The sequence below is a fragment of the Bradyrhizobium sp. Leo78 genome (assembly GCF_059512425.1).
The window spans coordinates 1-57,671 of the sequence record NZ_JCAMOT010000045.1 but is presented as its reverse complement, the minus strand read 5'-3'; the positions used below and the strand labels follow the sequence as shown (position 1 = coordinate 57,671).

At 59.7% G+C, this 57,671-nt stretch carries 46 protein-coding genes and 11 pseudogenes (1 of these 57 running past the window's edge); 32 read left to right on the top strand and 25 right to left on the bottom strand.

What is annotated here, in order from left to right; genetic code table 11:
- Together AC5ZG1_RS36440 and AC5ZG1_RS36435 are read right to left on the bottom strand one after the other, a co-directional pair.
- Positions 1–325 carry the start of an ATP-binding protein gene (locus AC5ZG1_RS36440; protein ID WP_496135779.1) on the bottom strand. It extends 1,073 nt beyond the left edge of the window, so 325 of the gene's 1,398 nt are visible here — the first part of the coding sequence; it begins with the start codon at positions 323–325; the stop codon falls past the left edge of the window.
- On the bottom strand, positions 322–987 hold the full coding sequence (locus tag AC5ZG1_RS36435; RefSeq protein WP_496135778.1) for a response regulator: 666 nt from the start codon (positions 985–987) through the stop codon (positions 322–324). Before AC5ZG1_RS36435 ends, AC5ZG1_RS36440 begins: the two co-directional genes overlap by 4 nt.
- Before the next feature lie 104 nt (positions 988–1,091).
- Between AC5ZG1_RS36435 and dsbD the strand changes: the two genes are divergently transcribed.
- From dsbD to AC5ZG1_RS36415, 4 genes are all read left to right on the top strand, one after another.
- On the top strand, positions 1,092–2,915 hold the full coding sequence (gene dsbD / locus AC5ZG1_RS36430; protein ID WP_496135777.1) for a protein-disulfide reductase DsbD: 1,824 nt from the start codon (positions 1,092–1,094) through the stop codon (positions 2,913–2,915).
- A gap of 26 nt (positions 2,916–2,941) precedes the next feature.
- The gene (locus AC5ZG1_RS36425) at positions 2,942–3,502 is read left to right on the top strand and encodes a DsbA family protein (protein WP_496135776.1); all 561 of its coding nucleotides are present in this window, start codon (positions 2,942–2,944) and stop codon (positions 3,500–3,502) included.
- 103 nt (positions 3,503–3,605) lie between these two features.
- Positions 3,606–4,034, top strand: coding sequence for a L,D-transpeptidase family protein (locus AC5ZG1_RS36420; RefSeq protein WP_496135775.1), 429 nt, complete (start codon positions 3,606–3,608; stop codon positions 4,032–4,034).
- A gap of 18 nt (positions 4,035–4,052) precedes the next feature.
- The gene (locus AC5ZG1_RS36415) at positions 4,053–4,244 is read left to right on the top strand and encodes a L,D-transpeptidase (RefSeq protein ID WP_496135774.1); all 192 of its coding nucleotides are present in this window, start codon (positions 4,053–4,055) and stop codon (positions 4,242–4,244) included.
- Positions 4,245–4,397: 153 nt separating this feature from the next.
- On the opposite strand, the gene AC5ZG1_RS36410 is transcribed toward AC5ZG1_RS36415, so the two are convergent.
- Complete coding sequence (locus AC5ZG1_RS36410) at positions 4,398–5,021, bottom strand: TetR/AcrR family transcriptional regulator (RefSeq protein ID WP_496135773.1); 624 nt, start codon at positions 5,019–5,021, stop codon at positions 4,398–4,400.
- Between the two features lie 741 nt (positions 5,022–5,762).
- On the opposite strand from AC5ZG1_RS36410, the gene AC5ZG1_RS36405 reads away from it, so the two are divergent.
- Positions 5,763–6,470 carry a glutathione S-transferase family protein gene (locus AC5ZG1_RS36405; RefSeq protein ID WP_496135772.1) on the top strand — a complete coding sequence of 236 codons (708 nt, stop codon included), beginning with the start codon at positions 5,763–5,765 and terminating at the stop codon, positions 6,468–6,470.
- 46 nt (positions 6,471–6,516) lie between these two features.
- A complete protein-coding gene (locus AC5ZG1_RS36400; RefSeq protein ID WP_496135771.1) occupies positions 6,517–7,320 on the top strand; it encodes an SDR family NAD(P)-dependent oxidoreductase in 804 nt (267 codons plus the stop codon).
- Between the two features lie 332 nt (positions 7,321–7,652).
- Here the strand turns inward: AC5ZG1_RS36400 and AC5ZG1_RS36395 are convergent, their stop codons facing one another.
- Entirely contained in the window at positions 7,653–8,537 is an 885-nt protein-coding gene (locus AC5ZG1_RS36395; RefSeq protein ID WP_496135770.1) for a haloalkane dehalogenase, read from the bottom strand.
- A 695-nt stretch (positions 8,538–9,232) separates the two neighbouring features.
- Here AC5ZG1_RS36395 and AC5ZG1_RS36390 point away from each other — a divergent pair.
- Positions 9,233–10,408 carry an FAD-dependent monooxygenase gene (locus AC5ZG1_RS36390; protein WP_496135769.1) on the top strand — a complete coding sequence of 392 codons (1,176 nt, stop codon included), beginning with the start codon at positions 9,233–9,235 and terminating at the stop codon, positions 10,406–10,408.
- 137 nt (positions 10,409–10,545) lie between these two features.
- Complete coding sequence (locus tag AC5ZG1_RS36385) at positions 10,546–10,995, top strand: methyltransferase family protein (protein ID WP_496135768.1); 450 nt, start codon at positions 10,546–10,548, stop codon at positions 10,993–10,995.
- A 234-nt stretch (positions 10,996–11,229) separates the two neighbouring features.
- Here the strand turns inward: AC5ZG1_RS36385 and AC5ZG1_RS36380 are convergent, their stop codons facing one another.
- Entirely contained in the window at positions 11,230–11,484 is a 255-nt protein-coding gene (locus tag AC5ZG1_RS36380) for a hypothetical protein (protein WP_496135767.1), read from the bottom strand.
- A 1,243-nt stretch (positions 11,485–12,727) separates the two neighbouring features.
- Here AC5ZG1_RS36380 and AC5ZG1_RS36375 point away from each other — a divergent pair.
- Positions 12,728–13,321, top strand: coding sequence for an NADPH-dependent FMN reductase (locus tag AC5ZG1_RS36375; RefSeq protein WP_496135766.1), 594 nt, complete (start codon positions 12,728–12,730; stop codon positions 13,319–13,321).
- A gap of 217 nt (positions 13,322–13,538) precedes the next feature.
- On the opposite strand, the pseudogene AC5ZG1_RS36370 reads toward AC5ZG1_RS36375, so the two are convergent.
- Positions 13,539–13,796: pseudogene (locus AC5ZG1_RS36370) on the bottom strand (phospholipase effector Tle1 domain-containing protein); the annotation flags it as partial.
- Between the two features lie 153 nt (positions 13,797–13,949).
- Here AC5ZG1_RS36370 and AC5ZG1_RS36365 point away from each other — a divergent pair.
- The gene (locus tag AC5ZG1_RS36365; protein WP_496135765.1) at positions 13,950–14,144 is read left to right on the top strand and encodes a hypothetical protein; all 195 of its coding nucleotides are present in this window, start codon (positions 13,950–13,952) and stop codon (positions 14,142–14,144) included.
- A gap of 25 nt (positions 14,145–14,169) precedes the next feature.
- Here the strand turns inward: AC5ZG1_RS36365 and AC5ZG1_RS36360 are convergent.
- From AC5ZG1_RS36360 to AC5ZG1_RS36320, 9 genes and pseudogenes are all read right to left on the bottom strand, one after another.
- A pseudogene (locus AC5ZG1_RS36360) lies at positions 14,170–15,003 on the bottom strand (type IV toxin-antitoxin system AbiEi family antitoxin domain-containing protein).
- A gap of 426 nt (positions 15,004–15,429) precedes the next feature.
- Positions 15,430–16,389, bottom strand: a complete 960-nt coding sequence (locus tag AC5ZG1_RS36355; RefSeq protein WP_496135764.1) for a DUF2971 domain-containing protein — start codon at positions 16,387–16,389, stop codon at positions 15,430–15,432.
- Between the two features lie 66 nt (positions 16,390–16,455).
- On the bottom strand, positions 16,456–16,776 hold the full coding sequence (locus AC5ZG1_RS36350; protein ID WP_496135763.1) for a hypothetical protein: 321 nt from the start codon (positions 16,774–16,776) through the stop codon (positions 16,456–16,458).
- A 252-nt stretch (positions 16,777–17,028) separates the two neighbouring features.
- Complete coding sequence (locus tag AC5ZG1_RS36345) at positions 17,029–18,273, bottom strand: c-type cytochrome (protein WP_496135762.1); 1,245 nt, start codon at positions 18,271–18,273, stop codon at positions 17,029–17,031.
- The gene (locus AC5ZG1_RS36340; RefSeq protein ID WP_496135761.1) at positions 18,266–20,044 is read right to left on the bottom strand and encodes a GMC family oxidoreductase; all 1,779 of its coding nucleotides are present in this window, start codon (positions 20,042–20,044) and stop codon (positions 18,266–18,268) included. The genes AC5ZG1_RS36345 and AC5ZG1_RS36340 overlap by 8 nt, the downstream gene beginning before the upstream one ends.
- Positions 20,045–20,047: 3 nt before the next feature.
- Complete coding sequence (locus AC5ZG1_RS36335) at positions 20,048–20,800, bottom strand: gluconate 2-dehydrogenase subunit 3 family protein (protein ID WP_496135760.1); 753 nt, start codon at positions 20,798–20,800, stop codon at positions 20,048–20,050.
- 84 nt (positions 20,801–20,884) lie between these two features.
- Complete coding sequence (locus AC5ZG1_RS36330; protein ID WP_496135759.1) at positions 20,885–22,693, bottom strand: haloacid dehalogenase type II; 1,809 nt, start codon at positions 22,691–22,693, stop codon at positions 20,885–20,887.
- A 287-nt stretch (positions 22,694–22,980) separates the two neighbouring features.
- Positions 22,981–23,163: a LuxR C-terminal-related transcriptional regulator gene (locus tag AC5ZG1_RS36325; RefSeq protein WP_496135758.1), complete on the bottom strand. Its 183-nt coding sequence runs from the start codon at positions 23,161–23,163 to the stop codon at positions 22,981–22,983.
- Positions 23,164–23,327: 164 nt separating this feature from the next.
- A pseudogene (locus AC5ZG1_RS36320) lies at positions 23,328–23,501 on the bottom strand (alpha/beta hydrolase); the annotation flags it as partial.
- 753 nt (positions 23,502–24,254) lie between these two features.
- Here AC5ZG1_RS36320 and AC5ZG1_RS36315 point away from each other — a divergent pair.
- The 3 genes and pseudogenes from AC5ZG1_RS36315 to AC5ZG1_RS36305 all read left to right on the top strand — a co-directional run bounded on the left by AC5ZG1_RS36315 (position 24,255) and on the right by AC5ZG1_RS36305 (position 26,189).
- Positions 24,255–24,986 (top strand): haloacid dehalogenase type II, encoded by a 732-nt coding sequence (locus tag AC5ZG1_RS36315; protein ID WP_496135757.1) that lies wholly within the window; start codon positions 24,255–24,257, stop codon positions 24,984–24,986.
- 187 nt (positions 24,987–25,173) lie between these two features.
- Positions 25,174–25,299, top strand: a pseudogene (locus AC5ZG1_RS36310) (IS110 family transposase); the annotation flags it as partial.
- A 509-nt stretch (positions 25,300–25,808) separates the two neighbouring features.
- Entirely contained in the window at positions 25,809–26,189 is a 381-nt protein-coding gene (locus AC5ZG1_RS36305; protein ID WP_496135756.1) for a nuclear transport factor 2 family protein, read from the top strand.
- A 530-nt stretch (positions 26,190–26,719) separates the two neighbouring features.
- Here AC5ZG1_RS36305 and AC5ZG1_RS36300 read toward each other — a convergent pair.
- From AC5ZG1_RS36300 to AC5ZG1_RS36290, 3 genes are all read right to left on the bottom strand, one after another.
- The gene (locus AC5ZG1_RS36300; protein WP_028168339.1) at positions 26,720–27,295 is read right to left on the bottom strand and encodes a superoxide dismutase; all 576 of its coding nucleotides are present in this window, start codon (positions 27,293–27,295) and stop codon (positions 26,720–26,722) included.
- 293 nt (positions 27,296–27,588) lie between these two features.
- Positions 27,589–28,824 carry an efflux RND transporter periplasmic adaptor subunit gene (locus tag AC5ZG1_RS36295; RefSeq protein ID WP_496135755.1) on the bottom strand — a complete coding sequence of 412 codons (1,236 nt, stop codon included), beginning with the start codon at positions 28,822–28,824 and terminating at the stop codon, positions 27,589–27,591.
- 33 nt (positions 28,825–28,857) lie between these two features.
- The gene (locus tag AC5ZG1_RS36290; RefSeq protein WP_496135783.1) at positions 28,858–32,058 is read right to left on the bottom strand and encodes an efflux RND transporter permease subunit; all 3,201 of its coding nucleotides are present in this window, start codon (positions 32,056–32,058) and stop codon (positions 28,858–28,860) included.
- Between the two features lie 648 nt (positions 32,059–32,706).
- Here AC5ZG1_RS36290 and AC5ZG1_RS36285 point away from each other — a divergent pair.
- Together AC5ZG1_RS36285 and AC5ZG1_RS36280 are read left to right on the top strand one after the other, a co-directional pair.
- Positions 32,707–32,991: a TetR/AcrR family transcriptional regulator gene (locus AC5ZG1_RS36285; RefSeq protein ID WP_496135782.1), complete on the top strand. Its 285-nt coding sequence runs from the start codon at positions 32,707–32,709 to the stop codon at positions 32,989–32,991.
- 71 nt (positions 32,992–33,062) lie between these two features.
- Positions 33,063–33,290 carry a hypothetical protein gene (locus AC5ZG1_RS36280; RefSeq protein WP_496135754.1) on the top strand — a complete coding sequence of 76 codons (228 nt, stop codon included), beginning with the start codon at positions 33,063–33,065 and terminating at the stop codon, positions 33,288–33,290.
- A gap of 232 nt (positions 33,291–33,522) precedes the next feature.
- Here AC5ZG1_RS36280 and AC5ZG1_RS36275 read toward each other — a convergent pair whose 3' ends face one another.
- The gene (locus AC5ZG1_RS36275; protein WP_496135753.1) at positions 33,523–33,789 is read right to left on the bottom strand and encodes a hypothetical protein; all 267 of its coding nucleotides are present in this window, start codon (positions 33,787–33,789) and stop codon (positions 33,523–33,525) included.
- Positions 33,790–34,209: 420 nt separating this feature from the next.
- On the opposite strand from AC5ZG1_RS36275, the gene AC5ZG1_RS36270 reads away from it, so the two are divergent.
- The 5 genes and pseudogenes from AC5ZG1_RS36270 to AC5ZG1_RS36250 all read left to right on the top strand — a co-directional run.
- The gene (locus AC5ZG1_RS36270) at positions 34,210–36,078 is read left to right on the top strand and encodes a glycoside hydrolase family 15 protein (RefSeq protein WP_496135752.1); all 1,869 of its coding nucleotides are present in this window, start codon (positions 34,210–34,212) and stop codon (positions 36,076–36,078) included.
- Positions 36,075–36,560 (top strand): hypothetical protein, encoded by a 486-nt coding sequence (locus AC5ZG1_RS36265; RefSeq protein WP_496135751.1) that lies wholly within the window; start codon positions 36,075–36,077, stop codon positions 36,558–36,560. The genes AC5ZG1_RS36270 and AC5ZG1_RS36265 overlap by 4 nt, the downstream gene beginning before the upstream one ends.
- Positions 36,561–36,584: 24 nt before the next feature.
- Positions 36,585–36,949: pseudogene (locus tag AC5ZG1_RS36260) on the top strand (ATP-binding protein); the annotation flags it as partial.
- 81 nt (positions 36,950–37,030) lie between these two features.
- Positions 37,031–37,427: pseudogene (locus AC5ZG1_RS36255) on the top strand (IS110 family transposase); the annotation flags it as partial.
- A 353-nt stretch (positions 37,428–37,780) separates the two neighbouring features.
- Positions 37,781–38,849: pseudogene (locus AC5ZG1_RS36250) on the top strand (Rossmann-fold NAD(P)-binding domain-containing protein); the annotation flags it as partial.
- A 397-nt stretch (positions 38,850–39,246) separates the two neighbouring features.
- On the opposite strand, the gene AC5ZG1_RS36245 reads toward AC5ZG1_RS36250, so the two are convergent.
- Positions 39,247–39,486 (bottom strand): hypothetical protein, encoded by a 240-nt coding sequence (locus tag AC5ZG1_RS36245; RefSeq protein ID WP_496135750.1) that lies wholly within the window; start codon positions 39,484–39,486, stop codon positions 39,247–39,249.
- Positions 39,487–40,946: 1,460 nt separating this feature from the next.
- Here AC5ZG1_RS36245 and AC5ZG1_RS36240 point away from each other — a divergent pair.
- Positions 40,947–41,513, top strand: coding sequence for a DoxX family protein (locus AC5ZG1_RS36240; protein WP_496135749.1), 567 nt, complete (start codon positions 40,947–40,949; stop codon positions 41,511–41,513).
- A gap of 240 nt (positions 41,514–41,753) precedes the next feature.
- Here the strand turns inward: AC5ZG1_RS36240 and AC5ZG1_RS36235 are convergent, their stop codons facing one another.
- The 3 genes from AC5ZG1_RS36235 to AC5ZG1_RS36225 are packed head-to-tail and all read right to left on the bottom strand — an operon-like array spanning position 41,754 to position 44,722.
- Positions 41,754–42,596: a hypothetical protein gene (locus tag AC5ZG1_RS36235; RefSeq protein ID WP_496135748.1), complete on the bottom strand. Its 843-nt coding sequence runs from the start codon at positions 42,594–42,596 to the stop codon at positions 41,754–41,756.
- 45 nt (positions 42,597–42,641) lie between these two features.
- The gene (locus tag AC5ZG1_RS36230; RefSeq protein ID WP_496135747.1) at positions 42,642–44,060 is read right to left on the bottom strand and encodes an ATP-binding protein; all 1,419 of its coding nucleotides are present in this window, start codon (positions 44,058–44,060) and stop codon (positions 42,642–42,644) included.
- Entirely contained in the window at positions 44,057–44,722 is a 666-nt protein-coding gene (locus AC5ZG1_RS36225; RefSeq protein ID WP_496135746.1) for a response regulator, read from the bottom strand. Before AC5ZG1_RS36225 ends, AC5ZG1_RS36230 begins: the two co-directional genes overlap by 4 nt.
- Positions 44,723–44,824: 102 nt before the next feature.
- Between AC5ZG1_RS36225 and AC5ZG1_RS36220 the strand changes: the two are divergent.
- Positions 44,825–45,730, top strand: a pseudogene (locus AC5ZG1_RS36220) (cytochrome c biogenesis protein CcdA); the annotation flags it as partial.
- A gap of 64 nt (positions 45,731–45,794) precedes the next feature.
- Here the strand turns inward: AC5ZG1_RS36220 and AC5ZG1_RS36215 are convergent.
- Together AC5ZG1_RS36215 and AC5ZG1_RS36210 are read right to left on the bottom strand one after the other, a co-directional pair.
- Positions 45,795–46,319: pseudogene (locus AC5ZG1_RS36215) on the bottom strand (FAD-dependent oxidoreductase); the annotation flags it as partial.
- Positions 46,320–46,367: 48 nt separating this feature from the next.
- Positions 46,368–47,198, bottom strand: coding sequence for an alpha/beta fold hydrolase (locus AC5ZG1_RS36210; RefSeq protein WP_496135781.1), 831 nt, complete (start codon positions 47,196–47,198; stop codon positions 46,368–46,370).
- A 271-nt stretch (positions 47,199–47,469) separates the two neighbouring features.
- On the opposite strand from AC5ZG1_RS36210, the pseudogene AC5ZG1_RS36205 reads away from it, so the two are divergent.
- The 10 genes and pseudogenes from AC5ZG1_RS36205 to AC5ZG1_RS36160 all read left to right on the top strand — a co-directional run.
- Positions 47,470–48,189: pseudogene (locus AC5ZG1_RS36205) on the top strand (NAD(P)/FAD-dependent oxidoreductase); the annotation flags it as partial.
- A 77-nt stretch (positions 48,190–48,266) separates the two neighbouring features.
- The gene (locus AC5ZG1_RS36200) at positions 48,267–49,223 is read left to right on the top strand and encodes an MBL fold metallo-hydrolase (RefSeq protein ID WP_496135745.1); all 957 of its coding nucleotides are present in this window, start codon (positions 48,267–48,269) and stop codon (positions 49,221–49,223) included.
- An 84-nt stretch (positions 49,224–49,307) separates the two neighbouring features.
- Complete coding sequence (locus tag AC5ZG1_RS36195) at positions 49,308–50,108, top strand: acetoacetate decarboxylase (protein WP_496135744.1); 801 nt, start codon at positions 49,308–49,310, stop codon at positions 50,106–50,108.
- A gap of 32 nt (positions 50,109–50,140) precedes the next feature.
- Entirely contained in the window at positions 50,141–51,316 is a 1,176-nt protein-coding gene (locus tag AC5ZG1_RS36190; RefSeq protein ID WP_496135743.1) for a DUF3734 domain-containing protein, read from the top strand.
- Between the two features lie 42 nt (positions 51,317–51,358).
- Positions 51,359–52,141 carry a 3-hydroxybutyrate dehydrogenase gene (locus AC5ZG1_RS36185; RefSeq protein ID WP_496135742.1) on the top strand — a complete coding sequence of 261 codons (783 nt, stop codon included), beginning with the start codon at positions 51,359–51,361 and terminating at the stop codon, positions 52,139–52,141.
- A gap of 21 nt (positions 52,142–52,162) precedes the next feature.
- Positions 52,163–52,912 carry an SDR family NAD(P)-dependent oxidoreductase gene (locus tag AC5ZG1_RS36180; protein WP_496135741.1) on the top strand — a complete coding sequence of 250 codons (750 nt, stop codon included), beginning with the start codon at positions 52,163–52,165 and terminating at the stop codon, positions 52,910–52,912.
- Between the two features lie 137 nt (positions 52,913–53,049).
- Positions 53,050–54,435 (top strand): annotated as a pseudogene (locus AC5ZG1_RS36175) (GAF domain-containing sensor histidine kinase); the annotation flags it as partial.
- Between the two features lie 2 nt (positions 54,436–54,437).
- Entirely contained in the window at positions 54,438–54,827 is a 390-nt protein-coding gene (locus tag AC5ZG1_RS36170; protein WP_456640840.1) for a response regulator, read from the top strand.
- Positions 54,824–56,074, top strand: a complete 1,251-nt coding sequence (locus AC5ZG1_RS36165) for an adenylate/guanylate cyclase domain-containing protein (RefSeq protein WP_496135740.1) — start codon at positions 54,824–54,826, stop codon at positions 56,072–56,074. The genes AC5ZG1_RS36170 and AC5ZG1_RS36165 overlap by 4 nt, the downstream gene beginning before the upstream one ends.
- A 99-nt stretch (positions 56,075–56,173) precedes the next feature.
- Entirely contained in the window at positions 56,174–57,199 is a 1,026-nt protein-coding gene (locus AC5ZG1_RS36160) for a mechanosensitive ion channel family protein (protein ID WP_496135739.1), read from the top strand.
- Positions 57,200–57,671 lie beyond the last annotated feature (472 nt).

Here is a 57,671-nt window from a genome sequence, read left to right as displayed (position 1 = left end):
TGCGATTGTCGCTAAGACTCTCATTCGGGGTACCGCTGGACCTTGCCACAAGGCGACCGTCAAGTGACCAAATCTGGCAGGAAAGCTGGCGATCATAGGTCAAGAACTCGGCCGCGTGACTTGAGTCCGAATCCTTTTGGAAGGAGCTGATGCCGTTGCTCGACGCCAACGACAACACCATGCGCGCTGCCTCTTGTAGCCTTGAATCGAGAAGGTTCTCAACCTCGTGCGTCGTGCCAACATAAATCCAGCACGTCGCGGCTATCCAAATGAGGCCTGTTGTCACGACAAGGATGAAGAACAGCTTGCGCTTAAGAGAATTCATGATGAAGCCGGTCTCACGCGGTAGCCAATACCCCTTAACGTCTCGATTTTGGATCGTCCAATCTTACTACGGAGCTTATGCACGTGGACTTCGACTGTGTTGCTTTCGATTTCTTCCTGCCAGCCATAAAGGCGCGCTTCCAGATCGCTCTTGGAAAGAACAATGCCCGGGCGATCCATAAGCGCCGACAGGATCGCAAATTCCCGACGCGATAGGCTGATGACGGTTCCATCAACGGCCGCCGTCAAGCGTGCCACATCAAGCGTCACTCCATTGTGAGACACGTAAGGCGATGCGCGGCCTTGCTGCCGGCGACTGATCGCGCGGACTCGGGCTGCGAGTTCGTCCAGATCGAAGGGTTTGCCAACGTAGTCATCGGCACCCGCATCCAGTCCCTTAATTCGATCCGACACTTCATCAAGAGCGGTCAAGAGGAGAACCGGGATCCGGTGGCCCTTGGCACGCAACGATGTCAATAGATCCAGGCCGGATCCATCAGGAAGCATGAGGTCCAGCACGACTGCATCGAACTCGTCTGTTGCGAGCGCGGCCTGTCCGTCCGTGCAAGTGGCGACCACGTCGAGCGTCGCACCGTACAATCCGAGGCCTACTTTTAGACCGTCCGCGAGAACTGAATCATCCTCGACGACCAAAATTCGCATTGAAGCCGCTCCTCATTCTGAATTTCGCGTCGGCGGCGGACCTTAAGGCTGGCTTAAGGTGGCGGCCCGAAATGGACCCCAGGCCGTGGCGGAAAGGGGACTCCATGTCATACGGGCGCATACTCGTATTTGTTACTTTGCTCATGGCGCTAACGGCGGCGGCGGCTCCGGCCGAGGCAGCCGGAATCAAATCGGCCGATCAGGCTTTTCAGTTCCACGCGGAGTGGGCGGGTAAGGGCGGGGTGAGGCTAGGATGGACCATTGCGCCGGGTCACTACCTCTACCGGGACCACATCACGGCGACCATCGACGGCCGGCCGGTTCGCATCGAGACCGAAGCCGGCGAGCTCAAGGATGACCCGAATTTCGGACCAACCGAGGTCTATCATCTATCAGCGGCAGCGACCGTGGCGCCGGAGCTTGCGTCCGCCGAGGGCAGCCTGATCGTCACTTATCAAGGGTGTGCGGAAAACATCATCTGCTACCCGCCTATCTCGAAGACAGTCGATCTTTCGACGTTGTTGGTTGGTGATGCAACCGAAGGAGACGCCAGGATCGCGCCTCCTTCCGAGGTGTCCGGCGCCAACCTCCTGGTTCCCAAAAAGGTCACCCCGGAAACGGCCAGCGAAATCGCGTCGGAGTCAGCGGCCCTGTCTGGCAACAGTCTCCCGTCGATGTTGTTCGCCTTCCTCGGCTTCGGTATTTTGCTGTCCTTGACGCCCCGCGTGTTTCCCATGATTCCAATCATGTCGGGAATGCTTGCGCGCTCGGGCGGCGAGCTCTCGCTGGGACGTGGTTTCGTTCTGTCGGCCAGTTATGTCCTCGCGATGGCTGCAGCATACGGCGCTCTCGGGGTCTTCGCGGCATGGTCGGGCGAGAATCTACAGACTGCTTTGCAGACGCCGGCGGCAATAACCGCCATGAGTCTCGTATTTGCGGCGCTCGCGCTCTCCATGTTCGGTCTTTACGAGGTCCAGTTGCCGCGGTCGTGGACGTTGCGACTTGCGGAAAAGGCAGGGAACAAAGGGTCCATCGGCAGCGCCGCTGCACTTGGCTTCGGCTCCGCTCTGATCGTAGGGCCGTGCGTAACCCCGCCGCTTGCCGCCGCGTTGATCTACGTGGCTCAGACTGGGCTCGTGATACGCGGCTCACTGGCACTATTTGCCCTGGAGTTGGGGATGGGCCTCCCGCTTGTCGCCTTTGGCGTGCTGGGCACCAGAATACTTCCACGCTCCGGGCCGTGGCTCGCGCGGGTCAAGCACATGTTCGGCTTCATCTTCATCGCGCTCGCCATTTGGATGAGTTCGCGAGTCATCCCGATGCGGCTCGTAGCGACGGCATGCGGAGGCCTGTTTCTTGCGGCCGGAGGCTACTTCATTGCGGCCGTCCTGATGGCCCGGCGGTGCCGGTTGCCTCACCTCGCGGCGGTCACGACCGGCGCTTTGGCAATGGTCTACGGCGTTACGCTCGCGGCTGGCGCAGGCACATCGAGCTACGAGCCACTCCGTCCGCTGGCTGCGATGGGTCTCGTGACGTCAGCAGCCAACGCGACTGCCCAGGCAGACGGGTTTCGGACCGTGACGAACGAGGCCGCTCTCGAAGATGCGATCGATCTCGGCCGGAGGCAGGGAAGGGTGGTCCTGATCGATTTCTCTGCCGAATGGTGCACGGAATGCAAGCTCATGGAGCGAAACGTCTTCTCGCAAGATGCCGTACGGCAGGAGCTGCGCGGAATGCTGCTCGTCCGAGCCGACCTCACGCATTTCGATCAGGATAGCAAGAACCTGATGAAGCGCTTCGCGGTCGTGGGGCCTCCGACGATTGTCTTTCTTAATCCTAATGGCAGCGAAATTCAGGAAGCGCGCGTGGTGGGCGATATCGGCGTCTCGGGCTTCTTGAACAAACTTGCGAAGGTCCTGCGTGCCTGATCACATCAAACGGATAGGAGACTACTTTGATTAATCCGCTTTCCCGAGCTCAGTTTTTCCGACTGGCAGTTCTTTCGGCCACCGTTCTTGTCGCGTCGAGCGACGCCTTCGCTGATGACGAGATCACGCGGGATATGATCCTGAGCGATCCCGAGACACCGACGGGCGGCAATCCGAACGGCGATCTGACCATCGTCGACTTCTTCGATTACAATTGTCCCTATTGCAAGGCGGCGGCAAAAAATCTCGAGAAGGTCGTCAAGGATGACGGCCGTATCCGCGTGGTTTACAAGGACTGGCCGATCCTGCACCCGACCTCGATCATCGGTGCGCGCCTTGCGTTGGCGGCGAAATATCAGGGCAAATACCTCCCGGTGCATCACGCCCTGATGCACATCCCGGGCTACGGAGTAGGCCAGGAGAAGATGATTGAAGCGACCCGCAATGCAGGCATCGATGCGGCGCGATTGGATCCGGATATGATCGCGCATGCCGACGGCATCGCGAAGTTGATTAAACGAAATCTGAATATTGCCGAAGCGATTGGCTTGCAGGGAACACCGGGGTTCCCTTGTGGGCGCCTATAAGGTCAACCAGGCCCTGAACGAGCAGGGCTTCATCCGCGTGGTGGCCGACGCGCGTCTGCGTCAGAAAGCTAAGTAAGCGCGCGGATCCTCGGGGCCGGAAATCATGCTGGGTCGTTGTATTGGCGAGCGGCTGAGGCTCGTCCTGTTCGCCTGCATCTCAGCCACTGCTCTTGCAGGATGCTCCGTTACGGTCGGATCGTCGGCAATAATTTCAGCTCCTACAGCCTCCGATACCAAGGCAGATTACGCCGCGCTTCGCGCGGAAAAGTTTCCAGTTGATGCAGTCGACACGTCTCAGGTGGATCCACAATTCGTCAAGCAGATTGTCACCTATCGATCGCCCTATCGACCCGGTACCATTGTCGTCGATCCACATAGTCGCTTTCTTTATCTCATTCAGAAGGGCGACCAAGCCATCCGCTACGGCGTCGACGTGGGCCGTAAGGGCTTGACTTTTGCCGGGACGGGCCTCGTACCCGACAAAAAAGGAATAGCCGCGCTGGAAACCGACGAGTGCCATAATCGCCCGTGAACCGATCCGCTACGCAAAATGGGCGAGAGGGATGGAAGGTGGCATGGGAAAACCGCTGGGGCTCGCGCGCCCTACCTCTTCAGGGATGGACAGGATACGCGTTACCGCATTCATGGAACGACCGAACCGGACCGCATCGGCAAAGCAGTCTCTTCCGGATGTATCCGCATGATGAACCAGGACGTGATCGACCTCTATTCACACGTCTAGCTCGGGACAAAAGTCGTCGTCCTCTCAGCGAAGACGTCCACCGCCCACTCCATGAAGCTATGGTAGGCGACGGTTGCACAGCCGAGCCGAGGGGATTGAAATAATTCGGAACCCAACGTCGAAAGCACCTCGCCGCCACTCGAATGTTTACCATCAGTTGGTTCTGGCGCGTCGCGGGCTTCCTGATTGGATGGCATCGTCAAGTAACCCGAGCACCGGTCGCACGAGGCCCTCCAGCAGCTTGCGTTCGGGGCGAACGCGCGCGAGCACACGTATACCGAGGAGAATCCCAAGAAGAGACTTGGAAAGGTCCTCGGCCGAATGGGCTCGCGCGATGGTCCCCTCTTTCTGACCTTCCGAAGCGCATCGAAGGAAGAAAGCCTCCACTTCCTCGAGAAATGTTGCCACGATACCCAAGAATTGGGCGTCGTGCGGCGCGCTCTCGATGGCGGAGTTTACCAGCAGACAGCCGCGGCGCTGCTGATCAGTGAGGGAGCGCTTGATGATCTCCGCAAGAAAGGCGCTGATCGCCTCGCGCGGGGGAAAAGTGGATTCGATGCGGTGAATGCGTTCACGGAACGTCTGGTCGAGATACCGATTGAGCGAGCGCTCATACAAAGTCCGCTTGTCGCCGAAGGCATTGTAGAGGCTGGCGCCCGCGATGTTCATTTCGTTGGCCAGATCGCGCACCGAGGTCGCCTCATAGCCGCGCTGCCAGAATCTTTCAATGGCAGCGTCCAGCACGGCGGCTTCGTCAAACTCGCGCGGCCTCGCCATTATGTCCTACCTCCTTCCATCCAACGCTTCGCTGGCTGAAAACAATCCAATAGCATTCAGCGCGGCTGCCTGACAATCGAAGTCAGCGCCCGTTTTCGAGTCAGTCGGCTTACCGCCACCATTACCGGCGAGTGTCCAAAATCACAATGCGGTCCTGCAAAACGCGCGCTTGATCTGTTTTAGATCGACTGATCTAAAACGATGGCCGATCACGGATATAGATCGTTGGTGCCTACAAGTCCGATGAGTTCAACTACCATTGAAAACTCGACGACACGTCCGAGCCGGGTCCCGTCCGATCATTGGAGGGGCACGCCGTCTGTCGGTCGCCTCGCCATCGGCAGTGCCGTAGCCCTTGCGACGTCCGCGGTAATGTGGGCGCTGCGGCTGCGACCAGCGGAACCCCACGCCGCGTCAGACTGCAGCGCCGATTTGCCGCCGGTCCGCTGTCTTCCATCTGCCGTTTTATATCGGATTTGGCGTTTCGATCCTCACTCAAGCATCCGGTCTGGAACTCGTGGGGTCATGATAATCGTGGTCTTCAATCGCGCCGTCGTCTCGCCCGGACCGCGCGCAGCCCGACAACCACTGCGTTTGTGCTGGTGAGAGCGACCGTGTTGGCAATCCCGGTCCCCGGTGAACGGCCGTTCTGGCATTCGACGACAGCCACCTGCATCATCGCGATGATGGTCGTGTTCGCTGCAGCCTTCGCCAATCCAAGCAGTATAAGGAAGAAGATCGATGCTCCGTTTCTATTTCCACCCAACGCCCAATCCGGCAAAAATCGCGCTGATGCTTGAGGAAGTCAGTTTGGCCTACCAATTGGTCCCGGTTGATACCAGCAGGGGTGAACAGCACACGCCGGAGTTCCGCGCGGTTAATCCCAACGGCAAGGTGCCTGCCATCGTCGATACGGAAGGACCTGGCGGTAAGGAGGCGCGGGTTTTCGATTCCAGCGCGATACTGCTTTACCTTGGCGAAAAGACAGGACGTCTGATCGGTTCACCGGCTGATAGACCGGAATTGTTGTCATGGCTCTTCTTCATCGCAACCGGCGTCGGCCCATTCTCGGGACAAGCCGTACATTTCCAGTACGCGGCTCCAGAAAAGCTCGCCTACGCCGTCAATCGCTACCGAAGAGAAGTCGAGCGTCACTACGAGGTGCTCGATGAGCATCTAAAGGGACGCGATTTTATCGTTGGGAACGATTATTCAATCGTCGATATTTCCGCATGGGGATGGTTGGATCGCGCCCCACGTGTGTTGCCGGGCGATGGGGTACCCCTAGCGGCGTTTCCTAATCTCGAACGCTGGTTTCGGGCGATCGATGCGCGCCCGGCCGTGGCGCGAGCTCGCGCGGTGGGGAAAACCCACGCCTTCAACAAGGAAATGGACGAAGACGCGCGCCGCGCACTCTTCCCTTCCAACTATGCGAAAGTCGCTCGTTAGGCCCGCCGCCTCAAATCGGCAAAAGCGAAACAAAGCGAGACAGCCAATGAAACTTCAGAAAAAACGAGTGCTGATCACCGGTGGCTCCAGCGGTATCGGATTTTCCACCGCCGAGGCGATGTTGGCCAACGGAGCGGAGGTAGCGATTACCGGTCGACGGCCGGATGTTCTGCGCACTGCCGCTGAGCAGCTACGTCAGGGTGGCCGTGTCGAGTACGTTGCTGCGGATGTCAGCACGGAGAAAGGTCGGGAGATGACGCTTACCTGCGCGCTCGAGAAGCTCGGCGGTCTGGATGTACTTGTCAACAATGCTGGCGGAGTTAGGGCCGGTCGGCTGGAGGACAGCACCGAGGAGGAGATCCGATTGATGATCGAGGTCAACCTGGTCGCGCCGATCCTGCTGACGCGGGCGGCCCTGCCCGCGTTGCGGGCGAACGCCGACGGCCTAATCGTGAACATTACATCGGGTGTCGCGCTTGTCGCGGCGCCGTTCTATGCCACCTATGCCGGGGCCAAAGCCGGCTTGGCTAAATTTAGTGAATCGCTTCGCCGGGAACTGAAGGGCGAGGGCGTGCATGTCATGACGGTCTATCCGGGGGCGACCGAGACGCCGATGAATCGTTCGTCGCGTGCAGGCCCCGAGCTCGGCTTTGCGCGAGAGCCGGCGAGTGCCGTTGCCGCGGCCGTTATCGAGGGAATAAAACACAACGCCCTCGAAGTAATTCGAGGCGGCGAGTTTTGGGCGAAGATGACCACCTTGAACCGCGAGGACCCAGCCGCGCTCGATCAGCGGTTCCTAGCTCTTAAGTCAGCACTGGCCGAGGCAGTTCGCGATCATTCGGCGCTCTAACGGGTCACTAGAGTTGCCGCGCAATGACACGATAACAACAGAAGGATACTCTTGCGACACTTTGCGCTCTAGGTGGAGGCGAAGCGAAAGCGGAGAATGGGACGAGACTAGCACGAACTTTTTACGAACGCGCGCAACGGTTCGACTAAGAGACGTTCCCGATCTTTGACGCGTTCGCGGTGGATGTGCGCGATTCAACTTCAGGCGCCGCAAGCTCATGTGCACACATTGGCGCAAATATTGCGGATCGCCAGGAGTCGGCCACACGCTGGGCGTACTGCTCAGGGCATCCATGACGGTTCGAAGTCCCGCGATCTCCAGGTAAGTGCAGTCTATAGCTCCGACATCCAGCCGGCGACGGTCCGTCCGATCTCGTCGGGCGAATCTTCCTGGACGAAATGGATACCCGAGATCGTCACCTCAGTCTGCGCTGGGAAGCTGCGAGCCAAGTCGAGAACCGCGCCGTGGGCGAGGATCCCACCGGGCTCGGCTCTCAAGAACAGCTTCGGCACATTGCTTGTAGCCAGCCAGTCCGCGTAGGCAGTCACGATCGCAGTCACGTCGGCGGGCTCGCCTTCGATCGGGATCTGCCGAGGCCATGTCAGCGTCGGCCGTCGGCCCTCACCTGGCTTCGCGAACGGTCGTCGGTACTCTGCCATCTCTTCGGCGGAGAGGGTGCGCAGGATGGCACCTGGCAGGATATTCTCGATGAAGAAGTTGTCTTGCAAGACCATCGTCTCGCCTTTCTCGGAACGCAGCGCCTGCAAGACTGGACGCATTCCGAACCGGTCCCAATGGTCCCAATACTGCGGCCCAACGATCGCCTCCATGTACGCGATACCCCTTATGGCGTCGCGGTGGCGGTTGGCCCAATCGAAGCCGAGGGCCGAACCCCAGTCGTGGATGACAAACGTGACCCGCTCGCGCACCTCCAGAGCCTCGAGCAAGGCATCCAGGTAGCGACGGTGCTCGACAAAGCGGTATGAGCTGGGGCCACTGTCGGGCAGCTTGTCGGAGTCGCCCATACCGATCAGATCAGGGGCGATACAACGGCCTAGTGGCTCCAGATGCGGCAGCACGTTGCGCCAGAGGTATGACGAGGTGGGATTACCGTGCAACAGCACAATCGGGTCACCCTCTCCCACCTCCACATACGCCATCTCACGGCCGAGGACGCGCCGTCGCTTTTTTTTGTACGGAAATGCCGCAGGGATCATGTTTGCTTCTCCTGTATCGGCCGACCAGGACAGCCCTTGAGCCGCTGCGGGCGCCCAACGGAAGACCTTCTCCGCCTGCGCGCAGCTTCGCTGGCCTGATCTGATAGGACTATATTTCGCGGCTCGTCCGGGTTCGGTTACAGGCATGCGGCTCACTTCGTCGTGAAAGCAGCTACGGCATAACCGCTTCGGAAGACTTCGGCTGAAGATTAACGCTTCAGTGGGAGGTGCAGCTATAGCAAGGACATCCCTTTTTACGGCTCCCCATCGACGCCCGACACGATGATCAGGCTCACCAATAGGACATAACGGCTTCTGAGAAAGAACTGGGACAGAGTTTCCCTTCGGATTACCCAAGGCAGCCCGCGTCTCCGAAAACAACCGCGAACAAGATCGTCGTTCAACCAACGGTGGCCTCATTCGCCAATAGCGTTCGCCAAACGACGCACTGCGCAATCACAATTTATGGAAAGGCAGGTGCTTGGGCATTTCAGAGGGGGCCATACTTGGCGGGCTTCATCATCACTACGTTCGCGTTTAGCTGGCTTTCGGTGAACACTGGAATATCGTGGTTGATGTTGGTTTTGGCTCAAGGATGGTAGGAGGATGCGTGAACCAACCCATACGAAGGTGTGGGCCTAGCCATCACATTCGACAGATTGTGATTAATGCGCTTCCCCAGCAAAGGAGTTCGCATGAAAGTCGTGGTCATCGGCGGCGGAATCGGCGGGCTCTCGGCGGCGTTGCAGTTCCAGAAGGCAGGGCTCGACCCCCATGTCTACGAGCAGGCGCCGCATGTTGCCGAAATGGGCGCAGGCATCCAGATCAGTCCCAACGCCTCTCGGCTCCTGCTGCGGCTGGGCCTCAAGGCGGCGATGGACGCTGTCGGTATGCGGCCGCGGGCGATACATCAACGGCGCTGGGACGATGGACGTACCTTGCAGCACGCACCGGTCGGGCCCGAGGTCGAGGCGGCCTTCGGTGCCCCCTACTACCACTTCCATCGCGCCGATCTTGTCAGCCTTCTGGCCGGTGCGTTGCCACAGGAGCGTTTGCATACCGGCCACAAGCTCACCGGGCTGGAGCAGAAGGGCGAGCGCGTGATCGCGCGGTTCGAGAACGGCGCGACGGCGGAAGCGGACCTCCTGGTCGGGGCCGACGGCATTCATTCGCGTGTGCGCAGTCTCGTCTTCGGTCCTGAGAAACCGCGCTTCACCGGCTGCGTTGCCTGGCGCGGGCTGGTGCCGGCCGAGCGCATCAGACATCTCAGCATCGGGATCGCTTCGCACAGCTGGTTGGGACCGGACGGCCATGTCGTGCACTACTGGGTTTCGGCCGGGCGGATGATGAACGTGGTCTGCGTCGTCGAGCACGGTGACTGGACCCAGGAGTCCTGGACCGACAAAGGCGAGGTGGCCGACGTGCTCGCGCGCTATGAGGGCTGGCATCCGATGGTGCGCAGCCTGGTCGGCGCCTTTCCCGAGACCTTCATCTGGGCGCTGCACGACCGCGCCGAGCTGCCGTGTTGGAGCGCCGGTCGCGTCACGCTTCTAGGCGATGCCTGCCATCCCATGCTGCCCATGATGGCGCAGGGCGCCGCGCAATCGATCGAGGACGGTGCCGCACTTGCGGCGCTGCTCAAGGCCATGCCAGACGATATCGCGGGCGCGCTGGCACGCTATGAGGCGGTGCGCAAGCCCCGCGCCACGAAGCTGCAGCAGGCGAGCGCCGCCAACCGCACCCGCTTTCATCTGCCCGATGGCGACGCGCAGCGCGCCCGCGACGAGGCAATGGCCACGTCTGGCGACCGCTCGATCGCTAATATTGGCTGGCTCTATGCGCATGACGCCGCAAACCTGGGATTGCAATAGCAAGGAACAACAGAATTGAAGCGAATGGAATGGTGATCGATGCTAACAACTACGAGGGGTGCTCCCTCAAGGTAAAGTAGTCTGATGAACACCAAACATTTTGGATGGCTTTTCATTGATGGAGCGGAGCATCTGCGATGGACACCGGTATCTCCCCTGAAAAGCCTCCCTCGCCGGACGATTTTGCCCAGATCTTCAGGCTGATCGGCGGATACCGAATTTCTCAGGCCTTGTACGTTGCCGTTGAACTCGAGATTCCTGAACTGCTGTTGACCGGGCCGACGCACTGTGACGAGTTGGCAGCAAAGACGAAGACTCAGCCCGACGCTCTACCGCTTGCTTCGCTTCTGGCGGGCGCCGGGCTGTGCCGTGAGATTAGTTCGCGAGAGTTCGAGCTCACTCCATTAGGCTCCACGCTCGGCTCAGACGTACCGGGTTCGATTTGGCCAGTAACCGTCTGCGGCCTGGAGCGAACAGATGCCGAATATCAATCCTTGTTGGAGCGCGCAGGCTTCCGGCTTGTCCGCATTGTGCCGCTCATGGACGGCGCAGGCTTCGCACCGTTCGAAGCCGCTCCCTCTGACTGAGCACTCGATCTATTGCACCGCTCCGACAGATCCGTTTTGGCCCAAAAGCGGTTGTGCGTTGAGCCCCGCCGCTGGTTGGTTGTAAGTGCGGGATCCTGATCGGCGCCGTTCGGGGCTCAACGATTGCTGATTTGCTTCGGCGACACGTGCAGCGGTGCGGATGCACAGCCGAGCGCGTCGGCACGCTTGCGCGAATGAGGCGATCCGCATCCACGCGTGCGCGCATCTCAAGCCTCAGTGCGTCACTGGCAACGCCTCGTCACCGCCAAACTTCGACGGATCGTCATAGGTCGGCGTATCATCGCGGTGGACCGGCGGCCGAGGCCCTGCGTACACGAAGCCCGGAATGACGTAGGCTTGGTTGGGACGATCGGTGCCCATGTATTGCGGCGCTCTGCGGACGTGGTGATGCTCCTTGGCGAACGCCACCGGGGTTGTCGCCAACGCCGACAAAACAGCTGCAGCGGCGAAAACTGAAAGACGAGACATTTGGACGCTCCGTTGTTTGCCTTGGGCAACGATTGCGAACTAAACTTACGTGGAACTTAAGGCCTGAGATCAGAGCCCGAATTCCGGCCAGTCTCGCCTATCTGCTCGATCTTCTCGAAGTCGCACAAATGTGGTCGCCCGGCGCACGCGCGTGCTGGTCTACTGCGCTGATTGCAGGTGTTCGCAACGTACTACGGTGCGTGCACCGAAAACGTATCCGAGTTGCTGACGTGACGCCGTCGCCTATGCTGCCGGGGATCGGACTACTCTGTTTCATTCTGGCCGTCCTGGCCTCGCCATTCAGGACGAAGCTGAGGGTTGAAGCTGAGAACGCGGTGCTTCGGCATCAGTTGATGGTCTTGAGGCGTAAGCCGCGCGATCGGATCCAACTGACGAGCCATGATCGATGCTTCTTTATTCAGCTGTATCGTTGAGTCCGTCGATCCGGGAGGTTCTCGGAATCATTCGGTCCGAGACACTCGTGCGTTGGCAAAGGACCGACCTTCGTTGCTACAGGCGTTGGAGTCACAAGGATGGGGAGGAATGGAGACCGAGCTGCGCAGATTGATCCGGTGGATGAGCACAGAGCATCCGCTTTGGGCTCGCCGCACATTGACGGCCCACTACTCAAGCTCGGGCTTGGGGTCGCGCACTCGAGTGTCGCAAAATACATGATCGAGCGACGTCGGCCGACCAGGGATGGCGCACATCCTTAGAACGGGTCAGATTAGAGCCTGGCCTATTCTCCTTCGCGCGATTCGGCGTCCTTAAGGTTCGCTTAAGGTAGCGTGCTTTTCCTCATTCCAGCAAACAGAAGGAAAGCGCATCATGCGTGGTTCATTATTGCCTCCATTGCGTCCGCGGTCGCTTGTCGACTGAGGGCGAGTGCCATCAGGCTCCAGCCGGTGTTCCTATGCCCTTGCTGGCTGCATGGGCGACCACCTGGATGGTGCGGCCGGCGAGTTGCATGACCATCGGCGTCGTGATCGACAACCACGATTGCACCCGGTCTGCTGAAAAAGAAGCCAAACCCGGCAGATGGCAGAAGCCGGATAGTCGGTCTGACCATGGCCGGTGATCAAAAGACTAGTGCGCACTACCCCTCACGGGGACGAATTGCGTCGCCCGCGCCCGCTTAGCGGAGTGGAACACTACGAAAAGAAGAAGCTCGTCAAGTCATTGATCGCCTTGCGGCGCTGTCTTGATGAGAACGCATCAGGACGCGACGAAAGGAAGAACGAGCATGACAAAGATCGCCGTTATTATCGGTTCCACAAGGGCTGCGCGGTTCGCGGACATCCCGGCGAAGTGGATTTACGAGATCGCGCGCAAGCGCGAAGGCTGGGAGGTCGAACTCATCGACATTCGGGATTTCGACCTGCCGTTCTTCAACGAACTCGCATCCAACGCCCATGTACCCAGCCAGAATCCAAACGCAGTTCGCTGGCAGAAAACGATTGCCGGGTTCGACGGCTATATTTTCGTGACGGCAGAGTACAACCGGTCCGTGCCGGGATCGCTCAAGAATGCCCTCGACCTCGCCTATGTCGAATGGAACCGAAAGCCCATGGCAGCTCTCGGATATGGCAGCACTGGCGGGGCAAGGGCGGTCGAACATCTCAGGACTATCGCCATCGAGCTACAGATGGTCCCCGTCCGTTCCGCTGTGCATATCGGCGGCGGCGAGTTCCTTAAGGTCCACCCGATGATGGGGAAGCAGCCGATTTCGACGATCGAGGACGCCATCCTCCCAAGCGCCAAAGCCACACTCGACGATCTCGGATGGTGGACCGAGGTAACGATGGAGGGTCGGGCCGCCGACAGGGCGAAAGGCTGACTCTTAATGACTGCGTGCGCGGCCAGCTTGTGGATGCTCTTCGGGTCGCGGCGCAGGGGAGAGCCGTCAGGCAAATGCCGCGGAATGCCGCAACAGGACATGACGCCCGCGACGGAACGCACCGTGTCGGCGCCTCGGCTGAAGCCAAACCGCAATATGCGTCTCCTTCTTCGTAGAGACCGATGATCGCGGCATAGCAATCAACGATATTGCGGGTAATCCCGAGTCCCGTCGCCATGCTGGCCAGATTGTAGAGCCACCGCATCCAGCCGATCTTGAAGTGACCGCCGTCGGAAGCCGATCCGAGACCAGGGTCGTAGAATGCGATCTGTGCGGACGGTTCGATTTTGGTATCGGGGCCCACACGGCATGCGCGGTATAGCTTGTAAACATTGGTCCGCGCCTCATCAAAATTGATGTCGCCGGCCTGGCCCGTGCCGTCGGAAAAATCACAATAGTCTTCGGCATCGCACACCAATTCCCAAACGGTCTACACCCTATATCGGCCCTGCTTTCCACTGCAATCAAGTCGGCCTGAGTCTCCACTCGGCCCGATCCTACAAACCGTTCGTCGGCTCACCTCACGGGTGGTGATCATGCGTAGACCCCGACCTGCGGCCAGACCGTTATGAGCGAGATCGCTGATTTACCAAGGTTTCGTTTGAAGTCGATCGCGACGCAGGCGCTGTCATTGCTTCGTCGGCACGGCCTGATTGTCCATAACTTCGAAGCAGCAGCAGAAGAGCGCGAGCTGGCTGAGCACACCGTTCGCTGCCGAAGCCGCATCTTTCTCCTCCGCCACAAACGGCAGATTTTCGATTAGCAGCGCGACCCGGCGCTGAAATCGCTCAGACACGGGCACTCAGGTCCTGCGGCACGGTAATCATGTATTTCGGATCAGCTTCCCGCCCTTTACCAGCATGCGCTTCCCTTTCCCCAAGTCGACCTTGCTGCGGTCTATTTGCTTGAGCCAGGAGTGATTGTGACGTTCGGCGAACCAGAAGAACAGGCGTTTGACTTTGACGCTCTTGCAGTCTTCCAGGAGCTTTTGCATTCGCCGCGGACTGAGGTTACGCAAGCCTTCGACGAGCATGTCGACCTGGTGGAAGCACTCATTGTTTGGCAACTCGTCAAGCAATTCGAGCAGCGCCCGTTCGGGTGACGAAACGGTCAATGGCCACTCGGCCTGGTCCCAGACTTGCTTGAATGATCCAGCTTCGCCAGTGTTGTCCTGAACGTTCCAGGCATAGTTCTTGAGTCCCTTGGTAACGGGATCGAACTTGAAGAGCACTTGGCTTTTCCGGACGGTGAATCGTTCTTTGAGCGGCAGCTTGAATAACCAGCCGGGCGGGGCATCATGGCCGTAAAGGTAAACCGACGGCGGGTCCTGTGGCCTGGAGTTAGTGCGAGAAGCCTTGCAGTTCGAGCGCGGTCCGTCCTCCAACTATGAGGGGGCGCTGAAGCAGGATCTGGAGCGATATGATGACCTTCTGCCAGGTCAGGGTGCCGAGCGGGCGCTTGAAGGTTCCGCGGGACGGCTGAACGAGCCAGCCTGACGAGACATACTGGCTACGCAGGGCCGTCGAGTATTCGTGCTTCGTCATCCATGCGGAATCGACAAGGAGACCCTCAGGGAGGGTCCATTCGAGGTGGTTTAATTTACCGCCGGAACGCTTAGCCATACTTAGTAAATCGGAAATTCCTCAAACCGCGCAAGTTTGAGATATCGTCTTTCGCTACGCTTTACTTATCAAATCGTAGAAATATCAAACCCCAGCCGATTAAGTCGTGTACCAAGATCCGCCCTGGGGGCAGCCACGCCCTGTTGTCGGTTGCCAACATCCAGTGTTGGCTGGAATCGCATCAGCTTTGCCCGGAACTCAGAATGAACCGGTTTTGCTGCACCTCTGGTCTCTCTGGAGTCGCAATTCTACAGCGACTGTCCAGCGCTCATCGTACTCACGAACAGGATGGGCACCCGAACGACGGCCTGCGCCAAGGATTATTCGGTGGATGGTGACCGCGCAGCTCCAGTACCGGGACCGGCCACCGCGGGTGTGCCGGGGTCAGTTCGGCACCTAATGGCGGATCAACTTGCAGCATGCGATCTACGCATTTAACCGCAGCGGAATGTCGGAAATGGTCACCCGTTCGGCGGCGTCTTGCACTCCAGCTTGCGCAAGAGCCTTGGTCATTGCGTCGGCCACCGTCACAGGAAATCGCGATGGACCAATGATAACGCGCTCGATGAGCTGTGGGACTTCTATTCCGTGCAAACCCTCCTCAGGGACATCCTCAAGCGGAATCTTGAAGACCTGCTGCGGGGTACCACGGACGGTTTCGAGGCTCGATATAAGTCGCTTCGACTCTCGGAACGTGGGCGAATGAATGACGCGCCACTCACGCTCCTCCACAAATCCAGGATGTTTTGTGCAAACGACCGCGTTTCTAAAGACGTGGAACAGATGTGTCAAAAGCGTCGGTTCGCCCGCCGCTGTTATGAATTCGATGTTGGCTTCAATCCTGTCCAATAACGCAGAGAATTCCGCGTTTAGACCTGTGGCATTGAGATACCCGACCGGACTCGAATAGGCAGCCAAGGCGTCGGTCGGTCGAAGAAAGGGACCAGTCCTTATGACGATTGCGATGCCGCTCTCCCCACCATAAGCTCGCCACATGGACAGCCTGCCAATGCGATCTTCCGAAAGAAGATGCTCTGAAAAGCAAGCTACGTACGTGTGCAATCGAAAATGGGGCAACCACTCGTTAAACCGCGATTCGATTCTGCCGCTGACGTTCGGGAAAATACCGTCAACCAAGCTCCGAAATCGCGAAAGATGAGCCTTATAGGCTTCATTCAAACAATTGAAGCCATGCTCAATTTCCATGTAGTCATTCAAGCAAGTGGCGTTGCGCATCCAGACTTGGCGTCCACGGATGATCTGAAGGGCCGTGTTAGCCGTCGTGTAGTACACGAAGCGTGCGCTGTCATTGCCAGCCTCAATCATCTTGGTGCGGGCGTATGGATAGAAAAGGTCGAGAAGTCTTTCCTCATCGGCATCATTCATGGCCAAGGCGCCTAATTATACTGGAAAATGTCCGTTTCCGGCGCGCCGCCCGACGGCGGCCGAGTATCACAGGTCAGCCTCCCGGTGTACCTCTTCTAACTTGGGCAGCAGGCGACCGATGTCATCGATGATCTTGGTACAGTAGGCACGTCTTCTTGCATCAATCTGGTCGAATAGATCTTGAAACGTGATTCCGTCTAACGCTTTTTGAGTTATGGCTCCGGATCCATTGGGGTCCATCATCAGATCCAAGATCATTTTGCTCGTCTCTAGCCGACTCGCCAATTGAACTATCGATTCTTCGAGCGCCAACCTCTCGTTGTGGGCCGATCTAAACTGCCAGTACTTTGTTTCGGCCACCGCCCATTCCTGCCGTGCAGATTCCAAGAGCTCTCTTGATCGACCCAATTTTGGAGCGATGAGCTTTGCAACGGTTATATCTACCGACGTTTGCGTTCGCTATCGCAACTGACCTGACGTCGCGCGGGCCGAGGCCCTTGATGGCGCGGCTTATCGGCTCCGCCTACAACGCCACGAGATCGTACAATCGAATTCCCGTAACGCGCTCAAGCGAAGCAGATGCTGTCTTCGGGGAGTGCCTGGCTGAAGGCGCTAGCCGCCGCCCACCGCGTACGCCAGTTAGTCCGCCCGAAGCGCTGTATCGCGGCGCACCTTAGAGACTTGCTCAGATCCTATTGGGCTCGCTGCAGCGCCCCAACTGTTCCGGATGTACGTGAGGACAGCCGCTATTTCTTTGTCGTCCAGTTGTCGACCGTAGGATGGCATTCCGGGCGCCGTGGGCTGGGCTGTGGTCGCGACGCTTCGGGCGCCTCTCAGAACGATCCGAATCGACGTCGTCGCGTCGTCCAATCTGACCATCGAGGAGGCGGCTACGGACGGAAAGAGTTCAACGACGCCTTTGCCGTCGAGACCATGACATGCCGAGCATTGGTCCCGATAGATCGCAGCGCCCGCGACCATCGCCGGATCGTTCGCGGGAAGAGGAGAGGCGCCCTCACTCTTGCCAGGCACCGATTTCAGATAGGTCGCAATGGCATTGAGGTCAGGATCCGTCATATACGCGGTCGACAGAGTCACCACTTCGCCCATCGGACCGGTCGCCGCCGTGATGCGATTGTGGCCGGACCTCAGATAGGAAACCAACTCTTCTCTCGACCAGTTACCCACGCCGAGGCGCGTGTCCTTTGTTATGTCGGGAGCCGACCACCCCTGAAGGTAGCTGCCCTGGAGGTATTGATCGGTCTTGTCGCCACCGAGAAAGGTTTTCGGCGTATGACAAGCGCCGCAATGACCTGGACCATCGACCAAAAATGCTCCCCGATTCCATTCGACGGATTTCTTTGGATCCGGCCGGTAGTCGCCCTCCGTGAAGTAAAGGGCGTTCCACACGCGCATGGATGCGCGGATGTTGAACGGGAATGGCAGAGTATTTGCGATGACGGCATTGCGGACCGGCGTCACCGTATTCAGATAGGCACGGATCGCGAGCACATCGTCGCGCGACATCTTCGTGTAAGCGTTGTAGGGCATCGCCGGGTAAAGACCCGAACCGTCGCGTCGTATCCCCTCCCGGATTGCCCTGTCGAACTGCTCATCGGTCCAGCTGCCTATGCCCGTCTCAACGTCAGGTGTGATATTCGGCGCGACGATGTCGCCGAAGGCAGTTTCGATCGGGCGGCCGCCGGCCAAAGGTTGGTTGCTGCCCGGCACCGTGTGGCAGCTTCCACAATCGGAAAGGATCGTCAGGTATCGTCCGCGCTCGATCCGCGTGAACTCCTGCGGGTCGGCGTCGCCCGCGAAGGATGAGCCCGTGCTCAAGAGAAGTGCAGCCGTGGCGAGAGAGTAGCGCAATCGGCTAGGCATCGATAAGTCTCCCCGGGCTCTTCAGATATTTGCTTCGGATTGCTGCTGCGGCCCAATAGGCGAGGGCTCCAACGGTGAGCGTGGGGTTGTAGCCGGGGTTCTGCGGAAATGCGCTGGCGCCGAGGACGAAGAGGTTCGATACGTCCCAGCTTTGAAGATAGCGATTGATCACGCTGGAGGTGGGATCGCTCCCCATCACAGCGCCGCCGTTCAAGTGCGTTGTCTGATAGGTGGTGATGTCGTATGGCCCTTTGCGGTAAAGCACTGCGAGCTTGTTTGCTCCCATAGCCTTGATGATTTCCGCAAACTTGTCAGTCAGAAACTTGTTCTGCTTGATCTCGTTTTCCTTGAAATCCATTGTGATGCGCATCAGCGGACGACCAAATCTGTCGGCGTAGGTCGGGTCGAGGTCGAGATAGATGTCCTGATAGGCGTAGAAGCTCCCGTGCACGCCCGCACCCGGCTTGACGGTTGACAAGTAATTCTCCTTCACGGCGCTCTTCCAGGCTGCGCCCCATTTCGGCGTACCTGGTGGGACAAGAGTGCTTTCGATCGGGCGTGCGCCGGTCTGCACTTGCCCCAGATACGCACCGCCGACGAACCCATGTGGCCCATGATCGAAATTGTCACCATTGAACTCGTCGATACACATACCGATCGCGCCCGACCCAATGAACGGGCTGAAGTTGAATTTCTTCGGGTCGAAGAAGCCGTTCACGGTCGAAACCGTCTGGTGCGTGTAGTTTCTTCCCACAGTGCCAGTCTTCGCTATGGGATCGTACGGACGACCGATCTGTGAGTGCAGCAGGAGCTGCACGTTGAATAGAGCAAAGGCCGAAAGGATCACCAGTTCGGCCGGTTGCTCCCACTCCTGACCGCTTGAATCGACGAACGTGACTCCCGTTGCCTTCTTGCCTGACTTGTCGACGTTGATCCTGATGACTTCCGAGTTATCGCGCGCGCTGAAGTTCGCCTTTCGCACGAGATAAGGAAGGATCGTAGTCTGCGGGCTTGCCTTCGAATAATTGCTGCAGCCGAACCATTCGCAGAAGCCGCAATAGGTGCACGGGCCCATCTTCAGTCCGAGGGGGTTCGTATAGGCCTGGGAGAGATTGCCCGAGGGTTGCGGAAAAGGCTTGTAGCCGAGTTCGCGCGCCGCCTTTCCGAACAGGGTGTGGCTGAACGGTTGAGCCTGTGCGGATGTCGGATACGGGCGGGATCGCGGGCCCTCGAACGGATTGCCGCCTTCCATGATCTGGCCACGAAGGTTGCCCGCAGTACCGGAGGTCCCGCAGAGATATTCAAACCGATCGTAGAACGGCTCGAGTTCGTCGTAGGTTATGCCCCAGTCCTGGATGGTCATATCCTCGGGAAGGAAGGACGCGCCGTATCTTTCCGTCAAATGCGTCTTGAGCACGAAATCGGATGGCAGGAAGCGCCACATCTCGGCATTCCAATGCACGCCTCCGCCACCCACTCCGTTCGGCGGCATAAACGCGCCCCAGCTGCGGATCGGAAGGGCGGTCTGGTCCATCCGGTTCCGGAAGGTGAAGGTCAGTTGGTCGGGGCGAAGAAACAACTCATGGCGAACCCGATAGCGCAATTCGTCCTGCATATATGTGGGAGGAAAATCCGTGGGAGCATCGCGCCAAGGTCCGCGTTCGATCGCCATCACCTCGAGACCTTCGTCGGTGAGCTCGTTGGCCATGATCGACCCGGTCCAGCCGAGTCCGACGATGACGACGTCTTTGCTGGGAAGCCGTCTTACCATGGGTCACCTCGTCCGCGTCGTCCATTCGGCGCGCCCAGTCAGGCTGACCGGAGGCAATGGAAACTTCTCGTTATGTCGGCTGACCCAATCCAGATAATTGTAGCGGGCGCCGGGATACCCAATCATCTTCCACGCAACCATGTCCCGGTTGCCGCCATAGATGGGATCGGCGAAGAACCCCATCTGAACGTCCTTGATCACCTGTTCGAAAAAAGTTTTGCCGTCGACACCTTCGAGCTTACACTCTCCGCGTTCGAGGCCTCCGAGTACACGATCCTTCTCGGCATCCAAAAGTTCGTAGAAGGCCTTGCCGCCGAATTGCGCTTTGCAAACCTTGTCGAGCGCCGCGAGACCTTCGCGGTACTGCTGCGCAGGACCTTTCTCGGATTGGTGACCCTGGTTCTTGTCTCCCTTCAGAAAGGGCGGTTTAACGTAGAGACCATCCTGACGACCGTAGGGACCGGCGAGCTGCCGATCGAGGAATACGGGGCAGCCCGAATCCTTTCCGCCGGGGGTTTCGGGGTCGGCAGGGATGATACGATCGGCCAGCGCTTCGACTGTTCGGGCTTCCTCGCCAGTGAAGAACAGCCACGGTCCGATTGTGGCGGCAGTCGGCGGACTGCCTGCATTTGGTGTCCACGGAAGATGGTCGAAGATGACGGTTGCGTTGGAGCGCGACGCACTAAGAGCAAGATATGCCGCTCCGGCCAAAAGCTCGCGCCGGCGAATCTCCAATCGGTTGCTGTCCTTCTTCATGGGGCGGCGCCTGTTCTATGATCTCGAGTTGTTGTTCTTGCTGCGTCGCGCCGCTTCCTGGCACGCGAAAATTTCGGCGCAGCGCTATGAACGCCAGAGCTTGATCAATTGCGTGGCCACGCTCGGCAGATCCGGCCCGACCGCTGCCGGGGCAGGCCACCCTGGCACGTCCAGCGTGGGCGGCGGTGCATTGCCGGGCCTCGCGACGAGCGCTGACTGACAGCCGGCGTTTTGCGCCCCAAGGCCATCCCACAGGTGGACCGAGATCAAGCAAATCGCGGCCGTCGGTACATTCAACTCCTCTGCGGCCATGTGGTATACTTGTGGTGCGGGTTTGTATCGGCGCACGCGATCGACGCTCAACAGTTTGTCAAACCAGCCGTCGATGCCAGCTGACTTCAATTGCCTGACTTGCGCATCGGACGGCGAGTTGGTCAGCGTCACCAGTCGGAAGCCGGCATCCTTCAATTGCTTCAGTCCGGCCGGCACGTCGGGATGCGCAGGCATTGTCGCGGACAGCATTCCCAACTCGTCAATATCGCCCTGACCAATCGAGACATTGTGGATCGAACCCATCAATTTCAGCACGGCCTGTGACAACGTGAAGAATGGCGTATAGGGGCCGCTGGCCAGGGTTACAGCCTCCGAGTAGAGGACGAGCTGTGCGTACCACTCGTTCACGAACTTCTCATCGCCGAATAACCGATGAAATAGCGGCCCCAGATGTCGGATGTCGAGCATCGATTCGTTGACGTCGAACGCGAGAATGGACGGCACCACCGCGCCGCTCTTGTTTTCCCGAGCCTGAATAGGCGCAGCTCGCCCGACAACACTTGACGCCACACCGCCAATTGCGGTGGCTCCGATTCCGGTAAGGAGGTTGCGGCGCGGCACTGAAACCAAGGCGTCGTCGTTCATTTGATCACTCCTTCCCACTTGAAGGCCAAATTGAAGGCCAAGAGTGCAGCTGCATGCGCACTGCGGGCACGCAAGCGGCTTGCTGAATGAGCTGGTTTGCGCATAGCCCAAGGTGAGCGCAATCTCCGTAACGGACGTCTTTCCATCGGCCAGCAGCAGCTTGGCGATGTCCATGCGCCGCTGCACCTGATACTGATGCGCCGGAATTCCGAACGATTGTTTAAACGCTCGGCAAAAGTGATGCAGGCTTAGCCGCGCGAGTTCGGCAAGTTTCACAAGACAGACCTGTTCTGCCAAATGCGCTTCAATGTAGTCAATGACAGCTCGTTGTTGCCAGCTTGCGAGGCCACCACGGCTTACTGCCGGCTCGCGAAGCGAGTCCTGGTCCACGCGAGACAGCTCATGGGCAAGCACGCCAGAGAGTGCCTCCAGGTACGGAGTGCATTTGGCCCGGCCACTCTCAATCGCATTCTTCAATTTCGATGCCGTCTCCCAGACGCGGGAATCCTCGAAGCAGATTCTTGGTAAGCAGCCGCCTACATCCTCGTCCGATTTGCGGAATGCAGCTGGATCAAAATAGAGGAACGTTATGCGGGTGGACGCTGCGGTCTCATGCCATTCTCTATAGCTGCGTCCCGCCGGCACGAAAGTGAGTTTATGAACCAGGCTTCGAATTTTTGAAGTCTCCAGACCATCTATGGACGTCTCGCCGCTGCGCCGCAAACCTTCATTGTACAATACGAGCAGATGAGGCGGACCCCGGAAGCGAAATTCGATCTTGTGACCGATGGGAACGTGGACACTCTCGGAAAACCACCAATGGCAACCGGTACCAAGCCGTTTTGCAGGCTCGGCGGGAGTTATCTCGACAGTCGGACGAACCACAATGCCAAATGATGGGCTGGAAATCGCGTCAGCTCCTTTTGGAGGCGATGGCAAGCCGAAAGGCTGATTGATCCCATCTGGTTTCGTCATCCTGCTTACGTTTGCATTGAACGCGCACGTAGCCATGCCTCTTACCCTTCAAGACTGGAAGAGTTTTCAAATTCAGCGAGGGATCTGGATCCTTTCTCCGCCGAAAGAAATCGCCAGGCCTTCAGCGCTACCATGCTTTCGGCTGCGCGCGCCCACAATCTCTCGGTTGTGATACCTCGACCCATACCTAGGTATGGGCCTTTCCCCGAACTACGCTGCCTTGGGCAGCGGCAGCTTGTCGCCTCACTTCTCGATGCCGAGCGCCGCGGCCATCCGAGCGAGCATCGCTAGGGACTCGCTCCCAATTTGCTCATCACGGTGCCGCGATGCATCTTGACGGTGACCTCGCTAATCGAGAGCTTCTGAGCGACTTGCTTGTTCATCAGTCCTGAAGCGACGAGCGCCATTACTTGCCGCTCGCGAGCCGTCAGAAGCGCGTATTTGTCCCGCAACTCGCTGATACGGCGCATCAACGCCGATCATAGGTGGATGGCCACGACGCCTAACCAGATCACTCATCCTCGTCCTCTCGGCCCTAACCGCCGCTTCCGACGAACGCAGCGGGGCCGTCCCATAGTCTCACAAATTCCGCCAATTTGCGCCGACCTGGCGCCACCACAGCACGTAAATGGTTGAACGCCTCCGCACCCGGCGGAAGGAAAAAGGGATCGTTCTTGCCCCAGACCGCCAGGAACGGCGGCTTGTGTTTGCGGAAGTAGGCCTGGAATTCCGGATACGTGGCGACGTTGCTCTTGTAGTCGCCAAAGAGGTCGAGCTGGACTTCATCGGCGCCGGGACGCGCCAGATAGTCACTCATCATGCGCAGCGGCCAGCACATCGAGCCTGGTCACACGCAGCAATTCTCGCGCGTCGCTCTGCTTCGGTTACAAACTCGCGAAGACGTCATTCGCCCGATAGCGGCTCCGTGCGGTGACATCTCTGACTTGCTATCGGCTCATTTGAACTCTCTGCGATAGACACGTCGCCGCCCAGCCTGTTGCCTTTCGAAACGCATTTCCATGTTTTCCGTCGGCAACGCTGGCCTTGCGGAATTCGACACCGGCGTTGCGCCGGATTGAGCCTTGCTAGCGTCCGATGATGCGTCCGTCATACCCGGACCTTGCACCATTCGCTTGCCCGCGATTGACACGGTTCGGCGTAGACTCGTGAAGTGTCTTCGGCGCAGCGAGGCGAACACCGCCACATTACTTCAACGAAGGCATGACGAACGGGATCGGAATGTGGACATTCTTATGAGTCCCAAAATCCAGCTGCCTGCCCGACCGTTGCGTGGTGGATCCTCAGGGCGACCGCGAGATCATCGCAGGAGCGCTCTAGCCGCAGCAATTGAACAAAAGCGCGTTTGGCTTGCATGAAATACCTTGAGCCACCGCAATGGTCCTCCCGTCCTTCGCGGCCACTGCGGCCGGTCGACATTCGGCCGGTCGCTTTTCTTTGGATCACCCGGCGCGCGCCTTTGGCGCGCTGCTCCAAGGTATCTTCCCCAGGAGAGGACCATGAACGGTTCGAGTGCCGGTGAGGCAGAATTGGAGCCTCTACGATGTCCGCTCTTCCATTGATCGTCTTCGACGTCAATGAGACGCTCCTCGATCTCGAAACCATGGAGCCGACTTTCGCGCGCATCTTTGGCGACCAGGGAGCCATGCGTCTCTGGTTTGCCAACCTTGTTATGTACTCACTGGCCCTGAGCGCGGCCGGATCCTACGTGCCGTTCACGGATATTGGTTCAGCGGTGATGAAGATGCTGGCCGATACACGACGTATCAAGATTGATGATGCGGATAAGCGAGAGCTCAAGGAGAAGTTCTCGACGATGCCGCCATACCCGGCGGTACCGGCTGCGCTTCAGAAGCTGCGCGATGCGGGCTTTCGGCTCTTCACCCTCACGAACAACCTGGTCGAGGTTCAAACCCATCAGCTCGCGCAAGGAGGGATTTCCGACCATTTCGAAAGATGCTTCAGTATAGATTGCGTCAAGCTCTCTAAGCCCTCCCGGCAGACGTATGGCGACGTCGAGAAGGAGCTTGGGGTCGACCCTTCACAGCTTTGTCTCATCGCTTGCCATACGTGGGATACGTTCGGAGCAGTGGCAGCCGGTTGGGAGGCCGCACTGGTCAAGTGCATCGGCAATGATGTTCTGGGAGTCGGCCCTCAGCCGCAGATTGTCGGCAATGACCTGAACGATGGCAGATCAGCTTATTGCTCGCTACAAGGCACGCGGCCGACCAGCTTGACTGCCATGCCCGGCATCTGGAAACGAGGACCTGGCTAAACGGGGAAACGTGGCCGCGTTCAGGCAAGGGCAAGAGTATGATGCGGGCGGCCGCTGATGCTGCTTGCGCAGACAAAGCAGCGGACGAGGCATTTCAAGCATACGCAAGGCGCCCTTTTCACGGCTGGCGCGGTCGCCGTGATCCGCTATGCCAAGATCCATGGCGCGGGGCATCGGCCTTCTTACGGGACTGCTGACGCGCCGACCCGCCAAGGTGGCTGCGATCGCGCTCGCCAACAAGATTGCTCGGATGGCGTGGGCGATGATGGCCAGCAACGAATGCTACAAGGAACCCGTCGCGCTCGCGGCGTAACCTATCGCGCCGGACATCCGGTGTGACGTAACGGTTGGGAGGGCGAACAGCACGTAATGCAGCGCCGGTCGATCCGGCCATCAGGACAACCCACTTGGGCCATGGCATCTTCGAATGCGTGCTTTTGACCGGGACCTGATCCGCGGAGGGCATTATGGCCAGCGGTCACGTGAACCGCGCTAACAGGCCGAACACATGGCTGCTCCGACTACCGCCGCAGGCGTAAAGAAAACCCTTGCCAACCCGGAGCCGTCCACACATGGCCCATTTTAGTTAGGCATGCCGACGCCCGGGAACGATGTCTGTTTATGGGCGTAGAGCGGAAGTCGTCGGTACGCGGCCAAACCGACGCGAATGACCCCTTAGCTGACCTGCAAGGCTCTGGCGGAAGTCGCTTCTGACCGAAGCGAGGCGGCCGTATCTCTTCAGACAACTCGGGGCCCGAAATGGTATGCTTTTGTCCCGCATTATCGCGCTCAGTGAAATGGGAGCGCCAAATGGAGGCCAGAATGGATGATCGCGAGAAGCTGTCTGCCCTGCGTCGTCATTGGGATGCTTCGGACGCGGGCGAGTTCGAGACAGAGCATGAAATCTATTGCGAAGATGCGGTGCTCGATTATCCGCAATCGGACGAACGCATCCGCGGCCGGCGCAACATCCAGGAAAGCCGGTTCCTGCAGCCAAACAAAAAGCGCTTTGCAGTGCGGCGAATCCTCGGGGGCGGCGACCTCTGGGTTACCGAGTTCGTCCTGACTTATGACGGCATACCGTCTTACTCCGTCAGTATCATGGAGTTCCGCAACGGGCGTGTAGCTCACGAAACTCAATATTTCGGAGACCGATTCACTCCGTCGCCCTCGCGTACCCATCTTGTTGAGGCTCTGACCTGATCGCCTGCGTTGCACACCCCATGTTGTTCGGGACGTCAGCTTGCGGTCGATTTTGTTGCGAAAGTCGGCTGTACCGACGGATGTCTTTCAGCCATTCGGCAAGGCCGACCGGCTTTGATCCGCCGACCCCGACGCTCTCAACGCAACTCCTACGCTACGCAATGCACGTGGCATGAGCGGGCGGTGGTCGCGCAACGAACGACGCGAGGCGCCTCAGATTTTGAGCGATGGCAGCCAGAACAAACTCGTCCTGGGCGCAATCCGCCAGCTCGCGGTGGCGTCTTGGAGGAAAGCGGCTTGGGCCGCATCGCGAAGGATAGCAATGGAGCGCGGTCATTGCATCTGCGAATCGGGTTCCGGATTCACCATCAGCGAGTCAGCCTGCGTCTCCATCAGCTTGAGCGCGAGAGCAAAGTCCGCACTTACGCGCTCCGCATTGCTGCAAAATGCGACGGTGCACCTCTCGCCAGTGCGCTGTTCATAGTTCGGGTATAACGGTTGCTTTTAGTCCTCCACGGGCACCTCCTGATCTACGCCTCTCGGCTATATTGCTCGTAAAGCTTTATGGCGTTGTCCCAGCGAATCGCCTCCATGTAGATGTCGACATAACGCGCAGCTGCCGCGCCGTAGTCCATGTGGTAGGCGTGCTCGTACATATCGAGCACCAAGACCGGACGACCACCGGCAAGCGTTGTCGTATGGTCAGCGGCCCACTGGTTCACGAGGCGTTTGTCCCGGGGCGAATATGAAAGGATGACCCAGCCCGAGCCGCCGCCTTCCGCCTTGCCCACCGCAGCGAATTCGGCACGCCAGCGTTCGATGCTGCCAAAATCGCGCGCGATAGCGTCTGCGAGCGCGCCGCTCGGCTTCGAGGCGCCACCGAGCCCGTCGAAATAGATCTCGTGCAGGATCATGGAATTTGAGGCGATCAATTCCTCGCGCTTCAGCCCGTTGATTACGAAGTTTGCCGCCTTGGCAAAGTCAAGTTCAGCCAGCTGCGTGCCGATTGCGTTGAGGCGCTTCACTGCACCTACGTAGTTGTTTTCGTAATGGCTGACGAGAACCTTTTCCGAGATGCCGGTGATAGATTTCGGATCGAATGGCATCGGCTTCGCTTGATAAGGCGTCGCCTTGCCTCCAGTCTGCTGGTTGCCTTGAGCTAGTGCTTGCGTACCTGCAAGCACAGCGGTCGATGCGGCGGCCGCCCCCATGCCCGCGACGAAATTTCGACGTTCGGTATTCAAGGTCATCAAGAGTCTCCACGTGTTGAACTGTTCCGAATAGTAGAGTCCGCGTGTTGCAGAATCATGGTACCTTTTCTGGCTGCAAACTCGGAGTCTCCTTCTCAATCGCCTCTCGAAGTCGCCGGCAAAATGGACTCGGCATCGTAAGTCCTAGGCTAGGAATTTTCGCGGGCCATTTGCGGCCGAACCGCCGATCTCAGTGGCGGCACGCCCTTGGTGCTTGCCACCACCAGTGTCTCCTCCGACAGGCCCGCCGTCACCTCGGTGCGCCCCTCGTCGGTGATCCCAATCTTGACGTCAATGCGTGTGATCCGATTGTCATTGATGGCGTATACGAAGTTGCCTTCGCCATCCGATCCTACGGCAGCGGCGGGTACGGTAAGCGCGTCAGGGCGCTGGTTCATTTCCAGCGAGACCTCTGCATATGTGCCCGGATAGAGCCGCTCCCCGGGGTTGGGCAGGTCGATCTCGGTACGCATGTTGCGGGTCTCGGGATCAAGACGCAGGGAGAAGCGGGTTACCCTGCCAATGAACGGCTTACCGTCGAAGCCAGCCGGCTTGACGATTGCCGGATCGCCGACGTGAAGGTGAGGTACATCGTCCTCCGGAATGTCGCAAAACACGCGGATCGTGTCGATCCGCTGCACTGTGAAAAGTGACCCCGCGGACGGCGTCGCCCGCGTGGCCGTGGCGGCGGCCTGGACCAAATCGCCCCGGTTCACAAAGCGCCGTGACACCACGCCATCGAAAGGCGCCACGATCTGCGTATAGGCGAGTAGCGCCTTGATCTTTTCCACGGTCGCGGTGGCAACGTCGATTTCGTTGGCTGCATGGTCGCGGTTTCCTTCCGCAACTCCGAGATCCGCCCTGGCGATGTCCGCGTTGGCGTGCACCTGATCGAGTGTCCGGTCGCTGATGAAATTTCGTCCCTCACCCAGTTGTTCCCGGTCCTTTGCGAGGGCGGTCTGAAGCGCCAGGTTCGCATTGGCGTGGTCCACTTGGCGGCGCGCGCTCTCCAGCGAACTTTTGTTGGATTCGAGCTGGGCTTCGGCTTCGGCAAGCTCCTGCTTCATTTCGGGGACGTCGATCACCGCAAGCACTTGACCCGCCTTCACGTGATCGCCGATATCGACGCGAACATCGGATAAGTATCCGGAGACCTTGGCGAAGAGTTCCGCTTCTTCAAAGGCTGCGAGGGTGGCGTTGGTTTGGAGGCGTTGGGCCACGGTGACGCGGCGCGGATACGTAGTCTCGACAGGCGGATGGCTATCCGCCTTGGTGAGATTCATTGGCGGTGACAGTGCCGCGAGATGCCGCTCGGCCAATACACACACCGCACCGAAGCCGAACACCACCACCAAGATCTTTACGCCCGTTCCCGCGAATTTCATTCTGCTTACCTCTAAAATCCTTTTGGTGTCGGCTTATTGCGCCGCCTGAGCAGGATATTCAGCGTGCCCGACCCCACGTCCCGCCGCTTGGTGCCGCTCCGGCTCAAAATAGCGGCTATGCGGGTCATCAGGATCGAGCGAGGCAGAAATGCGAGCATGTTGCGATTGCAGCGTGGCCAGGATCGCCGGCAGGATGACGAGCGTGGCGAACGTTGCGCCGAGTAGACCGCCGATCACTGCCCGCCCAAGCGGCGCGCTTTGCTCTCCGCCTTCGCCCAGGCTCAGCGCCATCGGCACCATCCCGGCGAGCATCGCGAAACTGGTCATCAGGATCGGACGCAGACGGCTCCGTGCGCCTTCTATTGCTGCCTCCCGTGGTTCGCGGCCCTCGACCCGGCTCCTCTCAGCGAAAGTCACAAGCAGGATGGCATTTGCCACGGCGACACCGATCGCCATGATCGCGCCCATGAAAGATTGAATGTTGAGTGTGGTCCGGGTGAGCCAAAGCATGATTGCGACCCCGGCGATGACGGCAGGAATTGTCAATCCCACGGCAAGCGAAAGACGGAACGATTGGAAATTGCCAGTCAGCAGCAGAAGGATGACGCCCACCGCCATCAAGAGCCCGAGACGAAGGCCTCCGAACATCTCCATCATCGGCTCGACCTGCCCGCGCACGGTCACGTTCACCCCAACGGGCGGCTTTCCCGCATCGTTGATCGCCTGCCGCACTTGGGCAGCCGCGCGTCCCAGATCCTCGCCGGAGACATTCGCGCTCAGTGTCAGCATGCGCTGCATGTTGTAGCGATCGTATTCGCCGAGTGCTGTGCCGTCGGCGACGGCGGCCACATTGCGCAAGTCAATCTGTTGGTCCGACCGACGAACGATCGGGAGGTTCTTCACGTCCTCGAGCGAGGTAATCTGCCGCTCTGGGATCTCGACCTGCACCTGATAACCGATGCCTGTCTTGGGATCGGCCCAATAATTTGGAGCGGTATAACGACTGGATGACGTGCCGGCGACGAGCGAATTCGCCACGTCACCAGTCGTCACCCCCAGAACGCCGGCTCGCTCGCGGTCCACAGCGACCTTTACAGTCGGATAATCTAGCTCCTGCTCGAATCCCAGGTCTCGCAGCGCCGGCACATGTGCCAATTTTGCTTTCAGCTTATCGGCGTATTGACGGCTATCGGCGAGGTTCGGCCCGCTCGCCGCCACCTCGATTGGAGTCGGCGCACCGAAGCTCATCACCCGGCTGACGATATCGCTCGGTTCGAATGAAAAGCGTACACTCGGCAACTCTTGAGGCAATTTGTGACGCAGCCGCTCCTTCAAATCCTCGATCCCGATCCCGGCGCCGGGCTTGAGCTGCACCTGCAGTACCGCTTCCTCGGGGCCGGAACTCCAAAGGTAGATGGTATTGATGGGGTAATTGGGCGGCTGAGTTCCGACGAAGCCGAGGCTGATTTCGACGTTATCCGGGCCGACCTCACGCTTGATCGCATCGAGTGTCTGCAACGCGATCTGTTCGGTGCGCTCGATGCGCGTTCCGGCCGGAGCCCGTAGGTGCAATTGGACTTGTCCGGTATCCACGATTGGAAAGATCTCGGTGCCGAGAGAGTTGCCAACCAGGGCAATGATGGCGCCACTGATGACAAGATAGGAAAGCACAACGATGCGTCGACGTTTCATAACGGCGCGTGTGAACCTATCGTACCTTGCCCGCAGCCGATCGAAAAACGTCTCTTGCAGCTTGTGGTGCGAGCTCGGATTGCGCAGCATCCAGACCGATGCTACCGGGACAAAGGTACTGGAAAGCAAATACGACCCCACTATCGAGAAGCCGACCGCCAAGGCCAGCGGTGCAAACAGGTTGTGGGCGGCGCCGGTCATGAAGAAAGCCGGAATGAACACCGCGAGAATGCAAAGCATGGCCACGAACCGAGGCAGGGTCGTCTCGGCGGTCGCCTCGCTCGCGGCACGGGCAAGACTGCGGCCATCGGCAAGTTTGGTGTGGATGTTCTCGATGGTGACTGTCGCCTCGTCGACCAGAATGCCGACGGCCAAGGCCAACCCGCCCAAAGTCATGATATTGATCGTCTGCCCCGATATCCAGAGCGCCGTCACCGACGCGAGGATCGCGAGCGGAATGTTCAAGACCACGACGAGCGAACTGCGCCAATCCCGCAGAAACAGGAGCACCATGAGGCCTGTGAGCACCGCGCCGAGAGCGCCTTCGATTAACAGGCCCTGGATGGCGCGCGTCACATAGGGCGACTGATCGAACTGGTAGCTGACCTTGACATCGTCGGGCAGTACCGACTGGAAGCGCGGCAGGTTGGCTTTAACGGCATTGACGACCGCGAGTGTCGAGGCGTCCGCTCGTTTGGTCACCGGAATGTAGACAGTGCGGCGTCCATCCACCAGCGCGTAGCCGGTCTGTATGTCGGCGCCGTCTTCGACCGATCCGACGTCGCGTATGAAGATCGTCCGCGTTCCCTGCGAGCGGATCGGAATGTTGTTCAGGCCCTTGGCGTCGCCGACGACGGAGTTGACCGGTACCATTGGCCATCGATCCCCGATTCGGATGTTGCCGGATGGGCTGACCGTGTTGCCGGCGGCCAACGCCCGCACCACCTCGTCCGGCGACATGTTGTAGGAACGTAGCTTCCCGGGATCCACGCGAACGAGGATGGTGCGCTGGCTCGAGCCAAAGGGCGGCGGCGCCGAGACACCCGGCAAGATCGCAAACAATGGGCGGACCTTGAAGAGAGCTGCATCCTGAAGCTCGGCGACCGTTTTGGTCTTGCTGGAGAAGACGAGGTCGCCGACCGGCACGCTGCCAGCGTCGAATCGCACCACGAAAGGTGGCACAGTCCCAGTGGGCATGAAGGCGCGGGCGCGGTCGACGTAAGAGACCGTCTCTGCCGTGGCCTGCGCCATGTTGGTGCCGGGATGGAATTGGAGCTTGATGAGCGCAACGCCCTGGATCGACTTGCTTTCGACGTGCTCGATGCCGGTGATGTAGAGGAAGTGGTACTCGTAATAGTTGGTGATGAACCCTTCCATCTGCGCCGGGTCCAAGCCGCCGTAAGGCTGCGCCACGTACAGGACGGGCACCCCGAGATCCGGAAAGATGTCCCGAGACATGCGATCGACCGCAAGAAGACCCGCCAATGCAACGGCTATGACCACCGTCAAAAGCGAGATCGGGCGTCGTAGTGCAAACGACACCAAGTTCATCGCGACGCCTTAGCCGGCCCTGCCGCGCCCGGATGCGAGCGCGGCTCGACGGCGCGAATGAAGATGAGCGGGACATTTCGGAGGAACGCGGCGCATGTTTCCACCCATATGCAATCTCGTCGACACGTCGAGTATTGCGCATGGCCTGGGCGGAGAAGCCGGATGGAAGTGAAGCTATCCAGCGACAGAATGGATTTGGCTGACATCGCGCGCCCTCATTGGAAAATTGGACGCGATTCTTGAGCATGTCGCCTCGTGAGGAGATCGCATCCCCATGTCGCGCAGTACATTAAGGAGTGAAAGTCCTGTCAATTCAGTAACGTTCACAATGACGCGCGCAACCTTTCAACGGAACTGCTCCGCGCGGGGCCGGCGACAATCGTTTTGCAAAAATCGCCACTGACCTTGGCGGGTCCCGTCGTTCAACTCTGCGTGGCCCGCGCCTCATTAAATTTAAAGTCAGAAAGGAGTTGTGCCCAGGTCGAAACGAAAAAAGACCGAGAAGCGGTGATGCGGCTAAGCGGTTCTTCTAATCTCTCATCCCCGAAAAGGCGACTCACTAATCACTAAACACTAGCTTGTCGCAAGAGAGGTTCGATGTCGTATCCTGGCGAACACCGCCGACTAACCAAATAAAAAATTGCTCGGAGCGCACGGCGACTCTTCAACCGCCGCGGGTTCGATACTGTGTCAATCGACGACGTTATGGCTGATGCCGGGCTTACCCGGGGGAGTTTCTATAGCTACTTTGAGAGCAAAGGCGATCTTTATGCCGAAGTGGTCACGCAACTTTTAGATGAAAAGCAGCTTTTAAGCAGCGACGGGGTCAGCACCGATTCGCGTGCTTTTGACCGGCGGCTCAGTTCGTCCGCGACTATCTTTCGCGCGAGCATTTCGAGGATATCGACGGAACCTGCCCCCTAATCGCTTTTCCGACCGACTTTTTGCGCGAGGAGCACCGTGTTCGGCAAGCATTTGAAACCGTCCTCAGGGTCATGATCGACATTTTTGAGCAGGCAATGCAGCGTAATTGGACAGATGGCACGATCCCGCGCTCGCGCGATTGCAACACTTGCGTTGGAGGTATGGTGTTGGCTCGCTCGATCGAGGATCGCGTGCTCGCCGACGAAATACGCGAAGCCGCAATGAGCATCGCGCTGTCGCTCGGACAATGGAGCCGCGCCGAACGTTCTGCCGCAACTGAACGCCGGCACTCCTCTTGAATAGTTCGCCGACGATCAAGCCAACGTCAAGATGCTGGCAACCGGCCCGGTGGCAGCGATGGCTACCAGATCGATACCACCACCTGTCGGTACCGTGAAAATGCGAGCGCAGTTCGAATGCTGACTTGACAACAGCGGGCGACTGCTTCCCCACGCAGCATGATCCGGAAAAGTGCGAAGCGGTTTTCGGAAAAGATCATGCTAAAACAAGAATCTAGAGCGCGATGGCGGTTCAACCTAATCCCGTCGCGTTCTCGCTGGCGCTACGCGAGCCGACCGCGGACGCGGTCCGCTTGATAATTTTCTGCAAATACCGGAATGCAGGAGCCGCAATCGGTGCCGGCGCGAAGTGCTCGCCCGATATCGGCGACGTTTGCTGCACCCCCTTCAGCCACAGCGCAGCGGATGGCTTCAAGTCCGACACTGTAATAGGCGCAGACGATCGGCCGGCGATCACCACGAGCTGATCAATGCGCCCTGACAGCGGCAGATCGGTCACGGGCCCGCGATAATGACTGTGCACGCGTCGGGAAACCGTTTCGCATGCTGGACACAGACCGAAGCTTCTCGATGATGGTCTTGTCCCGTCGCAGAGAGCACTTTCGACGACAAACCCGGTCGGCACCAGGTTGGAGCGACTAAGTAACTGTTGCATGGGCTGATTGTCTCCGAAAAAGCACCACGCGAATCTGAAACTGCATCAAATTTGAGTTACCGCCTTTTTGCACGCCGATTCACAAGGGAGATGGCCTTCAGTGCGTCGGTGCCATGGGCGCCGATCGCGGCAAAGGTGTTCGGGACGTCGCGTCCGATTTGGGCGAAGTCCGCGTAACAATTCCGGCCGCTACGCCGAACTATCCATCATCGCTCTTGCCGGAAATCTGTCATGCGGGAACATTCAACTTCACACGCTGCCCCCATGCGGCCTGCACAGTGGACCTGGTCGGCATGGTCGCCGGACGACGCGGGCGATTTCCCGAAGATCAACGATTATGCGCTGATCGGCGACTGTCGGACCTGCGCACTTGTAGCCGCGTCCGGAGCGATCGAGTGGCTCTGCTTGCCGAATTTTTCGTCACCCTCGAGCTTCGCTGCGCTGCTCGACCGCACGCGTGGCGGCGCATTCGCTCTGCGCCCGACCGAGCCGAGCACAAGCAGGCGACGCTATTGGCCAGGCGGCGCTATTCTGGAAACTGAGTTTACCACTAGAGGCGGGCGCGTGCGCGTCCTCGACTTCTTTCCGATCGGGGACGGCAATCGCCGATGGCAAGCGGATATCCTGCCCCAGCGGGAGCTGCTGCGGTTGGTCGAGGGGCTGGAGGGAGAGGTCGAAATGATCGGCTCCATCGAACCGCGCCGCGACTATGGCCGCAAGGCCGCCGGATTTGAGGTGCGCCCGGGGTTCGGCTGGGTCATCCGGGATCACGGTACGCTGCTTACCGTATCGACAGACTTCGACGCCGCACTGGAGGCAGGCGGCTCGCGCATGCTCACGCGGGGCGTCGTGCGCGCGGGCGAGCGGCGCATTATCGGCCTCGCCTTCGCCGAGCACGAGGTGGCGATCCGGCCTGCTGTTGGACCGTCCGCCTGGAAAAAACTGGAGGCGACTGACCGGTGGTGGAAGGCTTGGTCGACGAGGTGCGTCTACGACGGACCTCACCGCGAGCAAGTGGTCAGGAGTGCGATTACGCTCAAGCTGATGACCTATTCGCTATCCGGGGCTGTGATAGCCGCTCCGACCACTTCGCTGCCCGAGGCGCTCGGGGCAGACCGCAATTGGGACTACCGCTTCTGTTGGCTGCGCGATGCGTCGATCACCATCCATGCCTTCCTGGGCCTCGGACTCAAGGAGGAAGCGAACGCCTTCCTGGGCTGGCTGCTGCACGCGACTCGGCTGACTCGTCCCGAGCTGCGCATCCTCTATGACCTGCATGGCCGCAGCAGTGCGCGCGAAGACGAGCTCCTCCACCTGACAGGCTATCGAGGCTCTGCGCCCGTGCGCGTCGGCAATGCGGCAGCCAGTCAGCTGCAGCTCGACACCTATGGTTCGGTTATCCTGGCGGCGTACGAATACATCCAGGCAAGAGGCCCGCTGAGCGGCGGAGAGATGCGATTGCTACGTGATTTCGGGGAAGTGATCTGCCATCGCTGGATCGAACCCGATCAGGGGCTTTGGGAAGTCCGTGGGGCGGCTCGCCATTTCACGGCCACGAAGGTGATGTGCTGGACCGCGCTCGACCGGCTCGTCCGCCTGGCGGAGCAAGGCCGCATTCGCATTCCCCTCGATCGCTTCCGTGCGAACCGGGACGCTCTCGTCTTGACTATCGAGGACCGAGGCTTCGACGCCCGCGTCGGCGCCTACGCGGGCGAACTGCAGTCAGACGTGCCGCTGCCTGACGCGGCGGTCCTGTTGATGGGCTTTGTGGGCTACGAGGGCAGGCCGGGCCGGGTGGCAGCGACCTTGGACTGGGTCGAGCGGGAGATCGGGCGCGATGGGCTGCTGTGGCGGTATCCGCTTGGCTTCGATGGCTTCTCCTCACGCGAGGGAGCGTTCGGCATCTGCCTCGCCTGGGCGATCATCACGATGGCGCAACTCGGCCAGCGCTCGCGCGCGGTCTGGGCGCTCGAGCGCTTGGGGCGGACAACGAACGACTTGGGGCTGTTTGCCGAGGAGTACAATCCCGTGGCTCGGGAGGCGCTTGGCAACTTCCCGCAGGCCTTCACCCATGCGGGCTACATCGCAGCCGCGCTGGCGGTCGCACGCGACGGCGGAGGCGCGGCTCAATGATCTCAATGATGATGTATTCGGCCCACGTGGTCCTCTGGGGTTTTGTGGCCACGATCGTGATGACGACGATGATGCTGGGCGCGCAGGGGCTCGGCCTATCGCGGCTCAGCCTGCCATTCCTGTTCGGCACCGCGGTGACGTCGCGCCTGCGCATGGCCTATGTAATCGGCTATCTGCTGTATGGTGCGGGGGGCTGGGGCTTCGCGTTCGTCTATGACGCGGTATTTGTCTCCGTCGGCGTGCGGAGTTGGTGGCTTGGCGCGATCGTGGGGGCGGGACACGCCATGTTTCTGCTCGCTGCGCTCATGCACCTGCCTTTGATCCATCCCAGGCTCAGCTCGGATTATGACGCACCGCGATCGGACCGCGCCATCGAGCCTCCCGGCTTCCTGGGCTTGAACTATGGTCGCCAGACGCCGCTCAGCACGCTTATCGGCCATATCGCCTATGGCGTCATCCTGGGCGTTGGCCTCGGCATGTAAGGTTGCAAGCCGTCCCGCCGAGCATTGACCCGGATGGACTTCATCGTCCTGACGAACTCGGATATTGCCCTTTGCCCAGTCCGGCGGCCAGCTTCTGTTCCATCTCGTCAGCAGGCTCTACGAGCGCGCCTCCGTCATCGTCAGCACCAACTTGCCTTCGGCGAGTGGCGCAGCGTGTTCGGCGACGCCAAGATGACCACTGCACCGCTCGACCGGCTGACCCATTACTGCGACATCGTCGAAACCGGAACGAAGCTGGCGATTCAAAAGCCGCGACTACGATCACGCCACCCCGCACTCGTCTCGCCTCCGCAATCCCGGCCAGCTCCGACGAGACGAGCGCTACCAGCAAACCGCGGCGCAAAGGGGTCAAAATTTGCAAACGATGACGTAATTGCGATCGGCGCTCGTGCGCCAAGGAGCTCTCGCTATCGTCGAGCTCTCGCAATCAACCGATTCGGAGCGCTACCATAAAGCAATACGTCGGGCTGGTCTCACAAAGGGAAACTTCAGTCTGCGTAATCGAGGAAAGTGGACGGGTAACGTTCGAGGCAAGGCCAAAGCCGAACCTGGAGCATTGACCGAGCTACTTCGCAAGCGTGCGCCAAATGCCGAGCGTATCGGTTTTGAAACTGGCGCGACGACGAGCTGGCTTGGCACGAGCTCCGACGCCTTAACCTTCCTGTCGTCTGTGTCGATGCTCGCCACGCACATGCCGTACTCTCGACCCGCTTGAATAAGAGCGATCAGAATGACGCCCGAGGACTGGCCGAGCTGGTCAGGGTTGGCTGGCACCGAGAAGTGAAGGTCAAGAGCGAAGAGATCCAAAGGACCGGGGCCGTTCTTGCGGCGCGATCTCGTCTGGTCGTGTGATCGCGACGACCTCGTTCAATCGGCTGGCGGCGGCTTGTCCCCACTCCGCTGCAAACGTTGAGGCATCGGATCCGGACATCAACATGAGGCGCCGCGACCTCAGAAAGGACCATGACCCCAGCTGCGACATCAACGCGATAAGCGATGGCGGACGCTTGTCAGTTTGCCCGATCTGGTGCCGCCCCTGACGTTGTTCCAGGCTCTGGGTATGCAGATGGACGAGCTCGGAGTAGTGCCCGATTATCGAGTCCATGGGCTCTCGGCACTTGCCGAGGTGCTTTCGTCCGTCCCGGTGTAGCAACCACGAGCAAGAGATCAGGATATCACAGGCAAGAAGGTTGCTCTCCATGTCCAAGTACAACATACTCATCCTGGGTGCATCGTACGGTTCGCTCCTCGCGTCGAAGATCCTCTTCGGGGGTCATTCAATTAAACTGGTTTGCCTGCCGGCGGAGGCGGACCTCATCAATTCCGAAGGGTTGCGCGTAAGGATTCCGGTTCGCAGCCGAAGCGAACCGGTCGAACTCGATTCGCGGCGGTTGCCTGGCCGAGTGTCCGCGACGGGAGCCGCGGAGGTCGATCCGCGAGAATTCGACCTCATCGGCTTGGCGATGCAGGAGCCACAATACGGTTCGCCGGGCATTAGAGAACCTCTGACAGCGATCGCGACGTCTCGTGTGCCTTGCATGTCGATCATGAATATGCCTCCACTTCCCTATGTGATGCGCATTCCGGCAGTGAATTCTGAACTGCTCAAACCGGCGTGAACAGCGCCCGCTGCGTGGGATGAGTTCGATCCGGCGCTCATGACGCTCTGCAGTCCGGACTCCCAGGCCATAAGGCCACCTAGAGAGAAGGTGAACGTACTTCAAGTCACGCTTCCGACCAATTTCAAGGTTGCACGTTTCGACGTTGGGAAGGGAAACGAGATCCGCCGACAGCTGGAGCAGGACATCGATGATGCGCGGTTCGATGCGCCAGAAGGCAGGATTGAGTGCCGGTGAAGCTGCGGTTCTACGATTTCAAGTTCGTTCCACTGGCAAAGTGGGCGATGCTGATGGCCGGCAACTGTCGCTGCATTACGGAAGACGGGTCGGATCCGCGCGAGATGCTGTCCATTCGGACCTTGAAGCCTCGCGATCCATCTACGAGTTTGTGCTCGACGTGTGCGTGCGTATTGGCGCCTCGCGTGAGGAGTTGGTTAGCTTCGACAAGTACGCGGCAACCGCCGACAGCCTATCGCGTCCCGCATCAGCCGCTCGTGTGTTGAATGATAGCGTTCCTAACATCGAACGGACGGACAAACTGGTTCAGCTTGTCGCGAGGCAGAAGGGCATGAGTCATCCAATTCTCGAGGATGAAATCGTAGCCCTGGTCGATCGACGGCTGAAGACTAATCGGAAATCAAGGTCCGCGGCCGCAAACGCATCTTGTGCCACGGATTTCCCGCAGTATGAGCACTTCGCGTTCGGCGCAATCCAGTCCGGTCTTACAGCGGGTATTGCTTCAGGTGTAGCGAATGGCCATTTTATCAAGGAAGGCACGATTCTCCTTAGTTGGATCGGGTCGTGGCTGACATCCTGGGCCATGATGGTGCCTGCTGTGTTGTTCGCCACTCCGGCAACTCGCTGGAGAGCGGCCCTATTGACCAGCGATTGACTGCTTCCGGTCCGAGCCAGCGGTAAGGTCTGGGCCGATTGGCGCGTAGCTGTAGCCTGTCTGATGCACGCTGGACGATGCGAGGGTATCCAAGCATCGGACTCACCGTGCGCCTTGCCCAGCAACAAGACCGTTGCGCTGCTGGCGCCGCACTTTAGCCGCCGCCAAACTTGGATGGATCATCGTCGGCAGGAGGGTCGTCGTGGTCGGTGCGCACACCGCCCGCAACGGAGTCGTCGCGATAGATCCGCACACCACCCGGAGTGACGTAGTTTGGGATCACAGGCTGGCTGTGACGAACGATGACCTGCCGCGATCCGGCATGATGTTCTCTTGCGGCGGCGTTCGCAAAAGCACATAGGGCAATCAAGCACAATGTCAGGAAAGAGCGCATGGACTGTCTCCAGTCAATTTGCCCCGACGCGGTCGCAGGCCACCGTGGAAGGCGAATGGTGACGGAGGACCTCGCTGAGACGGCATATCGGCAAGTGAAGTGGGATGGTTTAACCCTGCATCCAGGATCCATCTCAGCCGTGATTGCAGGTGACGACGAACGCAGCGCGGCTACACTGCCAATCCGTTCCCAATATGGGTTCGGAAACCGGGTGAGGTCGAGCCAAAGCCATGGCGCAAGCGCCTAACACGATGATGAGCGCGATAGCGATCATGCTCGGTTTGCGCCAGGGGAATCCCATTGGCTGACCTCCTTTTCCGCCGCGCGATCAATTTTGGTCCCAGGATGTGGCCTTAAGAGCTGCTTGTACAATCGCTCGATCTCGCGCGCCTGGTCCGGCGCGACATCCTGGAGATGCAATGATCTCAGCTCATTCTCCCTAGGTTGGTAGTTGTGACCGTTCCGTATCGGCCATGGTCCTTTATGAAATGGCAGAGCCTGCTCTGCATATCCGGCGTTCGCCAGCAAGAACGACGATATAACCAGCGCAGGGCCAAAGATGGTCTTTCTTGACATGAGTCGCTCTCGTTTACTGGAGTGCGAGGTAAGGGAACGTGGCCTTCGTCGCGTCACGCCGCTGACTCTATGAGTCGGCCCAAGTATCATGGGACGGGCGGAACTGATCGGGGTAGAACGAGAGAAGTCGGGCTGCGAATGTTGGATGCAGCCCGACGTCTGTCATCTCGTGATTGCACTGTTGCCATGGAGGGCCGACATCCAATTTGGAGTTTGTTGCTGGTGACAATTGGCCGGATCAGCCCGCAGGGCGGCGGATCAATAACCCGGGTTGGGTTCGCAAGGAGGCCCGTTTTCCCATGGCTGCGTGGCGAACGCACCGACCCGCGGTGCCAGGATGCACGAATGCTCGTTGTGACGGCTTCCTGGCGCAGGGCTGACGGCGTTCTCCGCACGATGCTGCGATTTTGCGTGGGCCTCGCGGGCCAGAGCGGGTGTTGCCAGCATGGTTGCGACGACCAAGCCGGCCGACAGAAGTTGCAGTTTCCTCATTCCAATTCTCCATAAACTGAAGCCGACGATGCTTGGCTTTCCTCGTGACGCGCTGCGCTTGCTTTGAGTGTTAGTTTCCCGTTCAGGAACAGCGCCCGCGTACGGCGTTTCCCTCTCTCAGCTTAAATCGGGCTTAAGAAGATTCCGGATTGCCATGCCTCGTGCGCGTATCGTCACCCAGATGTGGCCGGTGCCACCTGGCTTCAAATGTGGCCGGACCGCTGAGCGCCGATGGGCCTTCTCCACGCTACAGATTAGGCGCATCGTTAGAGCCGGCTAGAATCGTGCGATCCATTTTCTCCCTCGCTCGGCCGAGTGTCCTTAAGGCTCGCTTAAGGTGGCTTGCTTCTCTTCAATCTATGAGTGGTCACCGCTAAAAGAGAAGTGAAGCAATGATTAATTCAGGAACGTCCCATGACAACACGAAAAGCCCTGACAGCGGCATCGGTCGAAACCTCGCCGCATTCCAGCTGTTGCTCTATTCCTCGGTGGGCCGCTGGGCACCGCTTCCGTTGCGCCTCATCGTCGGGTACGGATTTGCCGAGCACGGTTTTGCAAAGCTGTTGCGCGGCGCCGATAATTTCACGGGCATTCTGCATGCGATGGGCCTGCCCATTCCGCACGTGTTTGCCTGGATAACGATTGTAACGGAAATCGTCGGAGGATTTTGTATCCTGCTGGGGGCGCTTGTTCCGATCGTCAGCATTCCGATGGCTATCGTGTTGCTGGTCGCTATCTTCACTGTCCATCTGCCATACGGATTCTCATCGATAAAGCTTCAAGCGATAACTCCTAACGGAGCGCAGTTTGGCCAACCAGGCTATGAAACGGATTTGCTTTACTTGGCTTGTCTTGTTGCGCTTGTTCTCGGAGGTTCCGGTCCCTTCGCAGCGGACAATTGGTTGCTCCGATGGTTAGCTCCTGGCGTAGCTTCGCGGAGTCGTCGGATAGCGGACTGATCTCGATGCTCAAGTCGACTCGCTTACAAATGCAGGTACGCGTTTGCGGGCGGCTCATTTGCTCTATGATCTCACCGGGCCCGGACCCGGAAGGAAAAATCATGACGTTTTGCCAAGAATTGCGGTGGTGCGAGCTTGCCAGCCCATCGCCGCGCTGGTGGCATCCACGTTCCTGATGGATCGGGGCTTCGCCACGGGTAAGATCCCGCAGCCGGGCGTATTGCTAGCAAAAGACGAGCTTCAACGTGGCGTCGCGTGACGAATGAGAGCGCAAACGCCTGTCATCCGGGCGATCGGGTGACGCACAAAACGCCGGACCGCGTTGAGGATCGGCTCGATCTCCAGGCGCGGTGCGGTCGTCGAAATCTCGCCTGCAATTAGCGCTCCGAATTCGTCTCCGAGGTGGCGGGTTGCGCCAACGAGGGAACTCAGTTTGCCCGACTCGTGAAGCGGAACAAGAAACGTCCTTATCAGGGCAAGATAAGCGGGCCAATGGGCAAGGTGACGATACATGCTGGCGACCAGAGCCGGATCGGAATCCTCACCGAAACCGTTAAGTTCATGGACGAGCCTGGCGAGCGGCGATGGCATTTCGGCGATGGGTATAAGCCGCGGTAGCACCACGCGGTTCGGCGGAACGTAAGAGCTCTCATCGCCGACTGGAGGTACAACCGCGCGGGTTGGCGCGGCCCGATCAAATCGGGCGAGAAAGGCGGAAAGGCAGACGAGCGCCAACGCGTTCGTGTGCTGATAGCTGTCCAGGATTACTCGGATGGAAGAGAGGGCAACAGCATCGATCCCGGCTGCTGAAAGCGCGTCGTGCGAAAGAGGAGGGGTGTGAGGCAGCGTTAAATTCTTGCGAACGTATTCGGCATGAGTGATGGCAGAGCCCCGATACAGCGGCTTCAATGAGCCCCACACCCATTCGAGGGCTCCCGGCATTGTCGCGAGATGACGCCAGACTAGGTTCACGACCTCCACGTTCAGCGTACTGCGGATATCGGCAAAGATCTCTGCAGCAGCTCCTGTTGCCGCTTGTTCGGTGATCGCCGGGACTGGGTCGCTTTGGGTAAGGTCTGTCATCCCGTCCGTTGCTTCATTCACGAACGACGTTTACGACTCCATCGGCTATGCCGGCAAGAGACCGGACTTTGCCCTTCGCCGATACGCGGGGATCGATCCGTCGTGCGCGTTGGTTGAATCCTGCCGTGGGCGAATGTCCCATATCATCTCAGCTCGCAGTCCTGATGTGTCAATCCGGTTACGTAGGCTCAGCCGGGCACCGCCCGTCTTTAGTGCCAGGGTGACAATGGACAGGCCCAACCCACTCCCGAGAGGGCTCTTGTTGCGGCCTCGGAAGAAACGCTCGGCGACCAGCTTGAGTTCGTCTTCGGGAATGCCAGGACCAGTATCTTCAACAAAGACAGTTACGCCACCATCGGTGACCTGGGAAGACCAGCGAATTGTCCCGCCTTGCGGCATATGGCGGACCGCGTTCTCATGCAGATTCCGAACGGCAAGGACCAGGGCCTCCCGGTTCGTGGTGACGAACGTATTCCTCAATACCGGATCGATGGTGACATCCACTCCCCTGTCGGATGGGGAGAGCGTATCGAGGACCTCCTGCACGACAACGCCCACATGCACCGACTTCATCGCCGCCTCACGTCCGGAGTCGAGCCTGGCGATGGTCAGTAACTGTCGCACGAGCCGGCTCGTGCGGTCGACCGAGAACACCATTTGACGAAGTGCTGCGTTCCGCGCGCTCTCGTCAGGCGTGGTCATCGCAATCTGGGCTTGGGTTCGAAGGCCGGCAAGCGGCGTGCGGAGCTCGTGGGCTGCGAAGGCCGTGATGTCCCTCTCGTGACGCAGTGCGTCCCTTACTCTTCCGAAGAGATTATTCAAAGAAGAGACCATCGGCTGAATTTCGATCGGTATATTTCCAGCCGCTACCGGGGTCATATCGTCGGCATTGCGGCGCTTGAGATCTTTGGCAAGTATCTGCAACGGCCGAAAGCCGCGATTGAGACTCGCCCAGATCAGGAGAGCCAGAAGGGGGATCGTCAGGAACATTGGAGCTACCAGTCCCTTCATGATGTCGGTGACGAACCCTTCCCGCAAACCCAGGCGGTCGCCGACCAGAACCCGAACGTTCTTTGTCGGATCTTCCGCCGTGAAGACCCGCCACGTTTCGCCATTGATGGTGCGCTCGGAGAACCCCGTTCGGCTATCGCTGAGGCTCTCGCTCGGCGCGCCGCTGGACCGCGCCACCAAGCGGCCATCAAGAGACCATATCTGGCAGTTGAGCTGGTGCTCGTAACTCAGGGATTCCGCAACGTGACCGGAGTCGGCGTCCTTTTGGAACGAGCTGACGCCGTTGCTTGCTGCGAGCGACAGGACCATCCGTGCGGCCTCCTGAAGGCGGGAGTCGAGAACGTTCTCGACTTCCCTCGTCGTACCGACGTAAATCCAGCCCGTGGCAGCGAGCCAGATAAGACCGGTTGCGACGACCAGAATAGAAAACAGCCTGCGTTTGAGCGAGATCATGATGCGATTGGCCTCATCCGGTATCCGATGCCACGCAGGGTCTCGATCTTGGCGCGTCCAATCTTCGTGCGCAGCTTGTGCACGTGAACCTCCACGGTGTTGCTCTCGATCTCTTCCTGCCAGCCATAGAGGCGCCCTTCCAGATTGTTTTTGGAAAGAACGACGCCCGGGCGATCCATGAGGGCGGAAAGGATTGCAAACTCGCGACGCGACAGGCTGATGGTGGTGCCGTCAACGGTTGCGGTCAAACGTGCGAGATCGAGCGTCACTCCGTTGTACGACATGCAAGACGACGCGCGTCCCTCCTGCCGGCGGCTGATTGCGCGGACGCGTGCTGCAAGCTCGGCCAGATCAAAAGGTTTGCCAAGGTAGTCGTCGGCGCCTACGTCCAATCCCTTGATTCGATCCGACACCTCGTCGAGGGCGGTCAGCAAGAGAACCGGAATCCGATCGCCCTTGGCGCGCAACGAAGCTAGCAGATCCAGCCCCGATCCATCAGGAAGCATGACGTCCAGTACGACCGCATCGAACGTGTCAACCGCGAGCGCGGCCTGTCCGTCCGCGCAGCTCGCGACGACGTCCAGTGTGGCTCCATAGAGCCCGAGACCAACTTTCAGACCGTCCGCGAGAACGACATCGTCCTCGACGACCAGAATGCGCATTGAAGCGGCTCCTTATCGTGAACTTGCTGTCGGAGGCGAACCTTAAGGCTGCCTTAAGGTAGCAACGTCACTTCGGCCCCCTGTCGCAACAGAAGGGGTTCCATGCCATACGTCCGCACTCTCGGATTTGTTACGCTGTTCTTGGCCTTTATCGCTGGGGGGATGCCCGCTGGGGCCGCCGGAGTCACGCCCGCCGATCAGGCCTTTCGGTTCCAGGCGCGATCAACCGACAAAGGCGGCGTACAGGTCGGCTGGTTGATTGCGCCGGGGCATTACCTTTACCGGGACCGTATCACCGCCTCCGTCGACGGCCATCGAGTTCGGATCGAGACCCAGCCCGGCGAGCCCAAGGATGACCCCAATTTTGGTCCGACCGAAGTCTACCACCTGTCCACGACGGCCACCGTTGCAGCCGAATTGCTGCCCTCTAAAGGCAGTCTGATCGTGACTTATCAGGGCTGTGCGGAGGGCACGATCTGTTACCCGCCTATCTCCAAGGCCGTTGACCTGATGACCTTGCTGGTCAGCGATGCTCCGGAGGTAGGAGGCACGGCTACTTCACCTCAACAGGCCTCAGACCAGAGCCAGCCTGCCGTCGCCGTACCGTCTGCCGCAGCGACGAACGGAATTGAAGCCGAGTCAGCGACTCTGTTTGGCAACGGTTTAATCTCAACGTTATTTGCTTTCCTCGGCTTCGGCATTTTGCTCTCGTTGACACCGTGCGTGTTCCCCATGATCCCCATTATGTCGGGCATGCTGGCGCGCGCCGGCGATGAGCTTTCGCTGGCACGCAGTTTCGTCCTCTCGGCGGCTTATGTCCTCGCGATGGCAGCGTCCTATGGCACGCTTGGGGTCTTCGCGGCATGGTCGGGCGAGAATCTTCAGGCTGCCTTGCAGACGCCCACAGCCATCATCGCGACGAGCCTGGTGTTCGTGGCTCTCTCGCTTTCCATGTTTGGCCTCTACGAGCTTCAATTGCCACAATCGTGGACGTCCAGGCTTGCGGACACGGCGGGCAACAAGGGATCGATCGGCGGGGCCGCGGCGCTTGGCCATTCCTCTCAAATAGCCTTCGCCGCAGCATCCATGCGGCTGACTGGCGAAACGCCAATCCGCCGCCGGCCACGACAACCGTGTCGCGCATCTGTGATACCGGCCACCCCACCAAATGATGCAAATGCCGGTCGAGGGCGATCGCGTCGTCGAGCTGGTCGACGCTGAAGCCGTGTTCAGCGAGCCCGGGGATACTGGGACGGAACAGCCGGCTGCCAGTGGCGACAATCAATCGGTCATAGGTCAGTCTCTGCTTCGCGCCCGTGGCCGCAACGATGTCTACCACTTGTGACTTGGTATCGATCGACTCGGCGCTGCCTTTCACATAGGCAACGTCAACGGCCTTCAGCACATCCAGGAGCGAAGCTGTCAGGGTCTCCGGTTTCGGCTCATAGAGCCGCGGTCGAATCACCAGCGTCGGCTCCGGTGCGACCAGCGCGATCTCGAGGTCTCTGGGGGAAACACCCTGAATTTCGCGCAGGCGGGCGGCGGAAAGTGCAGCGTACATGCCGGCGAAGCCGGCGCCTATGATGACGAGGCGCATGTAATACTCCTGTAGATCTAGGTGGTGCAGAGTGGCCGGCGGAACGCACTAGGCCGAGATGAACGAGAGAAGCTCGGCGTTGACGATGTTGGCGTGGGTCGTGCACAGGCCGTGAGGCAGGAGATCGTAGATCTTCAGGACGCTGTGCTTCAGCAGCCTCGCCGACAATAGGGAGGAGTCGGCAACGGGTACGATCTGATCGTCGCCACCGTGCAGAACGAGCGTAGGCACAGCGATGTTTTTCAGATCCTCGGTGAAGTCGGTCTCGGAGAACGCTTTAATGCAGTCGTATTGCGCCTTGGCGTTGCCCATCATACCCTGGCGCCACCAGTTCCAGATCACCGCCTGCGACGCCTCGGCGCCTGGACGGTTGTAGCCGTAGAACGGACCGCTCGCGAAATCGAGATAGAACTTTGAGCGGTTCGCCGCGAGCTGAGCACGTAGGTTGTCAAAAAGTTCGAGGGGCACGCCGCCTGGATTGGCCTCCGTTTTCAGCATCAGCGGCGGCACAGCACCGATCAGAACGAGTTTGGCCACGCGGTCCCTACCATAACGCGCAACATAGCGCGCGGCCTCTCCGCCACCGGTGGAATGACCGACGTGAATGGCGTTGCGAAGATCAAGCTGATCGACCACCGCCGCAACGTCGGCTGCGTAGTGATCCATGTCGTGGCCATTACTGACCGGGGCCGAGCGACCGTGACCTCGACGATCATGGGCGATGACACGATAGCCCTTGCTGAGGAAGAAGAGCATCTGGGTCTCCCAATCGTCAGAGCTCAGCGGCCAACCATGGTGAAAAACGATTGGCTGGGCGGACTTCGGCCCCCAGTCCTTGTAAAAAATCTTCACTCCGTCTTTGGTCGTGACGGAGGTCACGAGATCGGTTCCTTGAGCGCCCGATTTCGAGGCATTGATTTCTTTGCCGAGGGCCGAGGAGGATCGGACAGTTAAAGAAGCGGCGCCGGCGATCGCACTCGCGATCATGCTTCGCCGCGACGTACTTGCAAGCTGACTGACGATCCAGGACATTTTCATCTCCGTACAGTTGTCATAAGGATGATTTAGCTAACCGGGATTCGCACTGCCCCAGAGCGATTGCGGTGTTTGCAGAGCGATTGCTGTTAACGCGAGTCTCTGCGCCAATCGCTTCACTGGCATCGAAGTCGCGACAGAAATGCCCGCGCGGCTTCGTGAGATCCTCGGCAAAGATGCCAAGCCGCGTGTCGTCATCGTCGAACGAAACAGTTCGATCGCCCCCGACATGGGCGAAGGTCCTCGTCCTATCATCGAAGCTGCGCTGCATAAGCTGGGGGTGGAGACTCGGCTCGGCGTTGGCGTCACCTCGCTCGACAAGTCCGGCGTCACGCTTTCCAGCGGAGAGCACATTGACAGCGGGACCGTGATCTGGGCGGCCGGCATGCGCGCCGCTCCGCTAACCGCACAGATCCCAGCCGAGCGAGACAGCTTTGGACGCCTGCTCGTCGATCCCGACTTGCGCGTGCTGTCGGTGCCTGGCGTTTTTGCGACCGGCGATGCCGCCAGAGCGGCATGTGACGAGGTTGGCAACTACGCGCTCATGTCCTGCCAACACGCCACGCGGATGGGCGCCTTCGCCGGCAACAATGCGGCCGCCGAGTTGCTCGGGGTCCCGACCAAACGGTACCACCAGAAGGCCTACGTCACCTGCCTCGACCTGGGAAAAGCCGGCGCGCTGTTCACGCGAGGCTGGGAGCGCGAAGTCGAAATGGTTGGCGACGAAGCCAAGAAGACCAAGAAAGAGATCAATACCGTCTGGATCTATCCGCCGCGAGCCGTGCGTGCCGCTGCTCTTGCGTCCGCTGATCCGGAGCGTGTCACTGATCTCTGAACACCTCACGAGCATTGACCGTGCTTTCTGCGCGAAAAGCACGAGCCGCTCAGGATCGAGCGCAGAAGTTCTCGAAGATGGATCGGATGATCCGCAATACTCAACAGGAGACAGCCATGAGCTTAGACACTGCCGCACGCTCCGTTAGATCGAAGCCCGACGAATTGGTACCATCGCGCTACGCGCTGAAAATCGGCGACATCGATGTTATGGTGATCAGCGACGGCGTGCTGCCGCTGCCGTCCAAGATGCTGGCGCACAACGCCGACCCGGCCGTCCGCGCCGCCTGGCTGGACGACATGTTCCTGCCGCCGGACGCGTTCGACTGGGCACTGAACGTGGTCGTGGTACGCAGCGGCGCGCAGACCATCTTGATCGACGCGGGTCTCGGACTGGACCCGGATCTGCACCTGCCGCGGGCCGGCCAGTTGATCAAGCGACTAGAAGCCGCCGGCATCGATCTGGCATCCGTGACCGACGTGGTGCTGACCCACATGCACATGGACCATGTCGGCGGCTTGCTGGTCGGGGGCGTGAAGGACCGGCTGCGTCCGGACCTGCGGATCCACGTGGCGGCCGCGGAGGTCAAATTCTGGGAGGCACCCGATTTCTCCCGCGTCTCCATGCCGCCGGGATTCCCGGACGCGCTTCGGGCCACCGCCAAGCGGTTCGCGAACGAGTACCACAACCAGCTGCGGACGTTCGAAGATGAGCACGAAGTTGCGCCGGGCGTCGTAGTCCGCCGCACCGGTGGCCACACTCCCGGACACAGCGTGGTTCGCGTGGCATCCGGCGGCGACCGGCTGACATTCGCCGGCGACCTCGTCTTCACCGTCGGGTTCGAGCACCCGGATTGGCACAACGGCTTCGAGCACGATCCCGAGGAAGCCGCTCGCGTCCGGATCGAACTTTTGCGCGAACTGGCGGCGAACCGCGAACTGCTGGTGGCCACGCACATGCCGTTCCCGTCGGTCGGTCATGTCGCGGTCGCCGGCAACGCGTTTCGTTGGGTGCCGGTCTTCTGGGACTACTGACCGCGCGTTGAGTCAAATCCGAACCAGGGGCGGGTGCTGACAAGCGCGACGCGCCCGCCACTGACAAACTTGGAGCTTACCTTCGTGAAACACGAGACCGTGCGCGCATCGTCGTTCGCGATGCCGCTAAGCAGTCCGGCCTTTCCTCCCGGTCCTTACCGCTTCGTCGACCGCGAGTATTTCATCATCCAGTACCGCACCGATCCCGACGCGCTGCGCCGCGTGGTGCCGGAACCGCTGGAGGTCACCGAACCGGTGGTGAACTACGAGTTCATCCGCATGCCGGATTCCACCGGTTTCGGCGACTACACCGAGAGCGGCCAGGTCATTCCCGTATCCTACAAGGGCCAATTGGGTGGCTTCACCCATCAGATGTTCCTGAACGACCATCCGCCGATTGCGGGTGGGCGCGAACTATGGGGGTTTCCCAAGAAATTGGCGCAACCGAAGCTGGAGGTCGAAATCGATACGCTGGTTGGCACTTTGAACTATGGCTCAGTCCGCATTGCGACCGGCACCATGGGCTACAAGCACCGCTCGCTCGATACGGCGGCGGAAGCCCGCAAGCTCGCAGCCCCCAATTTCCTGCTCAAGATCATTCCGCATGTCGATGGTTCGCCGCGCATCTGCGAGCTAGTGCGCTTCCACCTCGAGGACATCACCGTGAAGGGCGCTTGGACCGGGCCCGCTGCCCTGGATCTGTACTCGCATGCCCTGGCACCCGTCGCCGAGTTGCCGGTGCTGCAGGTTCTGTCGGCCAAGCACCTCGTCGTGGACCTGACGCTCGGGCTCGGCGGCGTGGTCCATGACTATCTTGCCGCCGACCAGGGAACTCCGCGCCGCGGCTCGGTCTCTGACGTCTTGATCGAAGCAAATGCCGGCTGACGAGATCAGCCCTACATCCGGAGCTCCAGAAAATGTTGAACGTCATGCGCGGGAAAATCGATCCGGCGCCGCAACCGGCCAAGCCGTTGCCATATGATGTCGTGGCCCTGGTGCTGCAGGGTGGCGGCGCGCTTGGTGCCTATCAAGCCGGCGTTTACGAAGGCCTGCACGAAGCCGGGATACGGCCGAACTGGTTGGCTGGCATTTCGATCGGCGCGCTGAACGCCGCCATTATTGCCGGCTCGCCCGAGGCCGAGCGAATCGAACGGTTACGCAAGTTCTGGGAGAGCATCTGCGCGGCGGCGGTGGAATGGCCGGTTGGCGAAGAGCTTGCCAATGCGATGCCGTTCGCCTTCGATCTCCGCTCAGCGCACAATGCCCTGGCGGCCCTCAGGGCCCTCCTCCAGGGGCAACCCGGCTTTTTCAAGCCACGCTTCCCGCCACCGTTCCTGTCGCCCTTCTCGGGCAACGCAGCGACGAGTTTCTACGATACCTCACCATTGCAGCAGACGTTGGAGCGGCTTGTCGACTTTGATCGGCTGAACGCGGGGGAGGTGCGCGTCAGCGTTGGCGCGGTCAACGTCCGTACGGGCAACCTGACCTATTTCGACACGGCTGAACGCCGGCTCGGACCGCAGCATTTCATGGCATCCGGTGCCCTGCCGCCGGGCTTCCCTGCGGTCGAGGTCGACGGCGAGCACTATTGGGACGGCGGCGTCGTTTCGAACACGCCTCTATCCCGAGTGCTGTCGAGCGAGCCGCGCGACACGCTGACCTTCCAGGTCGATCTTTGGTCGGCGCGGGGCCATGTGCCGAATGACCTGATGGAGGTGTCGAGCCGCCAGAAGGACATTCAGTATTCCAGCCGCACACGCGCCATCACGGACCAGGCGCTACGGATGCAGAAGATGCGTCAGGCGTTGCAGCGAATGCTCGAAATGTTGCCGGATAGCGCGAAGCAGGATCCGGAAATCCGCGCCATCGCAGACATGGCTCGCCATCGCTCCTGCAACATCATCCATCTGATCTACCAGTCCAAGATCTACGAGCGCCATTCAAAGGATTACGAATTCGGGTTGAACGCGATGCGGGCGCATTGGCAGAGCGGCCTGGAGGATATCCGCCGCACGTTGGCCGATCCACGGCGGCTCGACCCGCCTGCTCCCGAGCTCGGCATTGTCACCCACGATATCCACCGTCGTGACTGATCTCGCGGCAAATCTCATCCCAAACCATCGAAAGGAAGTCCCATGTTGAAGGGCAGGGTAGCAGTCGTCACCGGATCGACCAGCGGTATTGGGCTCGGTATCGCTAGGGAGTTGGCCAAGCTCCGGGCTGACATCGTTTTGAACGGCTTTGGCGATGCCAGCGAAATCGAGTCGATCCGCGGCGGTATCGAACGCGAGCATGGTGTGCGCGCCGTTTACAATGGCGCCGATATGTCGAAGCAGGAGGCCGTGCGCGGATTGATCGCAGCGACGGTCGAGAAATTCGGCCGGCTCGACATCCTCGTCAACAATGCCGGCATTCAGTTCACTGCGCCGGTCGAAGAATTCCCGGCCGCCAAATGGAACGCGATCCTGGCGATCAATCTGTCGGCCGCGTTCCACGGCATTGCGGCGGCGGTCCCTCAGATGAAGAAGCAGTGCTGGGGGCGGATCGTTAACATTGCCTCCGCTCACGGCCTCGTCGCTTCGACGCACAAAGCCGCCTACGTCGCGGCCAAGCACGGTCTGGTCGGCTTGACCAAAGTGGTCGGCCTGGAGACTGCCGGGAGCGGGGTCACTTGCAATGCGGTCTGCCCGGGCTGGGTGCGAACGCCCCTGGTCGACAAGCAGATTGACGACATCGCCGCGCAAAGAGGCATCAGCCGGACGGAAGCGGCCAAGACACTCCTGGCCGAGAAGCAGCCGTCCCTCGAATTTGTTTCTCCGGCGCAGCTCGGCGGCACCATTGCCTTTCTATGTTCGTCCGCCGCCGACCAGATCACCGGAACCGCGATTTCGGTTGATGGCGGCTGGACCGCCCAGTAATCGCAGAGGAGCGCGACCAACATGCATAACGAAGAAAAGGTCATTGTCCTGACCGGCGGCACTTCAGGAATCGGGCGAGCGGCGGCGATCCGCCTTGCCAATCAGGGCGACAAGGTGCTCGTGACCGGCCGTCGGGCGGCTACTCTGGACGAAACGATTGCCGAGCATCCGAACATCGCGGGTATCGTTGCGGATGCGGCCTCGACCGATGATGCCAAGCGCACAATTGCCAAGGCGATGGATCTCTGGGGCAGAATTGACGCCTTGGTCAACAACGCCGGCGCCGGCGCAATCCTTCCATTGGCCGATACCACAGCCGATCGGATCATGGACATCTTCTCGGTTAATGTGCTCGGTCCTAGCCTGCTTGCCTCTGCTGCCCTTCCGCACCTGAAGGCGAGGCGCGGCACCATTATCAACGTGTCGAGCACATTTGGTCACCGGCCCGCGTCCGGACTGTCTCATTATGCAGCGAGCAAGGCGGCGCTGGAGCACCTGACCCGTTGTTGGGCGCTCGAGTTTGCGCCATTCGGCATACGGGTGAACGCTGTCGCCGCTGGGCCAACGGAATCCGGCGCCCTCACCGGCATGATGGGGCTGACGCAGGAACAGGCCGCCGCAGTCAAGGAACAGGAGCGTGCGCGCATCCCGCTCGGGCGGCGCGGCGTTCCGGACGATGTCGCAGAATGGATTGTCCGGCTCGCCGGCTCAGCCTCGGAATGGATGACGGGCCAGGTGGTTGCCATCGACGGCGGCCTGGGGTTGGCCTAGTCGCGATCGGGCGGGCGTTGAACCCGGAAGTGATGATCAGCACAATGGATGCCGACCTGAGGAACAGGGTCGATGAACTCGAACAACGACTGCAGAGCGGAGTAGCCGAGAATACCCGCCTGCAGGGCGAACTCGCTATCGCGTTGGAGCGGCAGACCGTAACGGCAGGAATCCTCAATGTCATCGCCAGTTCACCAACTGACGTGCAGCCGGTATTCGACGTCATCTCCGAAAGCGCGCGGCGGTTGCTTGCCGGCCAAACGGCGCTCGTGACACGTGTCGTCGGCGACATGCTTCATCTGGCGGCATGCACGGCAGGTAGCGTGGCCGGGAATGAGGAGATCCGAATCTCATTTCCCGCGCCGCTCACGTCCTCCGGGATCCACAGCCGGGTTGCACTCACGTCGACGATCGCATTTCGCTCCGATATCGAGACCGAACCGGGTGTCCATCCGGCGATCAGGAGCATGGCACGCGCGAGGGGATATCGAAGCATCGTGGTCGTGCCCATGCTCCGGAAAGGCGTGGCGATCGGTACAATCGGCGTTTCGCGCGCTGAACCAGGAACCTTCACTGGTAGCCAGATCAACCTTCTCAAGACGTTCGCCGATCAGGCCGTGATCGCGATCGAGAACGCGCGGTTGTTCGAAGAAGTAGAAGCTCGCACGAAGGAGCTCGCTAGATCCCTCGACGATCTACGGGCGGCCCAGGACCGCCTAGTTCAGACAGAAAAGCTCATTTCGCTCGGTCAGCTCACCGCTGGCATTGCGCACGAGATCAAGAACCCGCTCAACTTCGTTAACAATTTCGCCGCGCTCTCCGTCGAACTGACCGGCGAGTTGAATGAGGTCCTCGCTCCGGTCATGCTCCCCGACGACATCCGCGGCGAAGTGGATGAACTGAGCGAGCTGCTAACGGACAACCTTCAGAAGATCGTGCAGCACGGCAAGCGCGCCGACTCCATCGTCAAGAACATGCTCCTGCATTCGCGTGGTGGCGGCGGCGAGCATCGGCCTGCCGACGTCAATGCGCTGGTCGAGGAGAGCCTCAATCTTGCCTATCATGGCGCGCGCACCGAGAGACCACAGTTCAACGTCACCCTCAGGCGCGACTTCGATCCGGACACCGGGATCGCCGAAGTGTTCCCGCAGGAAATCACGCGGGTGCTGCTGAACGTCATCTCCAATGGCTTCTATGCCGTCGCCAAGCGCTGTGACGACGGTGATCCCGGATTTGAGCCCGCGCTCTGCGCCATCACGCATGATCGCGGCGATTACGTCGAAATCCGCATCCGCGACAATGGCGTTGGTATTCCGCCGGAGGTGAAGGAGAAAATGTTCAATCCGTTCTTCACGACCAAGCCGCCAGGCGAGGGAACAGGCCTCGGACTTTCCATGAGCCACGACATCATCGTGAAGCAACATGGCGGCAGGATTGATGTCGAGACTGAGCCCGGCGAATTCACCGAGTTCACCATCCTGCTGCCGCGCAACATCGGTCTTTCTCACAGTATTGCGGGCTGACTATGACTGTATCGGTTCTTGTGGTGGATGACGAACCCGATCTGGAGGTCCTGTTTCGCCAGAAATTTCGACGCGAGCTTCGCGCCCAACGCTTTGTGATGGAGTTTGCCGGCTCGGCAGCGCAGGCCCTGAACCGCATTTCCGATACCGGCGAGCAAGCGCTGATCCTCATCCTCTCCGACATCAACATGCCCGGAATGAGCGGGCTGGAGATGCTGCCGGAGCTTCGCGCTCGGCGGCCCGACGTTCCGGTGATCATGATCACGGCGTACGGCGATGCCGAAACGCGCAAGACGGCACTTGACCGGGGCGCGCAGGCTCTGTTGACCAAACCGATCGATTTCGGCCAGGTCCGCCAGGCGATCGAGGCCAGACTGGAACATGTCGCATGACCTCCACCGTTCTTGTAGTCGATGACGAGCCGGATCTGGAGGCGCTCGTCCTCCGGAGGTTTCGCCGGCAGATTCGCGAACGGCAGATAAGCTTCGTGTTCGCGCGTGACGGTCTTGAAGCGTTGCAATCGATCGAGCAGCATCCGCATGTCGATCTCGTGGTCTTGGACATCAACATGCCGCGCATGGACGGCCTTTCGCTGTTGGCGAAACTGCAGGAGCGAGAGGAAAAGAAGGCGGCGATTGTCGTCTCGGCGTACGGTGATATGAGCAACATACGTACCGCAATGAATCGCGGCGCGTTCGACTTCCTGACCAAGCCCATCGATTTCGCCGACCTGGAATCCACGATCCACAAGACCATCCGTCACATCGAGGTCTTGCGCGAGGCGCGCCGGCGACAGGCGGAGGCGGAGCGCGCTCATGCGTCGCTGTCGAGATATTTCTCGCCTGAACTCGCTAAGCGCCTTGCTGCGGTAGATGGCGACGATGGAATGCAGGTCCACTGGCGCGACATTGCGGTGATTTTCACCGATATTACCGGCTTTACCTCACTCGTCGAGACGGCCGATTCGAATGTGCTGACAGATTTGCTCAACGAATACGTCGGTGGACTGACGGATGTCGTCTTCGCCTATGAAGGGACGGTGGCGAAGGTGATCGGCGACGCCATTCAGGTCCTGTTCAATGCACCCGGCGACCAGATCGATTACGCCACCCGTGCGATCGCGTGCGCACAGGCGCTCGATCGATGGGCCGAAACATTTCGGGAGCGCTGGAAACAGAGGGGTGTTGACTTCGGTGTCACGCGGATAGGCGTCCATGCCGGGCCTGCGCTGGTCGGCAATTTCGGAGGCGGCCGTTACTTTGACTACACAGCTTACGGGGACACGGTTAACACTGCCGCCAGACTGGAAGCGGCGAACAAAACATTGGGTACGCGAATCTGCGTCAGCGACTCGATCGCGTGTAAGGCCCGAGAGTTCAGGGGGCGGCCGATCGGCGATCTTGTTCTGCGGGGACGAAGTGAGGCGCTACGCGCCCACGAGCCCTTATCGGCTGCGGAGAGTTATGGATTAGCCGTGACACAGTATGCAACTGCGTTTAACAAGTTGGAGGCAAATGACACCGACGTGGTGCCAGCCTTCGCGGCACTGGTCGGTCTCAACGCCGACGATCCGCTGGCGAATTTTCATCTGAAGCGGCTCCTCAACGGTGCCAAGGGTGTTCGAATGCATGTGGGGTGATTGATCACACCACGAGGGCGTGGACTCATTGAGGCGTAGCTTCACCTGAGTCTAAGGCCTTCGTCGATTGCAACCGACCGCTATTGCTGAGTCTAAACTATGTTAAACGAAGATCACATGATGCCGCTTGTTCTGACCAACATCCTCGGAATTGCCGGTATCGTCGTTTGGCATGTTCAGGGGAGCAACCGTCCGGCAGGCCGACTGATCGCCCAGATTCTGTTCTTTGTCGGCATGAGCCTCGTGCTCTATCTGGGCGGCATCTCTCCGCACCGCGTCGATGGCGCTCACTTGCGGGGTTTCGGCGCATTGCTCTCCATATCGGCCAGGATCCTGTGGTGGACCCATCTCGCATGGGCCATTATTGGTCTGGTCCACATCTATATGTTGCTCAATCGTGGGCCACGGGAAGCGCATCTGATCCAGGACATGGCCGTCGGTGTCATCTATCTCGGTGTGGCGCTGTCGATCATTGGCTTTGTCTTTGGTGTCCCGGTCGGCACACTGGTCGCGACCTCAGGCGTTGTCGCGATCATTTTCGGTCTCGCGCTGCAAAATACCCTTGGTGATGTCTTCTCAGGGATCGCGCTGACGCTGGGGAGGGCCTATGCCATAGGCGACTGGATCCAGTTGAAGGACGGCACGGAAGGCCGCGTCGTTGAGACCAACTGGCGCTCCACCAATCTGCTCACCGGAGGGTACAATGTCGTCGTTGTGCCGAACAGCATCCTGGCAAGACAGGGTGTCACCAATCTCAGCCGCCCCGACGAGACGCACCAGATAACGTTGACCGTACGCATTGCCACCACGACGCCAAACGTCGTCGAGCAAGTCATGCGGTCCGTACTGGAAGCCAGCACGCGGATCGTTCAGGACCCGTCGCCGATTGTCGCCCTGAATGCGATGGACGCAGCCGCGATTGAAGTCGAGTTGTTGTTCCGTGTGGCGAGTCCCGCCGGGTGGACAGCGGCCCGCAATGAAGTCATCGACCTCCTTTACAGCCAATGCAAAGCAAACGGTCTTTCGTTGGCTGCGCCGGCCGAAAGCCTTGTCTTCGGCCCGGCCACGATCAGCGGCGAACATTCTGCCAGGGCAATCGAGGCGCATTCATCCCGCGCGGGTTAAGACCCACGCGAACGTATCTTTCCAGAGCGCCGTACGTGTTTCCTTCGAAAGGATTTGCACGAGATCGGACAGCGTGACGCTGCGCGGTTTCTCGCGCCAAGCTTCGCTAGCAACGGTCATGGGATCATGGGATCAGTGCGTCTCTAAGGATCTCATGGACTTGGAGCATCCGCGAGCCACTGATGGGCCATCTCAAACCGGGGGAAGGAGAGATTGCTTACTCGCACGAGGAGCGCAGACGATCTCTTGGTCACGGTGTATGTACGCGTGGCGGTTTACTCAGGTGGCCAAGCGCAACGCGTTGCAAAAGCGCTGCGAAATCGATCCGCTCTCCGGCACGTCATGCACGAGCGTTCGACGACTATCACCTGAGCTTGCCGCGGGTTGAATCGGACAAGCTCAACCAGCCTGATGTTAGGAGACTCAAGCCTGCGCGCCTACCTTGTCGGCATCGACTTCTTGGGATCGAAAC

Coding starts and splice junctions, on each gene's coding strand:
- AC5ZG1_RS36435 (WP_496135778.1), bottom strand. CDS start 987: ATGCGAATTTTGGTCGTCGAGGATGATTCAGTTCTCGCGGACGGTCTA.
- dsbD (WP_496135777.1), top strand. CDS start 1,092: ATGTCATACGGGCGCATACTCGTATTTGTTACTTTGCTCATGGCGCTA.
- AC5ZG1_RS36420 (WP_496135775.1), top strand. CDS start 3,606: ATGCTGGGTCGTTGTATTGGCGAGCGGCTGAGGCTCGTCCTGTTCGCC.
- AC5ZG1_RS36415 (WP_496135774.1), top strand. CDS start 4,053: ATGGGCGAGAGGGATGGAAGGTGGCATGGGAAAACCGCTGGGGCTCGC.
- AC5ZG1_RS36410 (WP_496135773.1), bottom strand. CDS start 5,021: ATGGCGAGGCCGCGCGAGTTTGACGAAGCCGCCGTGCTGGACGCTGCC.
- AC5ZG1_RS36405 (WP_496135772.1), top strand. CDS start 5,763: ATGCTCCGTTTCTATTTCCACCCAACGCCCAATCCGGCAAAAATCGCG.
- AC5ZG1_RS36400 (WP_496135771.1), top strand. CDS start 6,517: ATGAAACTTCAGAAAAAACGAGTGCTGATCACCGGTGGCTCCAGCGGT.
- AC5ZG1_RS36395 (WP_496135770.1), bottom strand. CDS start 8,537: ATGATCCCTGCGGCATTTCCGTACAAAAAAAAGCGACGGCGCGTCCTC.
- AC5ZG1_RS36390 (WP_496135769.1), top strand. CDS start 9,233: ATGAAAGTCGTGGTCATCGGCGGCGGAATCGGCGGGCTCTCGGCGGCG.
- AC5ZG1_RS36385 (WP_496135768.1), top strand. CDS start 10,546: ATGGACACCGGTATCTCCCCTGAAAAGCCTCCCTCGCCGGACGATTTT.
- AC5ZG1_RS36380 (WP_496135767.1), bottom strand. CDS start 11,484: ATGTCTCGTCTTTCAGTTTTCGCCGCTGCAGCTGTTTTGTCGGCGTTG.
- AC5ZG1_RS36375 (WP_496135766.1), top strand. CDS start 12,728: ATGACAAAGATCGCCGTTATTATCGGTTCCACAAGGGCTGCGCGGTTC.
- AC5ZG1_RS36365 (WP_496135765.1), top strand. CDS start 13,950: ATGAGCGAGATCGCTGATTTACCAAGGTTTCGTTTGAAGTCGATCGCG.
- AC5ZG1_RS36355 (WP_496135764.1), bottom strand. CDS start 16,389: ATGAATGATGCCGATGAGGAAAGACTTCTCGACCTTTTCTATCCATAC.
- AC5ZG1_RS36345 (WP_496135762.1), bottom strand. CDS start 18,273: ATGCCTAGCCGATTGCGCTACTCTCTCGCCACGGCTGCACTTCTCTTG.
- AC5ZG1_RS36340 (WP_496135761.1), bottom strand. CDS start 20,044: ATGGTAAGACGGCTTCCCAGCAAAGACGTCGTCATCGTCGGACTCGGC.
- AC5ZG1_RS36335 (WP_496135760.1), bottom strand. CDS start 20,800: ATGAAGAAGGACAGCAACCGATTGGAGATTCGCCGGCGCGAGCTTTTG.
- AC5ZG1_RS36330 (WP_496135759.1), bottom strand. CDS start 22,693: ATGACGAAACCAGATGGGATCAATCAGCCTTTCGGCTTGCCATCGCCT.
- AC5ZG1_RS36325 (WP_496135758.1), bottom strand. CDS start 23,163: ATGCGCCGTATCAGCGAGTTGCGGGACAAATACGCGCTTCTGACGGCT.
- AC5ZG1_RS36315 (WP_496135757.1), top strand. CDS start 24,255: ATGTCCGCTCTTCCATTGATCGTCTTCGACGTCAATGAGACGCTCCTC.
- AC5ZG1_RS36305 (WP_496135756.1), top strand. CDS start 25,809: ATGGATGATCGCGAGAAGCTGTCTGCCCTGCGTCGTCATTGGGATGCT.
- AC5ZG1_RS36300 (WP_028168339.1), bottom strand. CDS start 27,295: ATGCCATTCGATCCGAAATCTATCACCGGCATCTCGGAAAAGGTTCTC.
- AC5ZG1_RS36295 (WP_496135755.1), bottom strand. CDS start 28,824: ATGAAATTCGCGGGAACGGGCGTAAAGATCTTGGTGGTGGTGTTCGGC.
- AC5ZG1_RS36280 (WP_496135754.1), top strand. CDS start 33,063: ATGATCGACATTTTTGAGCAGGCAATGCAGCGTAATTGGACAGATGGC.
- AC5ZG1_RS36270 (WP_496135752.1), top strand. CDS start 34,210: ATGCGGCCTGCACAGTGGACCTGGTCGGCATGGTCGCCGGACGACGCG.
- AC5ZG1_RS36265 (WP_496135751.1), top strand. CDS start 36,075: ATGATCTCAATGATGATGTATTCGGCCCACGTGGTCCTCTGGGGTTTT.
- AC5ZG1_RS36245 (WP_496135750.1), bottom strand. CDS start 39,486: ATGCGCTCTTTCCTGACATTGTGCTTGATTGCCCTATGTGCTTTTGCG.
- AC5ZG1_RS36240 (WP_496135749.1), top strand. CDS start 40,947: ATGATTAATTCAGGAACGTCCCATGACAACACGAAAAGCCCTGACAGC.
- AC5ZG1_RS36235 (WP_496135748.1), bottom strand. CDS start 42,596: ATGACAGACCTTACCCAAAGCGACCCAGTCCCGGCGATCACCGAACAA.
- AC5ZG1_RS36230 (WP_496135747.1), bottom strand. CDS start 44,060: ATGATCTCGCTCAAACGCAGGCTGTTTTCTATTCTGGTCGTCGCAACC.
- AC5ZG1_RS36225 (WP_496135746.1), bottom strand. CDS start 44,722: ATGCGCATTCTGGTCGTCGAGGACGATGTCGTTCTCGCGGACGGTCTG.
- AC5ZG1_RS36200 (WP_496135745.1), top strand. CDS start 48,267: ATGGATCGGATGATCCGCAATACTCAACAGGAGACAGCCATGAGCTTA.
- AC5ZG1_RS36190 (WP_496135743.1), top strand. CDS start 50,141: ATGTTGAACGTCATGCGCGGGAAAATCGATCCGGCGCCGCAACCGGCC.
- AC5ZG1_RS36185 (WP_496135742.1), top strand. CDS start 51,359: ATGTTGAAGGGCAGGGTAGCAGTCGTCACCGGATCGACCAGCGGTATT.
- AC5ZG1_RS36180 (WP_496135741.1), top strand. CDS start 52,163: ATGCATAACGAAGAAAAGGTCATTGTCCTGACCGGCGGCACTTCAGGA.
- AC5ZG1_RS36170 (WP_456640840.1), top strand. CDS start 54,438: ATGACTGTATCGGTTCTTGTGGTGGATGACGAACCCGATCTGGAGGTC.
- AC5ZG1_RS36165 (WP_496135740.1), top strand. CDS start 54,824: ATGACCTCCACCGTTCTTGTAGTCGATGACGAGCCGGATCTGGAGGCG.
- AC5ZG1_RS36160 (WP_496135739.1), top strand. CDS start 56,174: ATGTTAAACGAAGATCACATGATGCCGCTTGTTCTGACCAACATCCTC.